Source organism: Streptococcus parasanguinis, from assembly GCF_001069785.1.
Lineage (GTDB): Bacteria > Bacillota > Bacilli > Lactobacillales > Streptococcaceae > Streptococcus > Streptococcus parasanguinis_T.
Genome location: NZ_JVSR01000051.1, coordinates 18256 through 75926, shown reverse-complemented (window position 1 = coordinate 75926; position 57671 = coordinate 18256). Strand labels below are relative to the sequence as shown.

Below are 57671 nucleotides of genomic sequence, written 5' to 3'. Positions count from 1 at the left end.
AAGATTTCTACTCTAACTCCTCTGCAACTTCAGGAACAAGTCAATGACTGGTCCAAAAAACTTGTTTACGGACGTAAAATGAAGGGCCTGATGAACAATATTTGTAAGTATGCTATTAGGCATGGCTACATCTCAACAAATCCGGTTGAAAGTGTAACAACGCTTGTCAGAAAACAAGTAGATACAGATAGCGATTTTTACGACAAGAACGAGCTAAAATCTTTTCTTGAATTAGTAGATAAAACCGATGACCTAAGAAAGAAAGTCCTCTTCCGTCTTCTAGCCTTCACAGGAGCCCGAAAAGGGGAGGCTTTAGCCCTCAAATGGGAAGACTGGACCAATAACACTCTGAGCATAAATAAAGCCATTACGAGAGGATTTGACGGGGAATCTGTCGGTCCTACAAAAAACAAAAGTAGCAACCGATTGATCAGCTTGGACGAAAGGACAAGTGAACTACTCACAGAGTGGAGAGAAATGAATCCTACTACTACTTTTATCTTTGAAAATGAATTTGGAAAACCAATACCAGGAACACTACCACGGAAATGGCTACAACAAATTGTCAAAGATTCGGATGTGCGTCCGATTAGGATCCACGGCTTCCGACATACACATGCCAGTCTATGCTTCGAAGCTGGAATGACACTCAAACAGGTCCAGTATAGACTTGGACACTCAGATTTAAAAACAACCATGAACATCTATACGCACATCACCAAAGAGGCCAAGGATGACATTGGTGAGAAATTTGCAAACTATATTGATTTTTAGACAAATAACATAAAGACAGACCCTTTGGATAAAAAAGGGTCTGTTTTTGGGTCTGCCAGTTTCAAAAAGGTTCAAAAAGGAATATAAAGTATAAAACAAAAAACGTTGTTTTTACAACGTTTTAGAAAGTTTTAGAAAGCTTTAGAAACTATAGATGGAGCCGGTGGGAGTCGAACCCACGTCCAAACACCTGCCAGCATATTTGTCTACAACCATAGGTTATGTCTTCTTTTAACAGCTACATGACACATAACTCAAGCCCTGTACCTGCGAGTCTATCAATCTCTTATCTAACTCCTAGACCAAGCTAGATCGTATCTCGCTATAATTAAGACCTGTCATCAAACACGAGCGATTCGAATCGGGTCACGCCTGCTGGTGTTTAGGCAGCTAAAGCGTAAGAATTATTATTTTTTGCAGTTATATTTAACTGGCGTTTTACATCCGCTAGATGAGTTGCAAAATATGCCTCATAATGCCTGTCGAATCCGTAACGACCCCAAAACGAATACAATTAGTATATCAAAATGTAGCCAAAAATGCAAAAGAAAAAAATTGAACAAGAAGGCTTCCATCGGGAAGCTCCTTGCTCAATTTACTGTTATTATTGAAGATTCAACTTGTACTTGCTGATATAGTGAATGGTGAAGTACATAGAAACAATCTTGATGACTTCATAGATAAGACCTGGAATGAAGTTAGGTCCAAATTCATCAATATTTCCATAAACCAATGCAGACCCAACAGCATATGAATCTTTTAATGGATTGACTGCTGTACCGATGATACTTAAAACAATGCACAAGAGAAAGAAAAACAGAATAGCCTTAAATCCACGACGATTTTGGAAGAGTTGGCCAAGTGCGATCGATACATAAAATAGGAAGATCCCTGAAGCTGTGGTAAAAATCCACCAAACGATAATCCAATAAGCAATAGAATGACTAAAAGCCTCAGCGATAATACTAAATACAGGAGAGATGTCTTGTCCAATGACAGCACCCATCACAAGTATTGTGATGAAACCACTAAAAAATAGAAGGAATAGGCAGTAAAGACTCGCTACTAAAGCTCCCACAAATTTAGACAAAATGATCGCATGAGGGCTAGCTGGAAGGGTCCAAGTCAAGTAACCTTCACGTCCGTATAAGTTGGAATAGAAACGACGGATAATAATATAGTAGTTACTAAGATAAAGACCAATGACTCCTCCAAAAATGAGAATCCCAAGAGTCCCCGTTATAATTTGCATACTATTGGTTTCCATATCCACAAAACCATTTGTAGCACTTCCACCAATAACACCTGTAATCACTGACAAACCTAGTGCGATCAGGGTGATCAATAAATACCACTTAGCTGTCGATTTAAATTCATATTTTAATAATTTACCAAACATGGGTTCCTCCTAATAAACACGGAATTGATCACGGAAGATCTCATCGATTGATTTTCCGTGTTGATTGCGCATAACAGTCGTATTTTCATGCAAGAGGATTCTTCCTTGGTTGATGAAAATGGCCTCATCCAAAACTTGCTCAATATCAGCAATCAAGTGAGTAGAAATCAAGACAGAAGAGTTTGGACGTCTGTTTTGAATAATGGTCCGCAAAATATAATCACGCGCCGCTGGGTCAACCCCACCGATTGGTTCATCAAGAACATACAAGTCAGCTTCACGGCTCATCACCAAAATCAATTGCACTTTTTCCTTGTTCCCTTTTGAAAGGCTGTTCAATTTTTGATTTGGATGCAAATGCAAATCGTTGAGCAATTGGTAAGCTCGTTGGACATTAAAATCTGCATAAAAATCTTGGAAATAGTTAATAGCATCAATAATTTTCATATTTTCATTCAGATAAGTTGTATCTGGCAAATAGGAAACCACTTTTTTAGAAGCTGGGGATGGTAATTGCCCATGAATATAGATATTTCCAAGGCTTGGTTGCAACAAACCATTAATCAATTTAATGATGGTTGTTTTCCCACTACCATTGGGACCCAAAAGGCCAATAATACGGCCAGGTTGGATGTTCAAACTAACATCCATGAGAGCAACTTCATGCCCATAATTCTTTGTCACATGGTCCAAGTAGACCAAAGGATACTGATTCATGTAAATCTCCTTTATTTTCTATTTATGCTATTATACCTTGTCCCCTTGATGATTGCAACTCTATCTGAAAATTTGCTAAGAATTTGTAAATGCTTGTTCAAAAAAAATGGGATAAACAAATCAGAGGTTAGGGGAGCCCCAACCTCTGATTTGTTTTGATACATAGAGTGTTTAACTAATTCCAAGTGCGATCCGTGCATAACGGCTCATCTTTTCAACCGTCCAAGCAGGGTACCAGACCAACTTCACATCCACAGATGTCACTTCTTCTACTTCTGCTAAAACATCATGAATCTGATCTGTCAGAAGGTCCGCTAATGGACACCCCATGGTCGTTAAGGTCATATCAATGATGGTTGCTCCAGTTTCACCGTCAAAATGGATCTCGTAGACAAGACCTAAATTGACAATGTCAATCCCAAGCTCAGGATCGATTACCTCTTCCAAAGCATTTAAGATTTTATTTTTAATTTCTTCAATTTGCTCAGTTGTATATGCCATATGACTTCCTTTTTCTGCTATTTACTCTCGATAGAATTTCTGGGCTCGGGTTAAAAAGGTCCCCCGGACCTGGGTCGCTTCTTCATTTCTAGGCGACCGTTAAAAAGGTCCGCCAGACCTTCCTCGCTTCCGAATTTTTCGGCTCGGGTTAAAAATGTCCACTGGACCTGGGTCGCTTTTTGATTTCTTGGCGACCGTTAAAAAGGTCCCCCGGACCTGGCCACTCTTTGGTTTTTGGGTGGCCGTTAAAAATGTCCACTGGACATTTTTAATCCTCTATAAAGTCACGCAATGGTTTGCTTCTGCTTGGGTGGCGGAGTTTGCGGAGGGCTTTGGCTTCGATCTGACGGATCCGTTCACGGGTCACGTTGAAGACTTTCCCCACATCTTCCAAAGTCCGCATTTTTCCATCATCGAGACCAAAACGAAGACGCAAAACATTTTCTTCCCGGTCTGTCAGGGTATCAAGGACTTCATCCAATTGTTCTCGTAGAACCACACGAGTGGTGTAGTCTACTGGATTTTCAATCACTTCGTCTTCGATGAAATCTCCCAAATGGCTATCGTCTTCTTCCCCGATTGGAGTTTCAAGAGAAACAGGCTCTTGCGCAATCTTCAAGATTTCACGCACCTTGTCTGGTGTCATATCCATACGTTCAGCGATTTGTTCAGGTGTTGGGTCTTGTCCCAATTCTTGCAAGAGATTGCGTTGTTCACGAACCAACTTGTTAATGGTTTCCACCATGTGAACAGGAATCCGAATGGTACGCGCTTGGTCTGCAATAGCACGAGTGATAGCCTGACGGATCCACCAAGTGGCATAAGTAGAAAACTTGAACCCTTTGGTGTAGTCAAACTTATCAACCGCCTTCATCAAGCCCATGTTTCCTTCTTGGATCAAATCCAAAAATTGCATTCCACGACCAACGTAACGTTTCGCAATGGATACAACCAAACGAAGGTTGGCTTCTGCTAGACGTTGTTTGGCTTCTAAATCACCTTGTTCCACCAAGATAGCCAATTCTTGTTCTTCTTCATTGGTCAAAAGAGGAACAACCCCAATTTCTTTCAAGTACATCCGTACCGGGTCATTGACCTTAGCAGAGTTGCTTCCAAGCAATTCCTCATCTGACAACTCTGGCTCTTCCTCATTGTTCAACACACGCGCACTTGGGTTGCCGTCTTTATCAGTGATCGAAATCCCTGCATCTTGAATGCGTTGCAAAAGATCTTCAATCCCATCTGCATCTAGCGTGAATGGAATAACCAATTGGTCATTAATTTCATCATCTGTTGCAGTTCCGCTTTTCTTGTGGCTGCGAATAAATTCTGCAATTTGAACGTCCAATGTTGTAATATCTTTTTGTTCTTTAGCCATTCTTACTCCATTCTTCTTTTTTGAGCGATTAAACGCTCGAGTTCCAATAAAGCTTTTTCCGCATCCCCTGTTGAGGAAGCTTCCTTCACTTTATTTCCAATTTGTTGACTTTCTTTGCGAAGAAGCTCACGATTCCGTGTCGCTTCTACTTCTTCTAACTCACCATCTGCTATCTCTTCTGGCAAATCTTCTTCTAACATGCGGTACCAGGCATGCTGGACCCCTTCAGGCTGCTCGGATAGATCCTGAGAGGTGACTTCTCCATTTTGACAGAGCAATTGATACAAGATCTGTAACTCCGGCGTGTCAAAGGCAAAATCAGGTCGCAACCGGTAATCATTGAGGACCATTGGAAAATCCTTCATCCTACTTAATAAATGATTTTCCGCCTTGATCAAGCGCGTCATCCCACGATTCGGCAAGAGCTCCACTGAAAAATACGATGTTTTAGATCGTCCACCACTTTGAACCTCCTGCCGTTGTTGCAAACGACTATTATTGACAATCTGCTCAATCTGCAAGTAATCAAAGTCCGGCAATAAATCGGCCAACTTATAAATATAGGTGTTTTGCGCTGTAATAGAACGCGTCTGGGCGATCATCGGTGCCAACTTTTCGACAAACTCAATTTGCGACTGCAAGTTCTCAATATACTGGGGTTTCCAGTAGTGCATCAAGAATTCAACCTTACTGATCCGAGAATTCTTCAAGAGGGTAGCTAGATCTTCTGGGGACGTCTTTTTGAGGTACTCATCAGGATCCATCTGATCTGGGATACGGACGATCTCCAACTCCAGATCCTGCAAGACATCCAAGGCCTTAGCTGTTGCTTCAAGCCCTGCCTTATCTCCATCATAGGTCAAGATAACCTTTTTAGTAAAATGAGACAGGTGCTGGACATGCTCTGGTGTCAAGGCTGTCCCCATAGAGGCGACCGCATTTTCTATCCCAGCTCGATAAGCTGCAATGACATCCATAAAACCTTCCATGATATACATTTCATATTGCTTTTTGGCGCTCGTCTTGGCTTGATCCAAATGATAGAGTTCATAGCTTTTATTAAACAATCGCGTACTGCGACTATTCTTGTACTTGGCTTGATGACTGCCATCCTCCGTCATTTTCCACAACCTACCAGAAAAGGCAATGACACGTCCACTATCATCCGTCAAGGGAAACATGATCCGATCCTGAAAGGCATCAAAAACCGTTCCAGCATCTGAGATTGTAAACAAACCTGAATCGGTAATCACTTTCTCAGAGAATTTCTCAGAGAGATTTCGATAGAGATAATTTCCTTCTGCTGGTGCTAAGCCCAATTGAAAATGTCGGATGACCTCATCCGTCAGACCACGTTCATGCAGATAGTTTCTCGCTTCTTCCCCCATCTTAGTCGTCATCAAAATCGCCTGATAAAACTTACTAGCTTCCTGATGAATCTCATAAAGTTCTTGGTTTGGATTGATAGACGTTGGTTGAGCCGGCCTTGCTTGGTACTGAAGCGCAATGCCAGCTTTTTCTGCTACGATCTGGACCGCATCCATAAAGGCGACTCCACGGTAGTCCTCAATAAACTTAAAGACATCTCCAGAGCGACCACATCCGAAGCAATGGTAAAACTGCTTGTCTTCAACAACATTAAAGGAAGGAGTCTTTTCGCCATGAAAAGGACAGAGGCCTAAAAAATTACGGCCAGCCTTGGTCAAAGAAACAACTTCTCCAATGACTTCAACAATGTTTACACTGTTTTTAATTTCTGCAATCAGCTCTTTATCAACCATAAACAGTGCCTCCATTTTACCATAGATTATCACTTTATATTTTATACTAAAAGTTAGTAAAAGTAAATTTTTTCCTACCGATTTCACACATAAAAGAAAAGATTTTCAACCTTTATCACTAATTTTAAAAAAAATTGGGCATATTTCTTGTCAGTCGCATATTTTTCCGTTATACTATCATAGTAAAAAATTATTATGAAAGGACATATTATATAGGATATGTTAAAAGAATTGAAAGCTTTCCTCCTTCGTGGAAACGTTGTTGACCTTGCTGTTGCAGTGATTATCGGGGCTGCATTTGGTGCCATCGTGACATCACTTGTTAACGATGTCATCACACCACTTATTTTGAACCCAGCTTTGAAAGCTGCTGGTGTTGATAAAATTGCTGAATTGTCATGGAACGGTGTTGCTTACGGTAGCTTCTTGAGCGCAGTAATCAACTTCATCGTCATTGGAACTGTTCTCTTCTTTATCGTTAAAGCTGCTGAAAAAGCACAAAACCTTGGTAAAAAAGAAGAAGCTGTCGAAGAAGCAGCTCCTGCTCCTACTCAAGAAGAGTTGCTTACTGAAATCCGCGACTTGCTTGCAAACAAATAATCAGATAAAAAGATCCGATCTTCTAGTTAGAAGGTCGGTTTTTTTGTCTTTGATGGATGAGAAAAAACAAAAAACAGACCGAAGTCTGTTTCTGTATTCAATTAGAATTTTTTACGTTTACGAGCTGCTTCTGATTTACGTTTACGTTTTACAGAAGGTTTTTCATAGAATTCACGTTTGCGTGTTTCTTGAAGAGTACCAGCTTTAGTAACCGCACGTTTGAAACGACGAAGAGCATCGTCAAGAGATTCATTCTTACGTACTACTGTTTTTGACATATTTTTCACTCCCTTCAAGCCTAAAATCTTAATTATTTTATCACACTTTAAAGATGCTGTCAAGATCTTTTGAAACTTTTCTAGCCTTCCTAGCCTTCATGCCATTTCTTTTTTCCGACTTTTTCATTCTTCCTATTTTATGATACAATGGAAACATAGAAAACCCTGAAGGAGATACCATGTCAGAAATTTATGATATTACGATTGTTGGGGGCGGACCAGTTGGTCTGTTTGCTGCTTTTTATGGCAATATGCGCCAAGTTAAAGTCAAACTGATTGATTCCTTACCTCAACTTGGAGGGCAACCAGCCATTCTCTATCCAGAAAAAAATATCCTCGATGTACCCGGTTTTACCAATTTAACAGGTGAAGAATTAAGCGACCGCTTGATCGAGCAAGTCAAACGATTCGATACACCGATCTTCCTCAATGAAACTGTAGAGGATATTCAAAAAGAAGGTGACCTCTTCACCATCACTACTTCTCGCCAAGTGCATCAGTCTAAAGCCGTCATCATTGCCATGGGTGGCGGTGCCTTTAAACCACGTGCTCTTGATATCGAGGGGGCTGAAGACTTCGATAATGTCCACTACCATGTTTCAAATATCCAGCAATATGAAGGACAGCAAGTGACCGTCCTTGGTGGTGGGGACTCTGCTGTGGACTGGGCTCTTGCTTTTGACAAGATTGCTCCAACTACAATCATTCACCGTCGGGACAACTTCCGTGCCTTGGAACATAGCGTTGAAGAACTCAAACAATCTTCTGTCAGCATCAAAACACCATTTGTTCCTAGCCGCTTGATTGGCGAAAATGGTCATGCCACTCATCTTGAAATCACAAAAGTTAAATCCGATGAAACCGAACTTATCCCGATTGATCACTTATTTGTCAACTATGGCTTTAAATCTTCTATCGGAAACTTGAAAGAATGGGGTGTAGAATTGCAACGCCATAAAATCAAGGTGAACCAAAAACAAGAAACCAGCCTTCCTGGAATTTATGCCTGTGGAGACTGCTGCTTCTACGAAGGAAAGATTGATCTCATCGCTACAGGTCTTGGGGAAGCTCCAACAGCCGTAAACAATGCCATCAACTACATCTATCCAGATAAGAAAGTCCAACCAACGCACTCAACTAGTTTATAATAAAAAAGGCCTTTGGCCTTTTTTATTTGTCTAAATCGTCTGCGATCTTATTGATCTTACGCAAGCGGTGATTGACACCGCTTTTTGAAATAGGTTGTTGCAAGCTATCTGCGATCTGCTGGATGGAATAATCTGGATGGTTCATCCGGATATAGGCAACTTCTTGCAGATCACTTGGTAAACTTCCTAGACCGATTGTATCCACAATTTTACTAATATTATTAATGGTTTTCATACTGGCTGTGACTGTGCGCTGGATATTGGCCATTTCGGCATTATTGGCCCGATTGAGGTCATTGCGCGTCTCTCTCATGACCTTGATGGACTCAAATTCCTGCATGGCTTGCATGGCCTCTACCACAATTAGAAAATCAATAATATCTTCCGCTCGTTGCAGATAGGTCACCACTCCTTTTTTCCGCTCGATGGTTTTCGCATCTAGTAAAAATCCTTGCATGAGAAGGGCAATTCCTTCCGCGTGGTCTGTATAAACAGAATGAATTTCCAACTGGTACTTCCCTTTTTCAGGATCCTTGATGGAACCACTCGACAGAAAAGCCCCCCGAAGATAAGCACGACTGGCTACTTCATCTTCTAAAACACTGGCATCAATGCCTGTCTCAATCCCAAAAAAGGCATCTGCCAAATGCAAGTCAGCAAGAATCTCTTCCACCTTCTCATCCAAGAATACTGTGTAAACACGATTTTTTTTCAAATTGGTTTTTTGGTGGTGGCGAATATCCGATTTGGCCTCATAAAAATGATGCAACAATTCATAGATATGGCGAGCGATCTTGGCATTTTCTGTTGTCACCGAGAGCGTCAAGCCCCCCATTGAAATCCCCAGACTTCCAGACATCTTGATAATGGCAGCCAATTCACTCTTTTCAAATCGCTTGAGAGACAATAATTCTTCTTTGACACGAACCGTAAAACTCATTTTCTCACCTGCACGATCTGCATCAGCTCTTCGACTACTTTTTCGCCATCATGAAAGGCTCCTCCATTGACCAGCTTCAAGAAATCAGAAGAAATCACTTGGGGAACTTGCGAGTGCAGCCCCTTGAAATCGTGCTCTACCTGCACCAAGTATTCATCAAATTTATTACTGTTCATGTAAGCTGCGGGAACCTGATTGATATTGACAAGGACAGTATCGATGAACTTCTCTCCCAAATGTTTATGAAGAACGGCAACGTGGTCACTGTCTGTGAAATGCTCGGTTTCACCTCTTTGGGTCATGATGTTACAAACATAGGCTACCTGAGCCTTGGTTTCAAGGATGGCTTTCCCAATCTCATCGATCATCAAATTAGGAAGGATCGAGGTAAAAAGCGAACCAGGACCCAAGACAACCATATCACTTTCAAGAATAGCTTCCACCACTTTCTTACTAGCTTTTGGGCGCTCTTGATCAAAGGTATTGGTCACATAAACATGATCAATCATGCCGGTGTATTTGGCAATGTGGCTTTCTCCTACCACTTCTTTTCCATCTTGAAAAACGGCATGAAGGGTCAAGGGACTGTCACTGGAAGGATAGATCTTGCCGGTCGTATGAAAGAATTTGGTTAACAACTGCATGGCATTATAGGTCGAGCCTTGCATCTCTGAAATCCCTGCAATGATCAAGTTTCCCAAAGGGTGTCCGGCCAAAGGGCCATCATCGTCTGCAAAGCGGTATTGAAAGACCTTCTCATAAAAACGAGGCATATCTGACATGGCAACCAGCACATTTCGAAGATCTCCAGGTGGTGTCAATTTTTGGATGTTCTTCCGCAATTCACCTGAACTCCCGCCATCATCTGCAACGGTTACGATGGCAGTAATATCGACCGGTTTCTTTCTCAGACTATCGAGGATAACAGAAATCCCTGTTCCTCCTCCAATAACGGTTACTTTAGGTTTTCTCATGAGCGATTCACCGTTTCTTTCCGTCTGTCCTTATCTCTATGACTGCAATTGACCTGCCAATTTTTTTCTAAATCATGCGCTAAGCGCTCTGCAAAGGCTACTGAACGGTGTTGCCCACCGGTACATCCCATAGCAATGGTGAGAACGGATTTACCCTCCCGTTTATAAGACGGTAAAATAGGAACGATCAAGTCATGGAGGTGACGATAAAAGTCCTCTGATTCAGGGTGATCCATGACGTAATCATAGACAGCTGGATCTTGACCGGTTAAATTCCGAAGTTCCAATTTGTAGTAGGGATTTGGAAGGAAACGCACGTCAAAGACAAGGTCAGCATCGATCGGAAGGCCATATTTAAACCCAAATGACATGACCTCAACCCGAAAATCTGGCTGATTATCTTGACTGGCAAATTGTTCTGCGATCGTTTTTCTCAAATTACGAGGTGTCAACTCAGTCGTATCCACTACATTTTGACTGATATTTTTTAAAGGGGACAAGAGTTCGCGCTCTAGGGTAATCCCATCTAAGACACGGCCATCTGCCGCTAATGGATGGCTACGACGGGTTTCCTTGTATCGTGCTACCAACTCACTGTCAGTGGCATCCAAGAACAAGACTTTGAAATCCAGGTCTTCTTGATTGTCCAATTCATCCAAAATGGTGCGAATTTCATTGAAAAAAGAACGGCTCCGCATGTCCACAACAACGGCTAATTTATTGTTATCTGGGCTGTGGCGCATGAGCTCAATAAATTTCAGCAAGAGCGCCGGTGGCATATTATCGATGGTAAAGTAACCCAAATCCTCAAACGATTGGATGGCAACGGTCTTACCCGCACCGCTCATCCCTGTTACCATGACCAGTTGAATCTTACTTTCTGTCATTTTCTCCTCCCATAAATAAAACAGAGTGGCCTACAGTTTCCTGCTCTCCACCCTGTCTTTTTGTCTTTGAATGGTTATTTGGCTTTGATTTCCGCAATAACTTCAATTTCAACCTTCACATCACGTGGCAGGCGTGCTACTTCAACAGCAGATCGAGCTGGAAACTCTGTAGTAAAGACTGTTTTATAGACCTCATTAAAAGGTACAAAGTCATTCATATCACTTAAGAAACAAGTGGTTTTCACCACGTGGTCAAAGTCTGTCCCTGCCTCTTCCAAAATAGCCCCAATGTTCTTTAAGACTTGCTCTGTTTGTTCTTGGATGGTTTCTCCAATGATTTCACCTGTTTCAGGTGACAAGGGAACTTGTCCACTTGCAAAGAGAAGATTCCCTACGATTTTCCCTTGAACATAAGGTCCAATTGCTGCAGGTGCTTTATCTGTATGAATTGTTTTTGCCATAGTATTCTCCAAGTCTATTTACTTCTGCTGATTTTCTTTTGCTAATTTTTCCCTTTGTAAGCGCAATTTGCGCTTAGGATTTAGCGTATTAAAGAGTTCTTCTAGTTTTTCAGCATTCCAAACATCGGCTGCTGAAACAAAATTTCCATTTTCATCTCGAAAAGATATTGGTTTATCTCCCACTGAAAAAGCCTCATTTCTTATTTGGAATCCTTGATCCGCTCGGGACCACCCTTAATCTACAAACTCAAATTCAAATTTACCGATCCGGACGATATCGCCATCTTTTGCCCCACGTGCACGAAGAGCTTCATCAACACCCATTCCACGCAATTGACGAGCAAATTTCATGACCGCTTCATCCCGATCGAAATTGGTCATATTAAAGAGTTTTTCAAGTTTTTCACCAGACAAGACCCAAGCGGCATCGTCATCCCGACTGATGTCAAAGGCTGGCTGGTCTTCATCAAAGCCATAGTAGACTTCTTCTTGGGCCATTTCGTCTTCTGAATACAAGAGGAATTCTGGCGTTTTGTCTAACAATTCTGCTGTTGCTTCTAACAAGTTGTCCAAACCTTGATGCGCCAAACTAGAGATCGGGAAGATCTGTGGCAGTTCATCAAACTCATCGTAATTGGCTGCCAATTTCTTCTTGAACTCTTTCAAGTTTTCTTGGCTCTCTGGCATATCCATCTTATTTGCCACGATAATCTGAGGACGTTCCATCAAACGAAGATTATAGGTTTCAAGCTCTTTATTGATTTGAACATAATCTTCATAAGGGTCGCGTCCTTCGCTCGCTGACATATCAATAACATGCAGGATAACCCGGGTGCGCTCGATGTGACGAAGGAACTGGGTTCCGAGTCCGACCCCTTGGCTAGCTCCTTCAATCAATCCAGGAAGGTCTGCGACAGCAAAAGATTCACCTGACGGTGTCCGAACCATGCCCAAGTTTGGCACGATGGTTGTAAAATGATAAGCCCCAATCTTTGGTTTGGCTGAAGTGATGACACTGAGAAGAGTTGATTTCCCTACTGATGGGAAGCCAACCAAACCAACGTCTGCCAAGACCTTGAGTTCTAATTCGAGTTCGCGTTCCTGACCAGGTTCCCCATTCTCAGAAATCTCTGGGGCTGGATTTTTAGGAGTGGCAAAACGAATGTTTCCACGTCCGCCACGGCCACCGTGGGCGACAATGTACTCTTGTCCATTTTCAACTAGGTCCGTAATGACCTTGCCCGTCTCAGCATCTCGGACGGTCGTTCCTTGAGGAACCCGAACATAGAGATCTTCTGCTCCCCGTCCGTGCATCCCTTTGGTCATTCCTTTTTCCCCATTTTGGGCTTTGAAATGTCGGTTATAACGGAAGTCCATCAAGGTACGCAAGCCTTCGTCTACTACAAAGATGACATTGCCACCACGACCTCCATCACCACCCCAAGGTCCGCCATTAGGGACATATTTTTCGCGACGAAAAGCCACCATGCCATCGCCGCCATTTCCAGCCTTGACCTTAATCTTGGCTGTATCTAAAAACATACTCATAAATAGATGATTTCCTTTATTTCTGCGTGCGTCTTAGTAAGAAAGAGCACCAATTGCGGTTGCAAAGATTGCACCAACCGTTACAATCAACATAATCACAATGACGACCATCGTGATCATTTCAAATGGTGTTTTTTTACGTTTTCCGTTATCTCCAAAAGCCACTTCTAATACCTCGATTACTATAAATTCATTAGCCCTATTTTACCACGAAATAGGGGATTTTTCAAATCGAGTCTACACAAAAAGACCAGACAAAGGTCTGATCTTTTATGAATAGATTTAGGAATCTTTTCTTACACGTAAAATACCAACCGATAGAACTGCTAGGAAGACACCCATGACAAGAACCACCGGTGTCATCTTTTCACCTGTACTTGGAAGAACTTTTTTCTTACCAGGTTTTGGGGCTTCTTCTTTAACAGAAGATGAAGATGATTTCGATGAAGAACTTGATGTGGATGTTGAGTTCGATGTAGAACTGGAACTCGTTGAAGATGATGAACTTGATGAAGAACCAGAACTCGTTGAAGATGATGAACTTGATGAAGAACTAGAACTCGTTGAAGATGATGAGCTTGATGAAGAACTAGAACTTGATGAGGAGGTTGAGCTAGGTGTCGGTGGCGTTTGTTCTTTCTCACCCAATCCTTCGCCAGATCCTGTTTCCAATCGCACTTCACGGGTTAAACTACGCGGTGCTGGGAAATTGGTTGCCTTCCATGTTAATGTATTATGGACAATATCGCCTACTTTCGTTCCAGGTGCCACTTTCGTAGAATATTCAATATACATTGGCCAATTGTAATTATCACCAAATTCAATCGTAAAACCAGTGGTCTTTCCATCTGCATTCTTATTGAAAACAGCTTTTTTAGTAAAGTTATCCAGAACTGGGAGACTTAATATCTGAGCTTCGTTCTTAATCCCACCTTGTACAGGAGCATAACGAACAGCGCGTAAGCTACCTTCAACCAATGTTAAACCATCTCCGAATTGGTCTTTAATGACCATTCCACGAAGCATATCTTGGCGAGCATTTAAGAGAATCCGCCATTTGATAATGGTTGGATCAGACTTATCTTGGTAACCGTATTTCATCTCATAGTCTCCAGCTTCTCCAGCTGTTTTTTCATAATTCAATGAAAAATCTGTATTTCCTAGTTTAAACTGGATTGGAGATGTTTTTGTAACTACTTCTGAATCGACTTTTACATCAAAATGAAGAGCAACTCGTTTGTTGAGTGGATGAGATGCGAAATAATCATTAAAGGTAACGGTCACTGTTTTCTTAGCTGTATCAACGACAGCTTTCCCCACCGTCTGACCATTTGATTGACCTTCCTCAAGAACATTGAATTCCAGTGCTGTGTAGAGGGCTAATTCTTTTGGCAAACTAAGAGTTAAGGTATCACCAGTTTGAATAGTTTGCGAATCTGGAAAGGCTAAATAAATACTTGCTGACAATTTTTCATTTGTCAACACCTTGCTCCCATTTGTTAGCGTGTTACCGTCTTTCGTTAGACGTGCTGTCTGTGTATATGATGAGACTTCTGCAGCATGTATTGTTTTAGTCAAACCAGCTGTGAATAGAATCGTTAGCACTAAGGCAAGTGCCCATACAATTTGACGAACCTGTTTCATATATACCTCCTCTGCTCGCCTATTTGCGAGCCATGTTTTTTACAAGGTTAAAGTCCGATTTCTGCTTGAACAACTGCAGCAATGGTATCTACATAGTAGTCCACTTCTTCATGGGTTGGTGCTTCTGCCATCACTCGAAGGAGGGGTTCAGTTCCACTTGGACGTACCAAAATACGTCCATTTCCTGCCATCTCCGCTTCCATTTTTTCAATGATTTCACGAATAGCAGGTACTTCCATCGCCTTATCTTTCATGCTATTTTCAACCCGGATATTGACGAGTTTTTGTGGATAAATGGTTACTTCAGCAGCCAATTCAGATAATTTCTTGCCGGTTTCTTGCATGATTTTAGTCAATTGAACTCCTGTTAATTGACCATCACCAGTCGTGTTGTAATCCATGATGACGACGTGACCGGATTGTTCACCACCAAGGTTGTAACCAGACTTGCGCATCTCTTCGACCACATAACGATCTCCAACAGCTGTGATTTCTTTTTGAATTCCCTTCGCATCTAATGCCTTGTGGAAGCCGAGATTGGACATGACGGTTGTGACGATCGTATTTTTTTCGAGCAAGCCTTTGCTTGAAAGATAAGAACCGATGATGTACATGATCTTATCCCCGTCAACAATCTCTCCATTTTCATCCACTGCAATCAAGCGATCGCTGTCTCCGTCAAAGGCTAGACCAATCGCTGCGCCTACTTCTTTGACTTTCTCTTGCAAATGCTCTGGGTGAGTAGAACCAACCCCATCATTGATGTTCAAACCATCTGGGTTTTCACCGATGACGGTCAATTGAGCTCCCAGATCTGCAAAGATTTGACGGGCACTAGTAGAGGCTGCACCATTTGCTGTATCTAAGACTACGTGCATGCCCTCGAGTTGGACACCTGTCGATACAAGGAATTCTTGATACTTACGCAAGCCTTCTGGATATTCCATGACCGTTCCTAAACCTTGGGCACTTGGACGTGGAAGGGTATCTTCAGCAGCATCAAGCAAGGCTTCAATTTCAAGTTCGCGATCATCATCCAATTTGAAGCCATCACCACCAAAGAATTTGATGCCATTGTCCAAGGCTGGATTGTGGCTAGCAGAAATCATCACTCCGGCACTGGCTTTTTCCGTACGAACTAGATAAGCAACACCTGGCGTTGCAATCACACCCAACTTGTAGACGCGAATTCCAACAGATAAGAGGCCAGCAATTAAGGCATGCTCTAACATTTCACCAGAAATACGCGTATCACGTCCAACAAATACCAAGGGTGTTTCTTCTTCATGTTGGCTCAACACATAGCCACCGAAACGGCCTAGTTTAAAAGCCAATTCTGGCGTTAATTCTACATTTGCTTCTCCACGGACACCGTCCGTCCCAAAATATTTACCCATTCTTCATTACCTTTTTTACTTTCTAATTACTTGAACTGGAGGAGGTCGACGACGAGCTGCTTGAGCTTGACGTAGACGAGCTACTCTTTGTGGTCACTTGAATCCGTGTTTCACTCGGCTTGACCAAACCTGGTAGAACATTTCCTTGGGCATCTACTGCATTTAAGGAAATAGTTCCGCTATAATTTCCACTAATGATCTCACTGGATGGGAAGACCGCTTGGACATGATCAATGCGACTCAAGGTTTCTTGATCGCTGGTCACTTCTACCTTGGTGGTTTCAAGAGAAATATCCGAAACCGTTATTCCATCCACAATTTGATTGTCCGGGATCGTAGCCCTGACCGCAAACGATTTTTTCGCTTTCTTCCCGATTTTTACAGAAACTTTCTGAGGCTCTACGGTTGCGGTCAAACCAGCCGGAAGATCTTCCACAATCAACGGCACTTCAACGGTACCTTCCTTGGCCTTACGAAGATCCGCTACCACGCGAAACTTCCGAGTTCCCGGCTGCATTTCGCTTGCTAGAGCGACCCGGTTTGAACCCTTTAGAAAGACTGTTACTTCCGATGTTAACCCACTGACAAAGTATGTCTTGTCATTGTACTTGGCATCAATCGGAATATTGGTCAAGGTATTGGTGTAGGTCTCTGAACTTACTTGTCTAGCGCTGCTATTATTTTGAAAATTAAAGGATGACGCATTAATAAACAAGATAAAGGACAATAAGACGGAGGCAAAAACATAAAGAAATTCTTTTTTCGATCTCATTTTGTCACCCTCCCAAATAGACGCTCTTTCCAACTACTCGTTTTATTCTCTTCAGGAACCAAGAAGGATCTCAATTCTGCCTCGAACTCTTCTAAAGTTAAATCGTGTCGGAAGGTTCCATTATAGGTCATAGAGATCCCGCCCGTTTCTTCTGATACCACAAAGGTAAAGGCATCCGAAACTTCAGACAAACCAATGGCTGCGCGGTGACGCGTTCCGAACTCTTTTGAAATTCCGGTATTTTCCGTCAAGGGCAGGTAGGCACAAGAAACGGCAATTTTATCATTGCGGACAATGACCGCTCCATCGTGCAAAGGAGTATTAGGAATGAAGATATTAATCAGCAATTCTCCTGAAATTTCCGCATCTAGTGGAATCCCTGTGGAAATGTATTCCTGAAGGGTTCTGGCCCCTTGAATAGCTACCAAGGCACCAATCTTACGTGGGCTCATATAAGCCACTGCCTTGACATAGGCCTGTACCATTTTCTCTTCCTGACTGACTTCACTCGTCGTAAAAAATTCTGTCGCCCGACCTAAACGCTCTAAGCCAATCCGAATTTCAGGGGAGAAAATCACAACCAGCGCGATAACCCCATAGGTAATCACTTGATTGATCAGCCAAGAAATAGTCGTTAAACCCAAAAAATTGGCTAAAAATTGAGCCAAGAAAAAGATAATAACTCCACGCACCAAAATCATGATCTTGGTCCCGACGATGGCCTTGATCAAAAAATACAGCAACCAAGCCACCAGGGCAATATCGATGATATTGATAATAACACTCCACCAATTTGGGAACAAACTGGTCCAAAATTGTGGATTTGAAAACTGTTGAATATTCATATTCTCATACCTACCACTTCTCTAAAAGACATCATCTTATTATAACACGTTTCAACAGATTTTTCTGTAACCTTCTGATGCTTTTTATGATAAAATATGATTTATGAAGATAAATACAACCTTGGGCCTTCTGGCAGGAAAGCTTTCCGGCTCTATTCTAGAAAAGATGGGGCGGGGATCAACCCTACCAGGTAAAGTAGCCCTCAAATTTGATAAAGATATTCTCAGTCAACTGGCAAAAAACTATGAGATTGTTGTGATTACAGGGACAAATGGAAAAACCCTGACCACTGCGCTAACAGTAGGTATTCTCCAAGAAGCTTTTGGACCTATTTTGACCAATCCAAGTGGGGCCAATATGATCTCTGGGATTACAACGACCTTCTTACGTGCTAAGCATTCGAAAGCAAATCGACCGATTGCGGTACTTGAAATTGACGAGGCCAGCCTCTCTCGGATTTGTGATTATATTAAGCCCAGCCTTTTTGTGGTCACTAATATTTTCCGGGACCAGATGGACCGCTATGGAGAGATCTATACGACCTACCAAATGATTTTGGATGCTATTCACAAGGTCCCAACTGCCACGGTTCTGTTAAATGGAGATAGTCCTCTCTTTAATAGTCAGACCTTATCCAATCCGATCCAATATTATGGATTTGATACTGACAAATCAGAGCCACAACTAGCTCATTACAATACGGAAGGAATCCTCTGTCCGCATTGCCACAACATCCTCCAGTACAAGCTCAATACCTATGCTAATCTTGGGGATTATATCTGTGAGCACTGTGGTTTCCACAGGCCTTCTCTGACTTATGCCGTATCGGATCTCCTCTCATTAACCCAGCGCTCTTCCCAATTCCGGATCCAAGGGCAAGATTACCACATCAATATCGGTGGTCTCTACAACATCTATAATGCCTTAGCAGCTGTTTCCGTTGCTGGATTCTTTGGGGTTCAACCTGAAGTGATTAAGCAAGGATTTGATCGCAGTCGCGCTGTCTTTGGTCGCCAGGAAACCTTTAAGATTGGGGATAAGGAATGTACCCTAGTCCTGATTAAAAATCCGGTTGGTGCGACCCAAGCCATTGAAATGATCAAACTAGCCCCTTATCCCTTTAGCTTGTCGGTTCTCCTCAATGCGAATTATGCAGATGGGATTGATACCAGCTGGATTTGGGATGCCGACTTCGAGCAAATCACTCAGATGGACATTCCAGAGATCAACGCTGGCGGGGTGCGCCACTCTGAGATTGCTCGGCGACTTCGGGTCACTGGCTATCCTGCAGAAAAGATCACAGAAATGGCTGAATTAAAAGAGGTTTTCCAACGCATCCAGCAACAGGAAACCCCTCACGCTTACATTTTAGCTACCTATACAGCCATGCTAGAATTCCGTGAACTTTTGGCCCAAGAACACCTGATTGAAAAGGAGATGCACTAATGACTTATACTTCCCTAGAATCTTCTGATCAGGCACAGTATCCCTACAGCCTGCGTATTGCCCATCTCTATGGCAACTTAATGAATACCTATGGGGACAATGGGAATATCCTCATGCTCAAGTACGTTGCGGAAAAGCTTGGAGCCCATGTCACTGTTGATATCGTCTCTCTCAAAGACCGGTTCGACCCTGATGCCTACGATATCGCCTTTTTCGGCGGCGGGCAAGACTACGAACAGACCATTGTATCCGAGGATCTACCAGATAAAAAAGAAGACCTCGAACGCTTCATTGATGACGATGGTGTAGTCCTTGCTATCTGTGGTGGCTTTCAGCTTCTAGGCCAATACTACATTGAAGCTTCTGGCAAACGCATTGAGGGACTTGGCATTATGGGCCACTATACGCTCAACCAAGTCAACAACCGCTATATCGGTGATATCAAAATCCATAACGAAGAATTTAACGAAACCTATTATGGTTTTGAAAACCACCAAGGTCGGACCTTCTTGGCTGAGGATGAAAAACCGCTGGGTAAGGTCATCTATGGAAATGGGAACAACAAAGAAGATGGGTGCGAAGGGGTTCATTACAAGAACGTCTTTGGCAGCTACTTCCACGGTCCTATCTTGTCCCGAAATGCCAATTTGGCCTATCGACTAGTGAGCACTGCTTTAAAAAATAAATATGGCAAGGACCTTTCCCTACCGGCTTATGAGGAGATTCTAAGCCTAGAGCAGCCGGAAGAGTACGCTGATGTGAAAAGCAAGGCCCCTGCTGAACAATAAGGAGATAATGATGAACAAAAATAATCTACACTACATTGCTTTATTACTTTTAATTTTATTGATTGCTGGTATTTCCCTTGCAAACATGCAATCAGTCACTGTGAATTTCCTCTTGGTCCAATTTAAATTGCCCTTGATCATTCTGATCTTGCTCTGTGTCCTCTTGGGTGCATTTGTCATGACCTTGGTTAATTTTTCAAAGGGCTTCTCCCTAAAAAAAGAACTCAAGAGCACTCAAAAGCAACTGGAGGAAGAAAAGAAAGAAGTTAAAATAGAAGAAAAAAATAACAACTAAAAAAGCACCGATCGGTGCTTTTTTTATGCTGATGTACCTTCTTTTGCTTGTAATTTCTTGGCGACTACTTGTGCTAAGAGTGAAAAGAGGATGACGCCAGCTCCTATCAAGAGAAAAGATTCTACACGGACACTTGGCAACCAGGTCATCAAGCCTTTAGCCACAGGCATAAAGAGAATGGCCAAGGTAAAAATGGTGCTTAAGACCCGGCCCAGATAGTCTCCTTCTACCTTGGTTTGAACCTGGGTAAAAAAGTGGATGTTAAAAATTGTCATAAAGAGCTCACAGACTAGATTTCCAGAAAAGGAAAGAAGAGGCGGAAGGGGCAAGCCCATCATGAAGACTCCTACTCCTGTTAAAATCAATAAGAAAAGTAGCATTTCCATGCTTGATTTAAATTTATTAGCAATCAAGGCTCCGATGATAGAGCCAATAGCGCCCAAGGTTAAGATGGTCGCATATGCTCCTTTGACCCCGTAAAGGCGATTCGAAAAAGGAATCAAAAACTCAAAAGCTGCAAAAAAGAAATTGACGCTGGAAGCCACCAACAAGAGAAAGAAAATCTCTTTCTGATGCCAGATATAGTGCAATCCATCCTTCATATCCGAAAAAATATCTTTTCCCGTAAGCCGTTTCTTTTCCTGAACCTTGGCTTCTTCTTTCGGAAGGAAAGCGACCAGAACAAAGGCGATGAAAAAAGTTAGCGCATCTAGTAAGAGAGTCGCATGGAGACTGGCAAATTGTAAAACAAGGAAAGAGAACACAGGAGAACTAACACCGACCACTTGTAAGGTCAACTCCAAGCGGGCATTATAGGTCACAATCTCATCCTTTTCTACAACTTCTGTGATAATGGCTTTATTAGCCGTACGAGAGAAAGCAAAAGCAATGGCCTGGACAATATTGGCAACAATCAGGCCTGCAATCATCAAGCTATCATTTGTGATAAAAGAAATTCCCAAACAAAGGAGACCACAAACCAAGTCGGTCGTCATCAAAATCTTGCGACGGGAAAAACGGTCTGAGATCACGCCTCCAAATGGATTGACTAGAATGGAGGTGACGAGTTCAGAAATCTGATAAATCCCCAACACTGTCTTTCCTACCGTCCCCATCGAAGCCAGCCAAACACTGTTCCCATAGTCATAGAGCATATTTCCCATTCTATTGATCGCCCCACGAGCAATCAACTGGATAGCATGTCGATTCATAAAAAACCTCCTTCATTTTCTGAAACTATTGTATCAGTTCATGAAAGAGGTTTTCATTTTGTCCCCTATTTGGGAAAATTAATGCTTTACAAATTTATCAAAGGATCCCTACTGTTCTTTTGATTGAAGTTGCTTAGCTACTAGCTGAGCCAAGAGTGAAAAGAGAATAACCCCAGCTCCAATCAAGAGAAATGATTTCATACGGACGCTTGGCAACCAAGTCATCAACCCTTTGGCGATGGGCATAAAGAGAACAGCCAAGGTATAAATTGTGCTCAATACTCTACCTAGATAATCATCTTCCACCTTGGTTTGTACTTGAGTAAAAACGTGGATGTCGAAAATGGTCACAAAAAATTCACAGACCAAATTTCCTGAAAAGGAAAGATAAGGCGGAAGGGGCAAGCCCATTATGAACACTCCTATCCCTGCCATGATCAGTAAAAACAGGAGAATTCTCATACTTGATTTCATTTTATTGGCAACAAGCGCTCCTAGAATAGATCCAATAGCTCCCAGCGTTAAAATAGTCGCATAAGCTCCTTTAACCCCGTATAGACGATTCGAGAAGGGAAGTAAAAACTCAAAAGCTGCAAAAAAGAAATTGACGCTAGAAGCCACCAACAAGAGAAAGAAAATCTCTTTCTGATGCCAGATATAGTCTAACCCATCCTTGATATCAGAAAAAATATCTTTCCCGGTAAACTGTTTCCTCTCTTGCACCTTAGCTTCTTCTTTCGGAAGGAAAGCCACTAGGACAAAAGCAATGAAAAAGGTCAGTGCATCTAATAAGAGGGTCATATGAAGACTGGCAAATTGTAGAACTAGGAAAGAAAAAACAGGTGAACAGACACTAACAACCTGTAAGACTAACTCCAAGTGAGCGTTATAGGTCACAATCTCTTCTTTCTCTACTACCTCGGTAATAATGGCTTTATTGGCAGGTCGAGAAAAACCAAAGGCAATGGCCTGAACAATATTGGCAAAAATAAGAGCCGCAATCATCAAGCTATCATTTGTGATAAAAGAAATCGCCAAACAAAGGAGTCCACAAACCAAGTCGGTCGTCATCAAAATCTTGCGACGAGAAAAACGGTCTGAAATCACTCCTCCAAAAGGATTCACGAGAATCCCTGTCACTAACTCAGAAATCTGATAGATCCCTAATACCGTCTTTCCTATAGTCCCCATCGAGGCCAGCCAGACACTATTCCCATAATCATAGAGCATATTTCCAATTTTGTTAATAGCTCCACGACTAATTAATTGGACCGCATGTCGGTTCATAAAATCTCCTTTATCACTGTCCTATTAGGAACATTCATTTTTTACAAATTTATCAAAGTGTTCTTGATAATAGGCCACCTGCTCTGGCAGTCCCAGCACGTCAAAAATATGCATGGCTTCCTGCATTTGCTGCCGCCCTTCTTCTGTTTGCCCCTTTTGGTACCGAGCAAATCCCTTAAGATAATGAAAAACATTGCGTTCGTAGAGTTTGATGCTCTTCCCGATAATCTTTTCTACATAGGCTTCAAAATAGCTGGCGTTTTCAAAAGAACAGTGTTCTAAACAATGTTGGTAGCAATTCAGAGCAAGAATCAAGACCAGTTTGCGATGGCGACCAATTTCTTTGTAGAAATCTTCACGCTCCATCACTTCTCTCCCAAGCCGTGTGACATAGTCCACATCATAAAAGCTGTAGAGATTGCCAAAGAGGATCAATTCATACATGGTCCACTCTTCCGTTTGAAAGAGGTAATCTGACACCTTGTCCAGATCACGCTGCTGCATCGTGTAGCTAGCATCTCTCTGGCAAATTAGCCCTTGTAGCAGGATCCAGTTCAATTCAAAATAGAGGGGATTGGTGGAATGTTTGGCTTTTTCAAGTTGTTCTCTTTGAAGCTTTTGAAAACCTGCAATATCATTTGAATAGTAAAGTGGAATAATCTGAGCCATTAAGGCGACATGCTCATGGTGTTGAAAATTTCTGGCCTTATCCATAAAATTCTCAATTGTCACATGGATATTGTCCAAAATGTCAAAGAAGCGAGAAGCAGCCAGATCCGACTCCCCCAATTCAAAACGGGATAATTGGGAGGTCGAGCAAGCTTCTCCTGCAGCTTCTTTTAACGAATAATTTTTACTGATTCGAAATTCACGAAAAACTTTTCCAAGATCTTCCATCTATTCCACCTGCTCTGACAGTTCTGCCCACTCTTCCATGACCGCTTCCTGCTGGACAGTTAGTTGATCCAGCTCGCTTTGGAGTTGAATCAAGTCAGCTGCATCGTTGGTGCTATGCATAGTTTCGGTGATGTCTTGGATTTTTTTATCCAGCTCTTCCATCTCTGCTTCCAATTGCTCAATGCGACGAGTGATTTTCCGGAGTTCCTTCTGGTTTTGCTTTTGCAGGTGATAGTCATTGCTGGTGACTTCTTCGGTCGAAGAAACAGGCACAGCTTCTGCTTGTGCTGCAGCAAGGGCCTCTAACTCCGCTTTTTTCTCCAGATAATAATCATAGTCTCCTAGATAAAGAGTTGAGCCTTCTTCCGACAGTTCCAAGACTTGTGTAGCCACCCGATTGATAAAGTAACGGTCGTGACTGACAAAGAGCAGGGTGCCATCAAAATCAATCAAGGCATTTTCCAGCACTTCCTTGCTATCGATATCCAAGTGGTTGGTCGGCTCATCGAGAATCAAGAAGTTGTTATTCTCCATGGACAGCTTGGCTAGAAGCAAGCGCGCCCGCTCTCCACCTGACAGCATGCCGACGATTTTCTTGACATCATCCCCAGAGAAAAGAAAGGCTCCTAGGCGATTGCGGATTTCTACTTCTGGCGTCAGTTTAAAATCATTCCATAGCTCATCCAAGACACTGTTGTGAGGCGTTAGTTTACTTTGGGTCTGATCATAGTAACCCACCTCGACATTGGCCCCAAAACGAGCTTCCCCCTTGATAAAAGGAATCTGCCCGACGATGGACTTGATAAGAGTAGATTTCCCGATCCCATTTGGTCCCACAATGGCGACTGCATTCATCTTGCGGATATCCAAATTAATAGGCTCTGAGAGGATTTGATCGTCATAGCCGACGGCTGCCTCTTCTACAGTCAAGACGACATTGCCCGATGTCTTATCAGAATGGAAGGTCATATGGGCAGACTTGATCCCAGCTTCTGGCTTGTCTAGGCGCTCCATTTTTTCCAACTGCTTGCGCCGAGACTGAGCCCGCTTGGTAGTCGAAGCCCGCACCAAATTGCGATTAACAAAGTCTTCCAGCGCCGCGATTTCTTTTTGTTGCTTCTCGTAGTTCTTGGCTTCGGTCAGCAATTTTTGCTCTTTTTGCTCAACAAAACTGGAGTAATTACCGACATAGCGATCTAAAGAATGCTTGGTCAAGTCCAGTGTAATGGTTGCGACCTTATCTAGGAAATACCGGTCGTGGCTGACAATGAGAAGGGCACCACTATAATTGACCAGATAGTTTTCCAACCAGGCGATGGTCTCAATATCCAAGTGGTTGGTCGGCTCGTCCAGTACCAGGAGATTTGGTTTTTCTAAGAGCATCTTGGCCAGAGCTAGACGGGTATTTTGCCCACCAGACAGCTCTTCAATCTTCATCTGCCACATGGACTCATCGAACTTAAAGCCGTTGAGAATGGCGCGGATATCTGCTTCATAGGTGAAGCCACCAGCCTGACGGAATTCTTCCGAGAGACGGTCATAGTCCTGCATGAGTTTTTCTAAGTCAGCCCCAGTTTTTTCCCCCATCTCAAGTTCCATCTGGCGCAAAGTTTTCTCCGTTTTACGGAGATCGTCAAAGACGTGGAGCATCTCATCGTAGATAGTATTGGACGACTCAAAGCGACTATCCTGGGCTAAATAAGAGAGAGAAAGATCCCGCTTTTTATTGATTTCTCCTGAAGTTGGTTCTTCTTCTCCCACCAAGATTTTTAAGAGGGTAGACTTGCCGGCTCCGTTCTTTCCGACCAGGGCAATCCGGTCCCTTTCATCCACCTGCAGGCTGATATTATCAAAAAGAACCTCCCCTGCAAAAGAGCGTTCAATTTTGTTGGCTTGTAAAATAATCATGTCCCTATTTTACTATCTTTTTACGGATTAAACAAGAAAAGACGAGCCATCAAAAAAATCCTGAGCCCCTTGAGGCTCAGAACTTTTAGAAAGTATTTTAAAACTTATTCTTCCTTATACAATTGTCGAACTGCTTCCACATCTGTATCCTGAATACTGTAGAAGGAACCAGCCGGTTGCATGACCGATTCTCCATCAGTGTGGTCCAGCCCTATCGCATGTCCTAGCTCATGCTCAGCTGTATTGACAATTCGATCATAACTATAGTTATAGACATAATTTAAAAGATAATGGCGATTGAGACGCACTGTGATGTGGGTGAACCGGTTGGTTAAAAGGTTAGTCTGAGAGGCAGTCTCTCCTGCAGCAGAAACCGATGCGTTATCCATTTCCGTCAAGACCACATTAGCCTCTTTTTCATTTGTAACCAATTTGAAGGTAAAGGCGCCTGTTTGGTTCCAAGCCTCAATAGCATCCCGATAAGCTTTTACAAAAGTTTGACTGATATTGGGATCCAGGTAGACCGTGGCCTCCGCTTTTTCCCAGCGAGCACCGCTATGCTCATGATTGTCCGTCTGCGTGGTCTGTGAGCTAGGTGTCATCCCGAAGCGCGATGCAAAACCCTGATCACCAAACAAATTCCCGACTTGATAGACAACCTTTTGGGCAGCTCGTCCAAACCCATCCATACCAGAACTAGGAGAATCTGTGAAATAGATGATCCCCACTAGAACGAGAAAACTGATGGCAATGGTCCAGAAAAATCCCCAAAAAAGACTCCAAGCCATACGAAGGATTCCTCTGAAAAATCGAAAAATGGTTCTCATACATTCTCCTTTCTCTTAAAGAAGGTATGCAATTGTAACACCCCATTCTTAAAAATAACTTAAATAACTACGCTTTCCAGCTTATTGATGAACGGTTACTTTTCCTGTCTGGTAATCCAGGCTAATCCCACTTTGAACATTGGGAACAAAGACATTGAACTCAAGGGTCCCATCACTCGATTTAGCTTCGATCTGAGAACCTAATGGAATCAGATCTTCTGGATGGTTGTAGATCAAGGTCACCCGATAGCGGATCCGCTTGTTCTTATCCAGTGCTTTTCGGACCAGGGTCTCATAATAGTTTTGACCAGTGGAATGAGGATCATTGGCTTGATTGGACCAAGCCGTTTGCACAGCGATGTTTTTGGGATTACTAGTCGAAGCATCAAAACCTTTGAGATTGCCGATCAAGGCGTAGCCCAATAGATGGCCCCGATCCACAGCATGGTCATACTCACCGGATAGATTGTGGACCTGATGCCAACCTGCTGGTTTCCAATCGGTTAGGCCACTACCTGTTGCATCTCGATCTCTGTACTGGCGAGTCGCTTTGGTCATGATGGCATTGGCAACCGTAGGCACAGTCTTTCCATTGACTTCTTTTGTCTTGTTATCCGCATAGGGTTGACTAGCCACACTGGCATCCAGATCTGTTCGATTTCCCTTAACTACAAAGGCTCCAGCACCATTCCATTCCAAGTCATTTCCTAATTGTGAACGAGCAGATTTCGTTAATACAGAGCTAGCTAACTCTTTACTAGGTGTTTCTTGTTGGCTACTAGTCACCACCGAAACAACCTGATCTGTCGCTTCTTTTACCGTCGGTTGATTGAAATAATAGCCCCCAATAGCTAGGGCCGTTGCCACCACAAAACCTGCTAGGGTTTGTTTGGTTCGTTTGCTTACTGTTTGTTTTGCCATACATCTCTCCAAAAAAGAGCAGCGCTAGATGGGTCACTGACTCGATTCGCTGCTCTCCTTTTTACTCAATTTTAGTTAAAAGCTTATTTGCCTGTTAGTTTTCCAATGATCTCTGACCAAGTGTCCGGAGAGAGAATGGACCATGGATTTTTTCCATCTCCAATCACTCCATAACCAATGACCAAACCAACTGCAAAAATGATGATTCCAATCACAGCCAACAGGAGGACAATTCCTAGCTGTTTTCCAACATAGCGAAGATTAGTTTTCATCGTCTTCTTCCTCTACACGTTTCACGTCTGCACCTAGTGCCACTAATTTCTCATGGAATTGATAATAACCACGATCTAAGTGACTTAATTTGCTGACTTTCGTCTCTCCTTCTGCTACCAAGCCCATCAAGACCAAGGTTGCACTTGCTCGTAAATCTGTCGACATGACCTCTGCACCTTGGAAGCTTTCCCCTCCAACGATACGAGCTGTATCCCGCATAATATCCGAGTGAACGCCCATCCGACGCATTTCTTCCAAATGCTGGAAGCGATTCTCAAAGACCGTTTCAATCATGGTAGACTCACCTTTAGCCATGGCCATCAAGGCTGTGAATTGAGCCTGCATATCGGTTGGGAATCCTGGGTAGGGAAGAGTTTTAACGGTCACTGGACGGAGCTTACTGATATCCGACTGAATCCGAATGCCATTTTCTTCTTCGGTTACCGTTACACCCATCTCCTGCATCTTAGATAGAAGCGGACGGTTGTGTTCCCAAATGGCATCTTCGATCAAGACATCTCCACCAGTCATGGCTGCCCCAATCATAAAGGTTCCGGCCTCGATGCGGTCTTGCACAACATTGTGGTTTGCCCCATGCAAGCTCTCCACACCAACAATGGTCAAGGTCTCAGTTCCTGCCCCCTTAACATTAGCCCCCATTTTATTCAGCAAGAGAGCTAGGTCAACAATTTCAGGTTCTCGAGCTGCATTTTCAATCACAGTGACTCCATCTGCCAAGGTTGCGGCCATCATAATATTTTGTGTCGCACCTACTGATGGGAAGTCCATATAGATGTGTGCACCCTTGAGACGATCTGCTTTTGCTTCAATATAGCCGGCCGTTTGGGTAATTTCAGCCCCCATAGCTTCCAGACCTTTCAGGTGGAGGTCAATCGGACGACTCCCAATCGTACAGCCTCCAGGCATGGAAACTTTGGCATGGCCATTGCGTGCCAAGACAGGACCCAAGACAACGATAGAAGCCCGCATCTTACTCACATATTTATAAGGCGCTTCCTCAGACAATTTCTCTCGTGCATCTACGACAACCGTATTGTCTTCTTCATTGAAGGTTACTTGTGCATTCAACCCACGAACAACATTGTTCATTGTAAAGACATCTGATAAAACAGGTACATTTTTCAAGGTTGTCACGCCCTCGCTTGCTAGAACTGTTGCAGCAAGAAGAGGAAGGACAGCATTTTTTGCTCCTTCGATTTTGACGGTTCCAACCAGTCGATTATGACCACCATTAACGATTATTTTTTCCATACGGGATTGTTCTCCAATTTCTTAAAGTCACGCTTTCTATCATACCATATTTTTTATAAAATGTGGCTAGAATTGGCCAATAAAAATCTGCCGACTCATCTCATAAACACTGATAAAAAATGAGCTGGCTAGATAGCCTATTCCGACGCTGATCATCAAGATCAAAAAACGGATTTTAACCGCATTTTCAGCACTTACTTTTAAAAACTTTTCCCATTGAACCAGGTTCAACAATAGGTAATAGGCAAAAAAGATAAACAATAGATGGCTTGAAAGATTAAAAATCATTTGAATCATACAGCTATTATACCATATTTGGTCCGTACTTTCTTCTTTTGATTCTCTCCCAACAAAAATAAGGTGAGGACAAAACCTCCACCTTATTTTGAATATCTTATAAACGATTTCCGACATTAATCCGGTTAATGGCGCGTTGAAGAGCAATTTTAGCACGACGTTCCATATCAACCGAATGCTGATCTTTGGCTTCTTCAATCGCTTTTTCAGCTCGCAGTTTGGCACGTTCTGCACGACTAATGTCGATATCTCGAGCACGTTCGGCAGAATCGGCAACAATGGTAATGACATTATCAGCTACTTCGATAATCCCACCATTGACTGCAATCCAATCAATATGTTTGTCATCGTCGACACGACGAACCTTTACTTGGTCTACAGCCAAAACCGCAATGGTATTGATATGATGAGGTAAAATCCCTAATTCACCATCAATTGTCTTGACAGATACAAATGCGGCATGATGATCATAAACCAGTCCATCCGGTGTAACGATTTGGACGTTCATTTGACTCATCTTTCACCTCTTCTTAGAATCCCATTTTTTCAGCTTTGGCGATCACATCTTCGATCGATCCAACACCACGGAAGGCATCTTCAGGAAGATGGTCATATTTCCCATCCAAAATTTCTTTAAAGCCACGAACAGTTTCTCCAACTGGTACATAAGAACCAGGTTGACCTGTAAATTGTTCCGCAACGTTGAAGTTTTGTGACAAGAAGAATTGGATCCGGCGAGCACGAGCAACCAAGGTCTTTTCTTCGTCAGACAATTCATCCATCCCCAAGATAGCAATGATATCTTGCAATTCATGGTAACGTTGAAGGACGCGTTTGACTTCAGAAGCTACTGCATAGTGTTCTTCTCCTACGATTTCTGGAGAAAGGGCACGTGAGCTTGATGCCAATGGATCCACCGCAGGGTAGATCCCCAATTGTACCAATTTACGTTCCAAATTGGTGGTTGAATCCAAGTGAGCAAAAGCGGTTGCTGGCGCTGGGTCTGTATAGTCATCGGCTGGCACATAGATGGCTTGGATCGATGTAACAGAACCTTTCTTCGTTGACGTAATCCGTTCTTGCAATTGACCCATTTCAGTTGCCAAAGTAGGTTGGTAACCAACGGCTGATGGCATCCGTCCCAAAAGGGCTGATACTTCAGATCCGGCTTGAGTGAAACGGAAGATATTGTCGATAAACAAGAGAACGTCCTGACCTTCGACATCACGGAAGTATTCCGCAATGGTCAAACCAGTCAAAGCAACACGCATCCGTGCTCCAGGTGGCTCATTCATTTGTCCAAAGACCATGGCTGTTTTTTCAATAACGCCAGATTCTTTCATTTCCCAGTAAAGGTCATTCCCTTCACGTGTCCGTTCCCCAACACCGGTAAATACAGAAATACCACCGTGTTCTTGGGCAATATTATGGATTAATTCTTGAATCAAGACGGTCTTCCCAACTCCGGCACCACCGAAGAGTCCGACCTTCCCACCTTTCAAATAAGGGGCTAAGAGGTCAATAACCTTGATCCCTGTTTCAAGAATTTCTTCTGAAGTAGAGAGCTCGTCAAAGGATGGAGCTTTTTTGTGGATGGAGTCACGAGAAGCATCCTCAGGAAAAGGTTGATCCAAGTCAATGGTATCTCCAAGAACATTGAAGACACGTCCCAAGGTTTCTTTTCCGACAGGAACAGAGATTGGACGACCTGTGTCCAAGACTTCCATTCCACGTGTTAAACCATCAGTTGATTCCATGGCGATGGTCCGTACAACCCCATCACCAAGTTCCAAAGCTACTTCAAGAACGACTTTTGATTTTTGTTGGTCATTTTTATAGACTACAAGCGCATTATTGATCTCAGGAAGTTTATCTCCAACGGAAAAGGCAACGTCTACGACGGGACCTACGACCTGAGAAATTTTGCCTAAACTCATGTCATTCTCCTATTCTAAGTAATTTCTACTGCTCAAAAGTTCTCTTTCGAGCATCTGTTTTTGTATTTAAAATTGTATCCGACAACTATTCAAGGGCGCTAGCACCAGCAACGATTTCGGTAATTTCTTGTGTAATCGCTGCTTGACGAGCACGGTTGTATTGAATCGTTAATTCATCAATGACTTTCTTGGCATTGTCTGTTGCAGTTTGCATGGCCATCATCCCCGCAGCATTTTCAGCTGTTTTAGCATCAATAATGGCACCATAGATCATGCTTTCAGCAAATTGAGGGAGCAATTGATCCAAAATGGCATCTCGACTAGATTCCAATTCTAGATTCAATACATAATCCTCATCTGCTTCATTGGGGTCCAAATCAATAATCGGAAGCATCTGTTCTACCCGCATTTGGCTAGTCAAACTGTTAACGTGATGGTTGTAACAGACGTACAACTCGTCAAACAAGCCTTCCTGATACATTTGGACTGTTTTCGAAATGATCGTACGAACTTCCTTAAAGCTAGGTTGATCAGGCAAACCACGCAATTCATAAACCGGCTGAATCCCACGGGCACGGAAGAAATCCGCCCCGACACTTCCAATACAGATCACTTCAAAGTCATCTCCAGTTGGATGGTATTCTGCCTTCATTTCCATCATGGTTTTAAGGATGGAGGCATTGTAGCCTCCGACCAAACCACGATCGGATGTAATCACGATATAAGCTGTCTTTTTTACCGGCCGACTCACCAACATGGGATGGGACTTAGCATTTTCTGTTTCATGTCCATGGAGCAAGTCTGTTAGTAACTTACGTACCTTAGCGGCATAAACCTGAAAATCCTTGGCTGCTTGCTCAGATTTTCCGAGTTTAGCAGCAGACACCATCTGCATGGCATTGGTAATTTGACTGGTATTTTTAGTGGATGCAATTTTATTTTTTATATCATTTAATGAAACTGCCATCTTCCACTCCTATTTCTATTTGAAATTTGACTGGTTGACAAATTCTGTAAGGGCTGCATCCAGTTCTTCTTCTGCTGGAAGATCATGTGTTGAACGAATCGTCTCAAAGATTTGATCATAATGTGCTTCAAAGTAATCAAACAACTCTTCTTGGAAACGAAGAATGTCGTCTACTGGAACACTATCTAAGAAACCATGAGTCAAGGCGTACAAGATCACGACTTGTTTTTCAACTGTCAATGGTTCATGAACGGGTTGTTTCAAGACTTCAACTGTTCGGCGACCACGGTTCAATTTCGCTTGAGTCGCAGCATCCAAGTCGCTACCAAATTTCGTGAAGGCTTCCAATTCACGGTATGAAGCGAGGTCGATACGAAGAGTACCCGCAACTTTCTTCATAGCCTTGATTTGGGCAGCTCCCCCTACACGGGATACAGAAGAACCTGCATCAATGGCCGGACGAATACCAGCATTGAACAAACTATCTTGCAAGAAGATTTGTCCATCTGTGATCGAAATCACGTTGGTTGCGATATAAGCAGAAATATCTCCTGCTTGGGTTTCAATGATTGGAAGAGCTGTAATAGAGCCACCACCCAATTCATCTGAAACTTTAGCTGAACGTTCCAACAAACGGCTGTGGAGATAGAAGACATCCCCTGGGAAGGCTTCACGTCCTGGTGGACGACGAAGAAGAAGGGACAATTCACGGTAGGCTACGGCTTGTTTTGACAAATCATCATAGACGATCAAAACGTGTTTACCGTTATACATGAACTCTTCTGCCATGGCAACCCCGGCATAAGGTGCCAAGTAGAGCAATGGAGACGGTTGGGAAGCCGAAGCGGTTACCACAATCGTATAATCCATGGCTCCGTATTTACGAAGAGTTTCTACTTGCGTACGAACTGTTGATTCTTTTTGACCAATCGCCACATAGATACAGATCATGTCTTGACCCTTTTGGTTCAAGATGGTATCGATGGCAATCGAAGTTTTCCCTGTTTGACGGTCCCCGATAATCAATTCCCGTTGGCCACGTCCGATTGGAACGAGGGCATCAATGGCTTTCAAACCAGTTTGTAGGGGTTCTGAGACAGATTTCCGTTGCATAACACCAGGAGCTGGTGTTTCGACTGGACGGAATTTATCTGTCACAATCTCACCCAAACCATCTACTGGTTGGCCAAGTGGGTTGACAACCCGACCAATCAAGGCATCCCCTGCAGGGACTTCCATGATTTTACCTGTACGACGGACAGAGTCTCCTTCACGAATATCCGTGAAATCACCCAAGATGATGATACCGACATCCGTTGTCTCTAAGTTTTGGGCCATCCCGTATGAGCCATTTTCAAAGATCAACAACTCACCACTCATGGCATTTTCAAGACCATGAGCACGGGCAATCCCGTCACCAATGTAGGTTACAACACCTGTCTCAGTGACGTCAAAGTTTGGCTTGAAATTTTCAATTTGTTGCTTAATTAAAGCGCTGATTTCTTGTGCGTTAATCGCCAAAATTCACACCACTTTCTATTTCAATTTAGATTTTATAACTTGCAATTGGTGTTTGAGACTGGTATCCAACGTTTTATGATTGGCTGTCACGACAAAGCCACCAATTAAATCTGGATCGATCTTTTGTTGGATCGAGCGAACTTGAATCCCAAATTTTCTTTCGATAATGGGGATTAGCTTTTGCTCTTGAACAGGATCCAAACCAGCAACCGTCGTAACAGTGACGACAAAAGCGTTGCTCAACAGTTGAATCTGATCCAAACAAATCGTTACAATGTCATAAAATAAGGCTTCACGATGATTGAGAATAACCACTTCAATCAAATGGTCGAGTAATTGTGAATCCGAGGGTTGAAAAAGTCTGAGACTTTTTGCTTTCTCTTCATCCTCTACACCGATATGAGCTAAGAAGTTAGCAAGTCCAGTCTCTTCAAAAATACCCTTGATTTGAGTCAATTTTTCAAAGACTAGGTCTTGTTCTCCTTTTTCAAAGACCAATTGAACAAAAGGCTGGGTATATTTCTCAATCACCATCAGTTGCTTTTTGTCCATTAGGCTTCTCCTAATTCATCAAGATAGCGATCGATCAGTTGGCGTTGACCTTCAGCATCCAGCTGTTGGCTCAACAATTTGCTGGCAAGATTGACAGTGAGATCTGCCACATCACCTTTGATACTGTTCAATGCTTCTTCTTTGTTATGCGCAATTTCTTGTTGCGCTTTTTCTTTCAAACGTACTGCTTCTTGAGTGGCTTCTGAAAGGATCTGAGATTTATTCTTTTCTGCAGTTTCCTTTGCATTTTCGACGATAGACGCAGCTTCTTTGCGGCTACCTGCCAACTCTTCTTCACGTTTACTTGCTAGTTCCTCAGCTTTTTGACGAGCTGATTCTGCTCCATCAATATCATCTGTAATCTTTTTGGCACGCGCTTCTAAAATTCCATTGATATTGTTCCATGCAAATTTCTTTATTAAAAAGATTAATAATAGGAAGGAACCAGCAATGAGAATAAAGTTACCAATAATTTCACTCATTGATACATGCATTCTTCTACTCCTCCTCTACTTACTCTTCGCCATTAATTTTCTTACCAATATAGATTGATGACAACATGGTAAACACATAGGCTTGGATACATGAAATAAAAATTGAAAATGCAGTCCATGCCATGCTACCAATAAAGGCAAATGGATACCAATAGAAAGCTTGGTGTGATAAGTTCACGAGCAAGCTTGCTAATACCTCACCCGCAAAGATATTTCCGAAGATCCGAAGTGCCAAGGAGGCAAAGTTCGTTAATTCTTCCAAAATATTCATGGGGGTCATAAATCCAGGTGTCACAAAAGCCTTTAAATATTCCTTCACACCACGTCGGCGAATTCCTTCTACATGGGCGATTAAGGTGATCAAAAATGAAAAGGCAAAGTCATAACCCAGGTTAGCGGTTGGTGATGTCCACAAATTGTAACCATTGGTCGTTTCGATTTTAGCCATCAATCCAATGTTATTGGCCACTAAAAGAAATAGGAAAAGAACAAACAAGAACAAGGAATAGTCCTTTATATAATGTTCCCCAATATTTCCTTTGGTGAAGCCTACGACAAAGTCATATGCGTATTCCAGCACATTTTGTTTGCCCTTTGGTCGGATCGTCATTTTACGGCTGGCCCAATAAATAAAGCCAAAAACCACCAAAACAGCAATCAAGGTCATAGCAAGTAGGGTCAAATTAAAAGTTACAGGTCCAAGAGTTATCGTTGGAGTGATACTTTCTTCCAAGTTTTGACACCTCCTTTTCTAAAATAGAAGTGCTTATTTGATAATGAAGGCCATAACCAAGGTTACGAAGAAAGTACCTTCGACAAAGGCAACACCAAGAATCAAGAGGCTACGCAATTGACCAATAATTTCTGGTTGACGAGACGCAGATTTCAATAGGCTGCTCATCATCAAACCTTCTGCCAGTGATACACCAAAGCAGGCTAAACAAAGACCTAAAAATGTTAAATTCATGATGAATTCTCCTTTTATAAATTTTACCTCCTTAGTTTACTCCTAAAAGATATAATAGTCAAATATTTCCTATAAAAGTAAGCGTTTTAATGAAATTACGTTATTTTTTTAATATGATAATTTTTCCTATCTACGACTGATTTCTTTTAATTTTTAGACGCTTTGTCCACCTCTATTCATTTTTCTTCTAAAAAACTCTCACCTGCTCAGCAGATGAGAGAATTCGATTATTTAAAGATAGACGTTTTGAAACTGTCTGTTTGTTGAAGTAGTTTCTTAAAGAGTTTTTCTTTCAGTGAAACCGTATTGTCAAATTTGACAACACCATTCTTCAAGCTGGCTTGATCTTTTTCAACAGCAGTTGCAAAGGCTTGTTTTAAGTCATCATAAGTGCTATAAGTAGTCCCATCAACTTCAATAGCCTGAAGTCCATTTTTAGCACTGGTCACCACTTCGTTGAAGTATGCTTTCTTCCAGTCTTCAAGGGTACTGAATGTTCCATCAGAAATCTTTTGAATGATGTAATCATCCCCTAAAGTCGCATGACCTGCTTGTTTGGATTCTTGTTTATACTTGTTTGAAGCATAGCCTAAGAAGCCTTTTTCATAACCATAGTAGCCCCAGAGTCTAAAGGTATTGTGTTTGAAGGACATGGCTCCAGGAGCCCCTTCACTGGTGTTTCCACCATAGATCCCTGTCATCATCGGCACCGTCACATAGGCTGAGCCAAAGTCTGATGGATTATAGACACCATTTCCAGGACCACGATTGGTCATGAAGTTGTTGGTGATGAGATCATCTACTGAATGTAAGGTGATGGCTTTTTCCTCATCACTCAAAGGACGCACCTTATCAAATTGATTTTTGGTATTAGCCCCTCGGTATTGCTTATCAACCTTCTTGAACCAAGCATTGTTTAATGCTTGACTGCCTTTATTGAGGACAGCCTCTCCTTCCAGGTAATCCAGAAGCATGAGGGTGTCGTTATAGCCTTTCATGTACTGATCAATCTCCTCGCGTGAAGTGAGATCATTTGGATTGGTATTGTACCATTGGTTTCCATCATTTGGACGTTCATAGGCCATGTTGAGACCCAAGGCCTTGTATTCCCCATTTGGATTGGATACTGATGGTGTTTGGAGCATGCCTTGGGCAAAGGCTTCGATATCGGTTCCTTCGCGATGTCTCCAACCACCTAAGTAAACCATGCGGTCATTGACGTGCGTTGTTTCGTGCGTGAAGGCAGAGACTCCAAAGTCACTGATCATATCGGTCACCATGAAGAAGACAGAGTCGTCTTTATATGGATTTCCGTAAATTCGCGCCACTGCTCCCATCCGCCAATCTGTCGCATGGTAACGATCGGTTGGGCCATACAATTCACGGATTGGAGCGACATCCTTGCCACTGTTGGTATGTCCATAGCGATCTGTACTAATACCCTTGTAGTTTTGGTTATCAAGGACAGGGGTCGGAACCATGTTATTGCTCTTCAAGAGTTGATTGCGAACCTTATCTGTTGCTAGACGTGACCAGAAATCTAGGTAATTTTGTTGCCCTTTAGCGACCTTATCAATTTCGGCTTTGAAGGCAGTTCGTTCTGCCTCAGTGTTTTTACCGTATTTCTCGAAGGAACTATAGGCCAAGGTATTGTATGTTGAAATCAAGAACATGTGCGCATCTTTAAGATTCAAGAGTGGCAAGATCATTTTACCGTGAATATCATTGTTTAAGCCCTCATAGGCTCTATGCTTAGCAGATGCGAAAGCTGGATTGGTCGTCTCAGGCTCCACAATATAGACATTGTCTTTGGTTGCTTTGATGAACCAATCATTTAAGTCTCTATCACTTGTAAAGAGCTCCATATTGTATTTCAGGAAGTCATTTAAGTTACCAGAAAGAGTCGATTTAGCCACAACTTCACGGAAGGCATCGTGGGTACGAGTCCCTTTGATGTAGTCTTCTTTTGAACCAATTTCAATCAAACGGTCTAAGACATCAACATTCTTCCCATAGAAGTCTGGCTTGAACAACATGAGCTGCTTAAGATTGACATCATCAAACTTCACTCCATAATAGCGGTTGAGGTAAGAGAGACCCAAAAGAACAGCGGCCTTGTTGTCATCAAGTTTCTTGATAAGGGCCCGTTTGGCAGACTCATCTATATTTAATTGATGGTCTTGGTTTTCAACCAGTTGTTTCACAAAGTGAGTCAGATTGTCCTTGACTGCTTGGAAACTTTCTTCAAGGTAAAGGTTCTTAATGGCATTGACTTTGTTAGGTCCTGTTCGACCTAAGTGAGTGTAGATTGGATCTGATTGTAATTCGACAGGGCTTAATTTTTCAACGATCGCACCAATGAGATCGCTCCGGTCTTTGTCCACCATATTTGGCGTATAGACCACTTCACCGAGCTCCGATACACTGTACTCTTTGATTTGTTTAACTTTAGAGTCTTTCGGCGTCATGCTAAAGATATCTTTTGTCTTATCGGCATAATGGATCAGGATGTGATCCGCATCCGCTAGTTCCGTGACAAAATCATTGCCCTTCATAGCGGTCACAGACAAGACTTCCTTGGTCAAGAGAGGACTCGTTGCAGCCAATTTATTCCCTTGGTCGACAATCCATTCTTTGTTGTAGAATGGTTGCAATTTAGCAATATTGCGGTAAGCTAACTCACGAGTCGCATCGTAAGCAGTGATGGCCTTGTATTGATCGTCTTTGCTAACAAGGTGATTGAGCGTATCTTCAATCGGTTTGCTGCTGGTAAATTTATCAGCAGTGATTCCCATTGCTTCGATCTTCTGTTCAGCTTCTGCCAGCGAGATGCTAGGGATTTTACGGGAGTTGTTAAAGGTTTTCTTCCCTTCACTCACGCCTTCCACACTGTAATTGCGCTTGGTTCTTGAATAGGTGAAATAATCATCCGCGTCAATATCCGAGTGTCCGAAGACCATTTCACCAGTTTTGACTTTCATCATGGTGATGTTATCTTCAATAGCCCCCAAGGCCCAGTTGGTCCCGAGTAATCCACCAGACTGAACAGCTTCTTTGAGTTCAATCGAACCTTTAGCAACTGAATTTCTGAGAACCCCTTCTTTACCTACTGTGTGGTTATTTCCACCATTTTGAGAGGAATAAACGAGACCTGCAGCTTTGGCTTTGTTCCCAGTGATTTCAGCATCAACGTAAGCTTTTTCAACGACACCTTTCCAGTTCTCACCAACAACACCCGCTAGATAGCCACCTTTGTTGCCAGCAGCATGCAGTTTCCCGATAAAGGCAACATTGCTGACCTTCCCGCTACCATCAATTTTATTGACAATTCCTGCTACGTCATTGTTCCCGACAACACTTCCTATTACTTTAACGTTCTCAACAGTTGCATTGTTTTTGATGACACCTGCGATTGGTGCTACTCGATCTGTCCCAGGTAGGTCAATATTGACATTTTCAAGCAAGAGATTCTTAACCGAGCCACCTTCGATGTTCCCAAATAATGGTCTTGTAATGTTATGGATGGCAAATGTATTTCCATCCGTACTTTCCAAAATTCCCTTGAAGGCATTGGTTACATAGGATTTTCCTGCTGGCTGGACATTAGTCGCATTCATATTGCTACCCAGTTTAAAGGTGCCAGTCGGATTGGCTTGCATAGCTTTTACAAGTTCGTTGAAATTGTAGTAGACATCACCTTCATGTGCTTTGGGTTTCGCAATATAGTGGACATAGTCCTCACTGAACTGGTTGTCCGCAGTCCGTTGGATCAGATCTGGAGCTTTGGCTGTTACTTTGTAGAGGGTCGCTCCATCTACCGTCACTTCTTCGATTTTATCAACGGCCAGTTTTGTGACCTTATTATCATGGGTGGTAACCTTTAAGTAATAAGGTTTCACATCTGAAGGCGTTTCTGACAAGAGGCTACGATCAGTCTCAAGGCCTTGGTCATCCACACTGATTAAGCTTGTTTCCTTAATATTTTTGACTTCGACTTTTTTAAGGTCGATTCTCAGTGGTTCTTCCTTAAGAACTTCTTCTTCGTCCCCATTTCCACGGTCATACACCATGGTCGTTGCGAGCGTATAATCCTTGTAGTAGTCCAAGTCCGCTAAAGCAGCTGCCAAGTCCGTCTCTGAAAGGGCAAAAGTTTTCACCACTTGATCACCCTTCTTCAATACAGCCTGGATGGACTTGATGGTCACACCGTCTGGTTTGTCCAAACGATAAGTAGCTTTAGCACTGCGCTTCAATTCTTCCTTATCGACCTGGGTCAAGGTCAAGGTTGGCTTGTCAAGTTCTTTGGCCCCTTGTTGAATGATCTGATCTTGCGCCTGTTCAACTACTTCTTCAGAAATCGTAGGAGCATCCGCCGTTTTACCCCCCTTGATGGTCTTGTAAACCTTGGTGATTTTCTTCTTCCCATTTTTACCGGCTTGAGAAACCCTTTCTGATCCTTTTAGCAAGGTGGCATCTTGTTCGGTTACCGTCTTAAATGGAATTTCCTCATACGAAACATCCTCTGTTTGGCCTTCAATCGCCTTAGTCCCACGACTAATTTTTTCTGTCACAGGAGCTTTTACCGTTTCAGTTGTCGTGCTCACGGGCTCGCCAATCTTCTCACCATTGACCGTCTTATAAACACGACGAATCTCCTGGCTACCTGCCTCTCCTTTTTGAAGGATCCTTTCTTCATCAGTATAGCGGTCCGTATCTGGTACATATTCAGTTTCATACGGAAGGAGCACCGTTTCTGTTTCTGTAACTGTTCCTTCCGTTATTTGGTAAACTGGGTTCTCAGGCTGAATTGGAGGTTCTCCCACATGGCCTTCTTCTTGCGTTCCCTTAGCTTCCACCACACCTGTATAGGCTGGAGTCTCCGGTTGAATAGGAGCTTCTCCGACATGGCCTTCTTCCTGAGTTCCCTTAGCTTCTACTAGGCCTGTATAGGCTGGGTTCTCCGGTTGAATAGGAGCTTCACCCACATGGCCTTCTTCCTGTGTTCCCTTAGCTTCTACTAGGCCTGTATAGGCTGGGTTCTCCGGTTGAATAGGAGCTTCGCCGACATGGCCTTCTTCCTGCGTCCCCTTAGCCGTTACAACTGGAGAAGGGCTGGGTTGAGGGGTTGGTTGGGCATCTTCTTTTGTCCCAACAGCAAGAATTTGTGAAACTGGTTCTTTGGTGACTTTGCTTTCAACTACTCTGCGAACTTCCTGTCCCTCTACCACACTGACTTCCGTCAATATGGTCCGCTCCCCATTTTGGCCAGCTGTCAGCACCTTGGTTTGCCCTTTGGCTAATGTAGGATCAGCTTGGTTGACGGTTTCAAATGGCACAGGCTCAGTAGAGACCTCAAGACTTGGTTTTTCAACTTGAGGAAAGGCTGGAGCGACTTCTGGGGTCACACGCGCTTGTGGTTCCACTTGTGGAATCCCTGTGCTTGTTTTGATCGTCCCTTCTACAGAAGATTTCGTTTCCTGCATAGCTTTTGGCTCTTGTAAGCTCGTCTTTTGGATTAACGGATAGCGCAGATAGCCAACATAGTCATAGCCGTCAATTTGAATCACTCCATTTGCAAGATCTTTGCTCGATACGATCGCAAGATCCTGGTTATAAGCGCGCAAGACTTGATTTTGTAGGGCTACGACTTCAACTGGAAGTAGAAGACTTTGCCCCATAGCTCCAATCAAAAGGACACCCATAACCTTCTTCCGGTGCTTTTTAGAGAGTAAGAGGACCGCAAAGGAAGCTGTGGCTAGACTTAGGCCAAATAGGGCGACTTCCTGACTTCCTGTTTGAGGAAGAACCGACTGAGTTGCTTCCTTCTTCTTATAGACGAGATAGAAAGTATCTTCATTTTGATATGCTTCAGGGATTGCATGAATCACCTGTGCCTTTTCTTCAGCAGTCAGCTCTTCTTCTGTCACATAACCTAAGTGCACATGAGCAGGTAGGGTCACCTGATCTGCTTGAACAGGACGAGCTCCTAACAGGCTTCCTCCTAATAAAAAGGCTCCAATGGCAACCGGACCAACACCGACAGATAATTTTCGAATCGAATATTTGGTCATTTTTTCAAACGTTTGTTTCGCTTTTTTCATCCTAAAATTCCTATATAGTAATATTTAACCCTCGAGCAGGGATCTGATTGTTTCTAGAGAGGCTGAGACCCTTTCCAGAAATAAGAACCTTCCCGAGATTTTTTACCTTCACCTATCTTATCTTTTTTCTTCTATTTTAGCAAGCACAAAAACTCAAAAAAATAAACCGTTTTCTTTATTGGAAGAAAGCAAACCAAAAAACGCCTCGAAAGGCGTTTGTATCATAGATCTATTTATAAGGATTGGTACAAATCATCGTATCGTTGACTAGCCGTATCCCATGAGAAGTCACGCGTCATAGCTTGCTCTTGGAGACCATACCAAGCCTGTTTGTTATTGTAGTAGACAGCCAAGGCTTCATCAACTGCCCAGTTAAACCAATAGCCAGACAAATTATTGAAGCTAAAGCCTGTTCCACTTCCATCAACAACATTAAACGGTTGAACCGTATCACGAAGTCCGCCGACTTCATGTACTAAAGGAAGGGTTCCATAGCGCATGGCCATCATTTGAGAAAGGCCACATGGTTCAAAGCGGCTTGGCATCAAGAAGACATCCGACGCGGCATAGATTTCTTGGGCCAATTGAACATCAAAGGTGATGTTGGCTGAAAGTTTGTCTGGGTAGGCTTGACCAAACCAAGCAAAGGCATTTTCAAATCCAGGATCTCCTGTACCGAGCAAGACAATCTGAATATCCTTTTGCAAGAGTTGATGCAACTCTTCTACCACCACATCAAAACCTTTTTGACGTGTCAAACGAGAGACGATTCCAAACAAAGGTACATCATCGCGAACAGGCAGACCGACACGTTCTTGAAGAGCACGTTTGCTAGCTGCTTTACCTGAAAGATCTGAGAGACTGAAGTGATACGTCAAGAGTGGATCCGTTTCAGGATTATACAGATCCGCATCAATCCCGTTTACAATTCCGGTCACCTTGCCAGACTCCATCCGAAGGATCTGATCCAAACCACAACCATATTCAGCAGTCATAATCTCATGCGCATAGCTTGGAGAAACAGTTGTCACACGGTCAGCATATAGAATGCCGGCTTTCATCCAGTTCAGGCAATCATTCCACCGAAGCGTTCCATCTGCATAGCGCTCAAATCCAACTCCGAAAAGATCCCACAACATTCCTGGGTCAAACTGACCTTGAAATTCCAAATTATGGATGGTCAATACTGTTTTAATTCCATGATAAGCTTGAATCCAACGGTATTTTTCCTTCAGCAAGAAAGGAATCATAGCCGTATGATAATCATGGGCATGAAGAACATCTGGAATGAAGTCAACCCGTTCCATCGTTTCTAAAGCCGCGAGCTGGAAGAAGGCAAAACGTTCCCCATCATCGAAGTCACCATAGACATGACCTCTAAAGAAATAGTGTTGGTTATCAATAAAGTAAAAGGTGACTCCATCACGTACAATCCGTTTCACACCAACATATTGACTTCTCCAGCCAACCTTGGTCTCAAAATGCAAAACATCTTCGATTTGATCTCCAAACTTGGCCTCTACCATATCATAGTAAGGGAGGATCACGCGCACGTCATGACCACTTTTCGCTAAGGATTTAGGAAGAGCGCCAATAACGTCTCCCAATCCACCTGTTTTAGAAAATGGTGCACCTTCAGCTGCAACAAATAATAGTTTCATTAGACAATATCCTCTGTAACAATCGTTCCTTTTTTAACCACGACAGGTGCTTCTTCTGTCCCACGAATCGTCACACCAGCAGCCACTTCGACACCCTTATCCAGGATAGCATGTTCAACGATTGCATTTTCACGAACCACCACACCAGGGAAGAGAAGACTACTGCGGACTTCTGAACCTTCATGGAGATATACCCGACGAGAAACAACAGAGCGTTCAACGGTTCCTTCTACAATACTACCCGAAGCAAATTGAGAGGTTTTAATATTTGAAGTCTTGGAATAATAAGTTGGTTCTTCATTCTTCACTTTCGTATACACCTTTTGATTTGGTGAAAAGAGCTTCATGAATTTTTGATTTTCCAACATATCCAAGTTTGCATGGTAGTAGGATTCCACTGAATGAATATTGGCAAGGTAGCCTGTATATTCAAAGGCAAAAGCATTGTATTCCACTGCCAAATCACGCAAGATATAGCGCAATTTTTGTGGGTATTCTTTCTTGGCTTCTTCTTCAATTTTTTCAATCAACCAAGGAGTGTCCACAATAAAGACATCTGTTGACATGTTGTAGACTTCGTCAGGATCCTTGCCATCAAAAAGTCTTTGCTCTGTAACATGGTCTGTTTCATCAATTTTCAAGACAGCATTGACTTCAGAGATATTTTGAAGATGCAACTTTTTGTAAACAACTGTAATCGGACGGTCAACGCTATTATGCAAGTGGAAAACTTGATTGAGGTCAATATTCATCAAAACATCACAGTTTAAAGCAACTGTTTGGTTGGAACCAGACCGTTTCAAATAGGTCAATAATTGTTGGTAGTATTCTGGCCCTACCGTTGTATTTTCAACTGGAGTATTATAGATTCCGAGGTAATAGTGGCTCAATAAAGTAGACAAGCCCCACTCACGACCTGAACGAATATGGTCAAAGACCGAACTAATATTTTCTTGTTGGAAAATCCCAAAAACACTACGAATACCAGCATTCGCAAGACTAGACAACGGGAAGTCAATCAAGCGGTATTTCCCATCAAACGGTAGGGAGGCTACCGGACGATGGCTGGTCAAAGTGGACATATCATGATACCCAACTGTATTTCCTAAAATGGCTGAATATTTATCAATCTTCATCTGTTGCTACCCCCACTTTTTCATTGTAACCGACAACTTGTACTTCCTCTGTTCCATCAATCACGACACCTTCTGCAATGATTGCACCTTCTCCGATAATCGCGCGTTTCACGACAGCTCCTTTACCGATAATGGCATTGCTCATCACGACAGCATCTTCAACAACTGCTCCTTCACGAACTTGAGCTTCTGTTGATAAGATGGAGTGTTTGACTGTACCGTCTACCGAACAACCGTCGACGACAAGAGAATCTTCGATGTGACCATGTTCTCCAAAGAAGTTTGGTGGTGAAATAAGGTTGCGTGAATAGATTTTCCAGTGACGATCGCGACTATCCAAGGCATTATTTGGATCGATATATTCCATATTGGCTTCCCAAAGAGACTCAATCGTACCAACGTCTTTCCAATAACCATTGAATTCATAAGCATAAACACTTTCGCCTGATTCTAGATACGTTGGAATGACATTTTTACCGAAGTCTGACATATCGATATCACTCTTTTCAGCAGCAACCAACATATTGCGCAGACGAGCCCAGTCAAAGATGTAAATCCCCATTGAAGCCTTAGTTGATTTTGGTTCAGCTGGTTTTTCTTCAAATTCGACAATCCGATTATTGGCATCTGTATTCATGATTCCAAAACGGCTTGCTTCCTTCAAAGGTACATCTAGGACGGCAACGGTCAAACTTGCGTTATTATCCTTGTGCGCTTGAAGCATGTCATCGTAATCCATCTTGTAAATGTGGTCCCCAGATAGAATCAAGACATATTCCGGATTGATGCTATCGATATAGTCGATGTTTTGAAGAATAGCATGGCTAGTTCCTTCAAACCAACGATTTCCTTCACTAGCTGAATAAGGTTGGAGAATAGACACACCCGTATTGATTCCATCTAAACCCCAGCTGGAACCATTCCCAATATGGCTGTTAAGGGCAAGTGGTTGATACTGTGTAATCACACCAACATTGTGAATTCCTGAGTTGGCACAGTTTGAGAGAGCAAAATCGATAATCCGATAGCGCCCACCAAATTGAACCGCAGGTTTCGCGATGTTTTTGGTTAATTTTCCAAGACGTGTTCCTTGCCCACCGGCAAGAATTAAAGCGAGCATTTCATTCTTCATTGACTACTTCCTCTTTTTAAAGCTTGGACTCCCTTAGAGTCAACCGATCATCATTTTTTATCTGATGTTTTAGATTTCGTTTTGCGAACCTTCCGTTTCACCTTCCAAATGCTAGCTCCTAAAGCCGGCAAAGTAAAGGTCAAAGTTTGTTCATAATCCTTCCACAGTCCATCTTGAGACTGAACTGTCGGATTGTGCTCTTTCCAGACACCTCCCCATTCTTCTAATTCTGTATTCCAAATTTCTTCATAGACCGCTGATATAGGCACACCAATCGTAAAGTCCTTGCGTTCTACTGGTGCCATATTAAAGACGCACACCAAAAGATCACCCTTACGATTTTTCCGGATCATAGACAAGACGCTCTGATCCCGGTTATCTGCATCAATAATCTCTAAGCCATCAAAGCTATCATCAATCTCCCACAATTCCTTGTGTTCTTTGTAGAAATGATTGAGCTGAGAAGTGAAACGACGCATCTTAGCATTCATTTCATCCTCTAGATTGCCCCATTCCAATTGCTCTTCTGACTTCCATTCCAAAAATTGACCAAATTCTGAACCCATAAAGAGTAATTTCTTACCTGGATGGCAAATCTGATAGGTCAAGAGGTTACGGAGTCCAGCAAATTGATTGTAACGATCTCCCCACATCTTATGCATCAAACTCTTCTTACCATGCACCACTTCATCATGTGAAAATGGTAGTAAGAAGTTTTCAGAAAATGCATACATGAAACTAAAGGTTACCAGGTTTAAGTCAAATTTCCGGTAGATGGGATCTTCTTCGTAGAATCGAAGGATATCATTCATCCACCCCATATTCCATTTATAGTCAAAGCCAAGTCCACCTTCTTCTTCAGGACCCGTGATCTTTTGACCAGCAGAACTTTCTTCTGCAATCATCATGACATCTGGGTGTTCGTTCTTGATAATCGCATTCAAACGTCTAAGGAAATGAACGCCTTCGTAGTTGAGGTTTCCACCATCAATATTTGGTGTCCATGGACCACTATCGTAGTCAAGATAGAGCATATTGCTCACAGCATCGACCCGAATCCCATCTAAATGATAGGTATCAATCCAAAACTTCAAACTAGAAATCAAGAATGACTGGACTTGATTCTTCCCTAAATCGAAGTTCAAGGCTCCCCATCCGTAGTTATGGGCACGATGTTCATCCTGGTATTCAAAGGTTGGTGTTCCATCATAATAAGCCAAGGCATCATCATTGATAATGAAATGTCCTGGTACCCAATCCACGATCACTCCGATATTGTTGAGGTGGCATTCTTCCACGAAGTCTTGAAACTCTTCTGGGCTACCATAAGTCTGCTCGAGTGCAAAATACCCCATGAGCTGATAGCCCCAACTCAAGCCCAATGGATGGGCCATCACTGGCATAAATTCCACGTGGGTGTAGTTCATCTCTACCAGATACGGAATGAGTTCATCTTTTAGTTGTTTGAAGGTGTAGGAACTGTGATCCTCATTTCGTTTCCAAGATCCTGCATGAACCTCGTAAATATTAACAGGTCGTTCCTTAAAACCAAGTTTTTTACGGCGTGCTCTCCAGAGACCATCTTTCCAGTTTTTCTCTGGAATGGTCTTAATAATAGATCCTGTATTGGGTCTCTTTTCCATCCATAACGCTAGAGGATCGATTTTTTGCACCTGATGACCATTTTGTCGAGTCACCAAATACTTGTATATATCTCCCTCTTTTGCATCGGAACAGAAGACTTCCCAGACGCCTCCTTCATTACGAACCATTGGAATTTTACGAGCTTCCCAATCAGTGAAATCACCAATCAGATCCACCGCCTGAGCATTGGGAGCCCAAACACGGAAGGTAAAGCCTTCTTGTTCTCCCCTTGTTTCCTTGTGAGCTCCTAAGTACTCTTGAAGATGGAAATTATCCCCTCTTCCAAATGTCCATAAGTCTGTGCTTCTATCCATATACTCACCTCTTTATTTTTTGAAAGCGTTTTCTAGTTGTTTTTATTTTACTATAAAATCACTTAATTTTCAAGTTGATTCCTGTAAAATCATGTAAATTTATCAGGAAAAGTTTTTCCATTTTCTTTCCCGAACCTTTTACTTCATTCCTTCGCTTTCCTCCTAATCTTACTTACGATTATACTATATATACGAGGAAAATTAAACAAAAACCGAACATTTAAATCACTATTTTTATTACTAACTAGTTTATTACGAATAAAATGAACATTTTTATGTACAATGTAAAAAAAGACTAAGACAAATTTGTCTTAGTCTTGATCGACTCTTAGTCTACGTTCACGTATTCTTTTGAAAGTTCAAGAACTTCTTCCATTGTTGAACATTCAGTCAGAGCACGGTTAGCGTATTCTTGCATTTTAGCTGTGTCGAGTTTCTTCATCAAGCTACGTGTACGAAGGACAGATGTCGCTGACATAGAGAACTCATCCAAGCCCATTCCGACAAGAAGTGGAACAGCAGTTTGGTCACCGGCCATTTCACCACACATACCTGCCCATTTGCCTTCAGCGTGAGCTGCTTTGATCACGTTATTGATCAAACGAAGGATTGATGGGTTATATGGTTGGTAAAGGTATGAAACTTGTTCGTTCATACGGTCAGCAGCCATTGTGTATTGGATCAAGTCATTTGTACCGATTGAGAAGAAATCAACTTCTTTAGCAAATTGGTCCGCAAGCATTGCTGCAGCTGGGATTTCAATCATGATACCTACTTGGATATCATCTGCCACAGCAACACCTTCAGCAAGCAATTTAGCTTTTTCTTCTTCAAGAATACCTTTAGCAGTACGGAACTCCGTCAACAAAGCAACCATTGGGAACATGATCCGCAATTTACCGTGAACAGATGCACGAAGCAAGGCACGCAATTGGGTACGGAACATTTGATTACCAGTTTCAGAGATAGAAATACGCAAAGCACGGAAACCTAAGAATGGGTTCATTTCTTTAGGAAGGTCGAAGTAAGGAAGTTCTTTATCCCCACCGATATCCATTGTACGAACAACCACAGGTTTACCATTCATACCTTCAAGAACTGCTTTGTAGGCTTCGTATTGGTCATCTTCCGTTGGGAAGTCTTGAGAATCCATGTACAAGAATTCTGTACGGTAAAGACCAACAGCTTCTGCACCATTATCGTTTACACCTTCAACGTCTTTAGGTGTACCGATGTTAGCAGCCAACTCGAAGTGTTTTCCATCAGCAGTCACTGTTTTCGCATCTTTAAGGAGAGCCCATTCAGCTTTTTGTTTGGCATAAGCTTCACCAGCTGCTTTGAACTCTGCGACTTGTTCTTCAGTAGGGTTGATCACCACTTCACCAGTGATCCCTGAAACAGCCAAAACATCACCATCTTTGACAAGTTCTGTGATGTTATTTGTACCAAGAACAGCTGCGATTTCAAGTGTACGAGCCATGATAGCTGAGTGACTGGTACGTCCACCGATATTCGTAACAAAAGCTTTTACATACTTTTTGTTCAACTGCGCTGTATCAGATGGAGTCAAGTCATGCGCAACCACGATTGCTTCTTCATTGATAGAAGCAGGGTTTGGCAATTTCTTACCAAGCAAGTTGGCAAGGACACGTTTGGTAACGTCACGAATATCTGCCGCACGTTCTTGCATGTAAGGATTGTCTTCCATTCCTTCAAAGATCGCAATGAACATGTCAGTGACTTCTTTCAAGCCTGCTTCTGCATTGATTTTTTTCGTACGAATTGTTTCTTTGATCTGACCAATCATTTCAGGGTCAGCAAGAACCATCATATGCGCATCAAAAACTTGCGCTGCTTCTTCACCAAGGCTTGCTACTGCATTCTCCCGGATAAGAGAAAGCTCGTTTTGTGAAGCTTCAAGAGCTGCATCCAAACGAGCTTCTTCTGCACTTGTATCTTCGACTGAAACAGTCTCAAATGATAAGTCTGGTTGAATGAGCAAATATGCCTTAGCAACGGCAACACCGTCAGATGCTGCAATTCCTTTTAGCATTTTTGTCATATTTTAAGCCAATCCTTCTTTAGTCATTGTTTCTGAGATAGCTGCGATAGCATCATCAGCGTCAGCACCTTCTGCAGAGATTACAACGTCTGCTCCTTGACCAACACCAAGGCTCATAACACCCATGATTGATTTCAAGTTAACTGATTTACCTTTGTATTCAAGAGTAATATCTGAAGCAAATTTGCTAGCAGTTTGAACCAACAAAGTTGCTGGACGTGCGTGGATACCTGTTTCTGCCACGATGTGGAAATCTTTAGAAGCCATAGTTTGACTCTCCTTTTTAAAAATAGTTTTTGAGTTACCTTTTGATAACCCTTACAATTTGGTATTATATCATCTTTTGAAATTTTTTTCAAGATTTTTATCACTGACTTACAGAAAAAGACTGCGAAAAATCCCAATTTAGATACATTTTAAGAAGCACCTGAAGAACAGAGAAAATATCTTTTCAATTTTCTACTATATTATAAGTAACATTTTCCTCCGCTTTCAATGAAAAAAAGCTCTTGAACCACAGGATATTGATTCACCAAAAAATTATAACTAATTAAAGATGCTTTAAAGCCTATTCCTATCCCATTTCTTCGATTTTCACACTTTTCACTCACCACAATATATTGTGCTTTGAAAACTCCATTTCATCTCTTTGCACAATATTTAGTTTTATTTTGTTGACAAGTTGCTGGATTTTGTTTATACTGTTTACAGATTTATATTTCGATAGGAGAACGGAAAAGAAATGGTAACCATTTATTCAAAAAATAATTGTGTTCAATGCAAAATGACCAAGCGATTCCTCGATAGCAATCATGTGGAATACCGCGAAATTAACTTAGATGAACAGCCAGAATTTGTAGAGCATGTTAAGAACCTTGGCTTCAATGCTGCTCCAGTTATTCAAACACCGGATGAAGTATTTTCTGGTTTTCAACCAGCTAAGTTGAAGAAACTTTCTTAATAAACACAGTATTTTGCTTAAATAGGGTCTAGCGTTAGCAACCTAACACTAGACTTTTTACTTGTAAAGAGAGGACTTCTCCTCTTCATTTTTTTGAACTAGAAAAGGATTATTATGGGATTAAAATCTCTTGAAGATGTGACGTATTTTCGTCTTAACAATGAAATCAACCGTCCAGTAAACGGCCAAATCATGCTTCATAAGGATAAAGAAGCTTTGGATGCATTCTTTAAAGAAAATGTTGTACCAAATACTAAAGCCTTTGACTCGATTACAGACAAGATTCAGTACCTTCTCGAGCACAATTACATTGAGAGAGCTTTTATCGAGAAATACCGTCCTGAATTTTTAGAGGAATTGGCCCAATTTATCAAAGACCAAAACTTCCAATTCAAGTCCTTCATGGCGGCCTACAAATTCTATAACCAATACGCTTTGAAAACAAATGATGGAGAATACTATCTTGAAAGCATGGAAGACCGTGTCTTCTTCAATGCTCTCTATTTTGCAGATGGAAATGAAGCTATCGCGCGAGACATCGCAAACGAAATTATCCACCAACGCTACCAACCAGCGACTCCTTCTTTCTTAAATGCTGGTCGTGCCCGCCGTGGAGAATTGGTTTCATGTTTCTTGATCCAAGTAACCGATGATATGAATGCAATCGGACGTTCCATCAACTCTGCCCTTCAACTTTCACGTATCGGTGGTGGGGTTGGGATTTCCCTCAGCAATCTTCGTGAAGCTGGAGCACCAATCAAAGGATATGAAGGAGCCGCTTCTGGGGTCGTACCTGTTATGAAACTCTTTGAAGATAGCTTCTCTTACTCTAACCAATTGGGACAACGACAAGGGGCTGGGGTTGTTTACCTCAACGTCTTCCACCCAGACATCATCGCCTTCCTTTCTACTAAGAAAGAAAATGCTGATGAAAAAGTTCGGGTGAAGACTCTCTCACTTGGGGTAGTCGTACCAGACAAATTCTATGAATTGGCTCGTAAGAATGAGGAAATGTACCTCTTCAGCCCATACTCTGTGGAACGTGAATACGGAGTACCATTTAACTACATCGACATCACTGAAAAATACGATGAGTTGGTTGCTAATCCAAATATCCGCAAGACTAAAATTAAGGCACGTGATTTGGAAACTGAAATTTCTAAATTGCAACAAGAATCTGGCTATCCATATGTAGTCAACATCGATACTGCTAACCGGGCCAACCCTGTTGATGGGAAAATCATCATGAGTAACTTGTGTTCAGAGATCCTCCAAGTTCAAGAACCAAGCTTGATCAACGATGCCCAAGAATTTGTCCAAATGGGAACAGACGTCTCATGTAACCTTGGTTCAACCAACGTGGTTAACATGATGACTTCACCTGATTTTGGACGTTCGATTCGTGCCATGGTTCGTGCTTTGACCTTCGTTACAGATAGCTCTCATATCGTGGCCGTTCCAACTATTGACCACGGAAATAAACTGGCGCATTCGTTCGGACTTGGAGCTATGGGACTTCACAGCTACCTTGCGCAACAATTGATTGAATACGGATCACCTGAGTCTGTTGAGTTCACAAGTATCTACTTCATGCTCATGAACTACTGGACCCTCGTAGAATCAAATAACATTGCGCGTGAACGTGGTGTTACCTTCCACAACTTCGAAAAATCAGACTATGCCAACGGTACTTACTTTGATAAGTACACGACTGGAGAATTTGTACCAAAATCTGATCGCGTCAAAGAACTCTTTAAAGACATCTTTATCCCAAGTGCTGAGGATTGGGCAGAACTGCGTGCTAAAGTTCAAGCAGATGGTCTTTACCACCAAAACCGCCTAGCTGTCGCACCAAATGGATCTATCAGCTACATCAATGACGTATCTGCTTCTATCCACCCAATTACACAACGGATTGAAGAACGCCAAGAGAAGAAAATCGGTAAGATCTACTACCCTGCAGCAGGATTGTCAACGGAAACGATTCCTTACTACACTTCTGCCTACGACATGGATATGCGAAAAGTCATCGATGTCTATGCTGCTGCAACTGAGCATGTAGACCAAGGTCTTTCACTGACTCTATTTATGCGCAGCGATATTCCAAAAGGACTATACGAATGGAAAACTGAAAACAAACAAACCACTCGTGACTTGTCTATCCTTCGGAACTACGCCTTTAACAAGGGAATCAAGTCTATCTACTACGTCCGTACCTTTACAGATGATGGTGGAGAAGTTGGCGCCAACCAATGTGAAAGCTGTGTCATCTAATCTGCTATCCTAGATAGCTATCAAAAGTCGGTTCGCCGACTTTTTGTGCGGTATTCTATCAATTTATGGTAGAATAGTAACGATTGAATGAATAGAAAAAGAAAGTGATGCAAATGGAAACATACTACAAAGCCATTAACTGGAATGCGATCGAAGATGTCATCGATAAATCGACCTGGGAAAAACTGACAGAGCAATTCTGGTTGGATACGCGTATCCCTTTGTCAAACGACTTGGATGACTGGAGAAAGTTGTCTAATAAAGAAAAAGACCTAGTTGGTAAAGTCTTTGGGGGATTGACCCTTCTAGATACCATGCAATCTGAAACAGGTGTTCAAGCTCTTCGTGCGGATATTCGTACTCCACACGAAGAAGCTGTCTTTAACAACATCCAATTTATGGAATCTGTCCATGCTAAGTCTTACTCTTCTATCTTCTCTACTTTGAATACCAAGTCAGAAATCGAAGAGATTTTCGAATGGACCAACACCAATCCTTTCCTTCAAAAGAAGGCAGAAATCATCAACGAAATCTACCTCAATGGAACCCCTCTTGAAAAGAAAGTCGCCAGCGTTTTCCTTGAAACCTTCCTCTTCTACTCTGGTTTCTTCACACCTCTCTACTATCTTGGAAACAACAAATTGGCCAACGTAGCTGAAATCATCAAGTTGATCATCCGGGACGAATCAGTTCACGGAACCTATATCGGTTACAAGTTCCAACTTGGATTTAACGAATTACCAGAAGAAGAACAAGAGAAACTCAAAGAATGGATGTATGATCTTCTCTACACCCTCTATGAGAATGAAGAAGGCTACACAGAGAGCCTCTATGACGGTGTGGGCTGGACAGAGGAAGTCAAGACCTTCCTTCGCTACAATGCCAATAAAGCCCTCATGAACTTGGGACAAGATCCGCTCTTCCCAGACTCAGCAGATGACGTTAACCCAATCGTCATGAACGGAATCTCAACCGGAACATCCAACCACGACTTCTTCTCTCAAGTCGGAAATGGTTACCTTCTCGGTGAAGTAGAAGCTATGCAGGATGACGATTATAATTACGGATTATAAGATAAAAACCTTTCCAGACGGAAAGGTTTTTTTGTTGCAATCTTTTTCTAATTGGATCTGCTTCTTTTTTGAAAAAAGAGGTTGGACAAATATCCAACCTCTCCATTATTACAATTTACCTGATACGGCATCCAACAATTCTTGGATTTTCGCTTGGTTGCTTCCTCCTGCCATGGCCATGTCTGGTTTACCACCACCACGTCCATCGACGATTGGAGCTAATTCTTTGATCACATTTCCTGCATGCACATCTTTTGTCTTGCTGGCTACAAGGACATTGACCTTGTCACCGATGGCTGCGACAAGAACAAGCACATCAGAGTAGTCTTTTTGTTTCCAGTTATCCGCAAAGGTACGAAGGGCACCTGCATCTGATACAGAAACTTGGCTGGCAATGTAACGGTGTCCGTTTGCTTCTTGAACATTCTTGAAGACATCGCCTGCTGCCGCTGCTGCTGCTTTTTCCTTCAATTCTGCATTTTCTTTTTGCAATTGACGGAGTTGTTCTTGAAGACCTTCCACCTTGTGAGGGACTTCCTTAAGTTGAGGTGCTTTCAAGGTTGCTGCGACGGCTTTCAATGCATCCTCTTGTTCACGATAAGCTTCAAAGGCTTCCTTACCAGTTACTGCTAAGATACGACGAGTTCCTGATCCGATCCCTTCTTCTTTGACAATCTTGAAGAGACCAATTTCAGAAGTATTGCCTACGTGGGTACCACCACAGAGCTCAACAGAGTAATCACCGATAGTGACAACACGGACTTCTTTACCGTATTTTTCACCAAAGAGGGCCATGGCTCCCATTTCTTTAGCAGTATCGATATCTGTTTCAATCGTTTCGACTGCGATCGCTTCCCAAATCTTTTCATTGACTTGTTGCTCAATAGCACGCAATTCTTCTGGAGTCACAGCTTGGAAGTGGGTAAAGTCAAAGCGAAGGAATTCTACTTCATTGAGAGATCCTGCTTGGGTTGCGTGGTTACCAAGGATATTGTGAAGAGCCGCATGGAGCAAGTGAGTTGCAGTGTGGTTCTTCATGACACGATGACGACGATTGGTATCGATCGCCAAGGTGTATTCTTGGTTCAAAGCAAGAGGAGCAAGAACTTCAACAGTATGGAGTGGTTGTCCATTTGGTGCTTTTTGAACGTCTGTCACAGTCGCTACAACATTTCCTGCAGCATCCAAGATTTGACCATGGTCCGCAACTTGTCCACCCATTTCAGCGTAGAATGGAGTTTCTGCAAAGATCAGTGATGCAGTTCCTTCTGAAACAGCTTCTACTTCTGCATTATCCGCTACGATAGCCACCAACTTAGAAGGCAATTGACTAGCATTATAGTTAAATCTACTTTCAACTGTAATGTTTTGAAGGGTTTCATTTTGCATACCCATGGATCCGCCTTTAACAGCTGATGCACGCGCACGTTCTTGTTGTTCCTTCATGGCTGCTTCAAAACCTTCACGATCGACTGTCATTCCAGCTTCTTCAGCGATTTCTTCTGTCAACTCTACTGGGAATCCGTATGTATCATAAAGTTTAAAGACATCTTGACCATCAATCACTGTTTGACCTTTAGCTTTCAAGTCTTCAACGATGGTTTGGGCAAAGTGTTGACCAGAGTTCAAGGTACGAGCAAATGATTCTTCTTCACTCTTGATGATTTTTTCGATGAAGTCTTGTTTTTCAAGTACTTCTGGGTAGTAGCTTTCCATGATCTTCCCAACGGTTGGAACCAATTTATACAAGAAGGTTCCTTCGATCCCCAATTTTTGACCATGCATGGAAGCACGACGGAGGAGACGACGAAGAACGTAACCGCGTCCTTCATTACCAGGAAGAGCTCCATCTCCAATCGCAAATGAAAGCGAACGGATGTGGTCAGCAATCACCTTGAAGCTCATGTTATCGCCATCTGGATCGTAGGTTTTACCAGACATCTTTTCTACTTCACGGATGATTGGCATGAAGAGGTCTGTTTCAAAGTTGGTCTTCGCCCCTTGGATAACGGCTACCAAACGTTCCAAACCTGCACCCGTATCAATGTTCTTGTGTGGCAATTCCTTGTACTCACTACGAGGAACAGCAGGGTCAGCGTTAAATTGTGACAAAACAATGTTCCAGATTTCGATGTAACGGTCGTTTTCGATATCTTCTGCAAGCAGACGAAGACCGATATTTTCAGGGTCAAAGGCTTCTCCACGGTCAAAGAAGATTTCTGTATCTGGTCCAGAAGGCCCCGCACCGATTTCCCAGAAGTTGTCTTCGATTGGGATCAAGTGACTTGGATCTACACCAACAGCGATCCAACGGTTGTATGAATCCTTGTCGTCAGGGTAATAGGTCATGTAAAGTTTGTCTTTAGGGAAATCAAACCATTCAGGGCTTGTCAAAAGTTCATAAGCCCACGTAATGGCTTCATCACGGAAATAATCTCCGATTGAGAAGTTCCCCAACATTTCAAACATGGTATGGTGACGAGCAGTCTTCCCTACATTTTCGATATCATTGGTACGGATGGCTTTTTGAGCATTTGTAATCCGTGGATTTTCAGGTTTGATGGTTCCATCGAAGTATTTCTTAAGAGTGGCAACCCCTGAGTTAATCCACAAAAGTGTAGGGTCGTTTACAGGAACCAAGCTAACAGATGGTTCTACAGAGTGGCCTTTGCTTGCCCAGAAATCAAGCCACATTTGACGAACTTGTGCACTAGATAATTGTTTCATATTTGTCTCCTAATTTTTTTAAGATTAATTTGCGCCAGCTTCTAACATTTCGACATAATCGATGGCGACACAAAGTGAGATGACTAAATCAGCGTATTCATCCTCATACACCGATACTTGGTAGGTAGAGGTTAGATGAAAGAGTTCCTTGCTAATCTCAGCGACGATTTGATCCCGATCATCGAATAATTTGAATTCTAGGTCCCAGATATTTCCCTGTACCCGCAGTCCCAAATCTTCGATATCGTATTTATCCCTGAAGAGCGTCAGTTTTTTATGGATAAAAAAGCGGTCCCCATCCTTCAACTCAACCACAAACTTGGGAAGAAAGCTGATTGTTTTTTTAGTAATGTGGCTCACTTCTTGACCATTCTTATCATAGATGGTAAAAGTCTTGGGAATCTTAAGAAAAGATCCCTCAACCTGGTACTCAACATTTCCCAACTCATCTTTGATATCGAACCGCTCGCCACCCAATCGAAATTTTTGTTTCACTTGATAGGTTCGCATCTTTTGATCTCCTTTAAAAAGCTCCAGACAACTGCCCATAAACAAAAGACAAGCCACTAAACGAAGGGCGAAAAACCGCGGTACCACCTTCATTCAATGAACTTGTCATTCTTCATTTTATATGCAATTGTCTCAGCCGAGTAGCAAAATCATTTCTCTTCCATGGCTCGC

The 57671-nt window shown here is 42.4% G+C and carries 52 protein-coding genes and 1 other RNA gene (1 of these 53 running past the window's edge); 9 read left to right on the top strand and 44 right to left on the bottom strand.

The genetic code is table 11. The features are described from left to right. Window positions 1-774: the 3' portion of a tyrosine-type recombinase/integrase gene (locus ADG03_RS03785; RefSeq protein WP_049472182.1), read on the top strand. Its footprint begins 312 nt before the window's first position; 774 of the gene's 1086 nt are visible here — the last part of the coding sequence; its start codon lies beyond the left edge, outside the window; the stop codon is at window positions 772-774. 152 nt (window positions 775-926) lie between these two features. Here ADG03_RS03785 and ssrA read toward each other — a convergent pair. The 6 genes from ssrA to dnaG form a co-directional block, all read right to left on the bottom strand. Next, window positions 927-1275: a transfer-messenger RNA gene (ssrA, locus tag ADG03_RS11075) on the bottom strand. Between the two features lie 103 nt (window positions 1276-1378). Next, window positions 1379-2173, bottom strand: coding sequence for a hypothetical protein (locus ADG03_RS03780; protein WP_049472180.1), 795 nt, complete (start codon window positions 2171-2173; stop codon window positions 1379-1381). A gap of 9 nt (window positions 2174-2182) precedes the next feature. Further along, window positions 2183-2890: an ABC transporter ATP-binding protein gene (locus ADG03_RS03775; protein WP_049472179.1), complete on the bottom strand. Its 708-nt coding sequence runs from the start codon at window positions 2888-2890 to the stop codon at window positions 2183-2185. 171 nt (window positions 2891-3061) lie between these two features. Further along, window positions 3062-3391, bottom strand: coding sequence for a metal-sulfur cluster assembly factor (locus ADG03_RS03770; protein WP_004220168.1), 330 nt, complete (start codon window positions 3389-3391; stop codon window positions 3062-3064). A gap of 268 nt (window positions 3392-3659) precedes the next feature. Further along, window positions 3660-4769 (bottom strand): RNA polymerase sigma factor RpoD, encoded by a 1110-nt coding sequence (gene rpoD / locus ADG03_RS03765; RefSeq protein ID WP_003003251.1) that lies wholly within the window; start codon window positions 4767-4769, stop codon window positions 3660-3662. A gap of 2 nt (window positions 4770-4771) precedes the next feature. Next, window positions 4772-6550 carry a DNA primase gene (dnaG, locus tag ADG03_RS03760; protein ID WP_049472177.1) on the bottom strand — a complete coding sequence of 593 codons (1779 nt, stop codon included), beginning with the start codon at window positions 6548-6550 and terminating at the stop codon, window positions 4772-4774. A 219-nt stretch (window positions 6551-6769) separates the two neighbouring features. Here dnaG and mscL point away from each other — a divergent pair, with 219 nt between their 5' ends. Beyond that, window positions 6770-7150, top strand: a complete 381-nt coding sequence (mscL, locus tag ADG03_RS03755) for a large conductance mechanosensitive channel protein MscL (RefSeq protein ID WP_049472175.1) — start codon at window positions 6770-6772, stop codon at window positions 7148-7150. A 101-nt stretch (window positions 7151-7251) separates the two neighbouring features. On the opposite strand, the gene rpsU is transcribed toward mscL, so the two are convergent. Beyond that, complete coding sequence (rpsU, locus tag ADG03_RS03750; protein ID WP_000048054.1) at window positions 7252-7428, bottom strand: 30S ribosomal protein S21; 177 nt, start codon at window positions 7426-7428, stop codon at window positions 7252-7254. Between the two features lie 179 nt (window positions 7429-7607). Between rpsU and ADG03_RS03745 the strand changes: the two genes are divergently transcribed. After that, window positions 7608-8576, top strand: coding sequence for an NAD(P)/FAD-dependent oxidoreductase (locus tag ADG03_RS03745; protein ID WP_049472173.1), 969 nt, complete (start codon window positions 7608-7610; stop codon window positions 8574-8576). 22 nt (window positions 8577-8598) lie between these two features. Here ADG03_RS03745 and whiA read toward each other — a convergent pair whose 3' ends face one another. The 11 genes from whiA to cdaA form a co-directional block, all read right to left on the bottom strand. Then, the gene (gene whiA, locus ADG03_RS03740; protein ID WP_049472171.1) at window positions 8599-9516 is read right to left on the bottom strand and encodes a DNA-binding protein WhiA; all 918 of its coding nucleotides are present in this window, start codon (window positions 9514-9516) and stop codon (window positions 8599-8601) included. Continuing rightward, window positions 9513-10490, bottom strand: coding sequence for a YvcK family protein (locus ADG03_RS03735; RefSeq protein ID WP_049472170.1), 978 nt, complete (start codon window positions 10488-10490; stop codon window positions 9513-9515). The genes whiA and ADG03_RS03735 overlap by 4 nt, the downstream gene beginning before the upstream one ends. Then, window positions 10487-11377, bottom strand: a complete 891-nt coding sequence (gene rapZ, locus ADG03_RS03730) for an RNase adapter RapZ (protein ID WP_009732574.1) — start codon at window positions 11375-11377, stop codon at window positions 10487-10489. The genes ADG03_RS03735 and rapZ overlap by 4 nt, the downstream gene beginning before the upstream one ends. Before the next feature lie 74 nt (window positions 11378-11451). After that, window positions 11452-11838 (bottom strand): RidA family protein, encoded by a 387-nt coding sequence (locus ADG03_RS03725; RefSeq protein ID WP_049472168.1) that lies wholly within the window; start codon window positions 11836-11838, stop codon window positions 11452-11454. Between the two features lie 18 nt (window positions 11839-11856). Then, entirely contained in the window at window positions 11857-12021 is a 165-nt protein-coding gene (locus ADG03_RS11740) for a hypothetical protein (protein ID WP_003006512.1), read from the bottom strand. 51 nt (window positions 12022-12072) lie between these two features. Next, window positions 12073-13386 carry a GTPase ObgE gene (obgE, locus tag ADG03_RS03715; protein WP_023917726.1) on the bottom strand — a complete coding sequence of 438 codons (1314 nt, stop codon included), beginning with the start codon at window positions 13384-13386 and terminating at the stop codon, window positions 12073-12075. Window positions 13387-13419: 33 nt separating this feature from the next. Further along, window positions 13420-13551, bottom strand: coding sequence for a DUF4044 domain-containing protein (locus ADG03_RS11070; RefSeq protein ID WP_003011566.1), 132 nt, complete (start codon window positions 13549-13551; stop codon window positions 13420-13422). A gap of 117 nt (window positions 13552-13668) precedes the next feature. Further along, the gene (locus tag ADG03_RS03710; RefSeq protein ID WP_049472166.1) at window positions 13669-15030 is read right to left on the bottom strand and encodes an LPXTG cell wall anchor domain-containing protein; all 1362 of its coding nucleotides are present in this window, start codon (window positions 15028-15030) and stop codon (window positions 13669-13671) included. A gap of 47 nt (window positions 15031-15077) precedes the next feature. Continuing rightward, entirely contained in the window at window positions 15078-16427 is a 1350-nt protein-coding gene (gene glmM, locus ADG03_RS03705) for a phosphoglucosamine mutase (protein ID WP_023917722.1), read from the bottom strand. A gap of 22 nt (window positions 16428-16449) precedes the next feature. Beyond that, window positions 16450-17199: a CdaR family protein gene (locus tag ADG03_RS03700; protein WP_023917720.1), complete on the bottom strand. Its 750-nt coding sequence runs from the start codon at window positions 17197-17199 to the stop codon at window positions 16450-16452. Then, complete coding sequence (gene cdaA / locus ADG03_RS03695; RefSeq protein ID WP_023917718.1) at window positions 17196-18044, bottom strand: diadenylate cyclase CdaA; 849 nt, start codon at window positions 18042-18044, stop codon at window positions 17196-17198. The genes ADG03_RS03700 and cdaA overlap by 4 nt, the downstream gene beginning before the upstream one ends. A gap of 103 nt (window positions 18045-18147) precedes the next feature. Between cdaA and murT the strand changes: the two genes are divergently transcribed. Genes murT through ADG03_RS03680 form a run of 3 tightly spaced genes read left to right on the top strand, consistent with a single transcriptional unit; the run spans window position 18148 to window position 20574 of the window. Beyond that, on the top strand, window positions 18148-19491 hold the full coding sequence (gene murT, locus ADG03_RS03690) for a lipid II isoglutaminyl synthase subunit MurT (RefSeq protein ID WP_023917716.1): 1344 nt from the start codon (window positions 18148-18150) through the stop codon (window positions 19489-19491). Continuing rightward, on the top strand, window positions 19491-20279 hold the full coding sequence (gene gatD / locus ADG03_RS03685; RefSeq protein ID WP_049472163.1) for a lipid II isoglutaminyl synthase subunit GatD: 789 nt from the start codon (window positions 19491-19493) through the stop codon (window positions 20277-20279). Before murT ends, gatD begins: the two co-directional genes overlap by 1 nt. Before the next feature lie 10 nt (window positions 20280-20289). Next, a complete protein-coding gene (locus tag ADG03_RS03680) occupies window positions 20290-20574 on the top strand; it encodes a lipopolysaccharide assembly protein LapA domain-containing protein (RefSeq protein WP_024056107.1) in 285 nt (94 codons plus the stop codon). Between the two features lie 23 nt (window positions 20575-20597). On the opposite strand, the gene ADG03_RS03675 is transcribed toward ADG03_RS03680, so the two are convergent. The 24 genes from ADG03_RS03675 to ADG03_RS03560 all read right to left on the bottom strand — a co-directional run bounded on the left by ADG03_RS03675 (window position 20598) and on the right by ADG03_RS03560 (window position 50222). Next, the gene (locus tag ADG03_RS03675) at window positions 20598-21785 is read right to left on the bottom strand and encodes an MFS transporter (protein ID WP_045759262.1); all 1188 of its coding nucleotides are present in this window, start codon (window positions 21783-21785) and stop codon (window positions 20598-20600) included. A gap of 108 nt (window positions 21786-21893) precedes the next feature. Beyond that, a complete protein-coding gene (locus ADG03_RS03670) occupies window positions 21894-23072 on the bottom strand; it encodes an MFS transporter (RefSeq protein WP_049472161.1) in 1179 nt (392 codons plus the stop codon). 24 nt (window positions 23073-23096) lie between these two features. Continuing rightward, the gene (locus ADG03_RS03665) at window positions 23097-23969 is read right to left on the bottom strand and encodes an XRE/MutR family transcriptional regulator (RefSeq protein WP_049472159.1); all 873 of its coding nucleotides are present in this window, start codon (window positions 23967-23969) and stop codon (window positions 23097-23099) included. Continuing rightward, window positions 23970-25877 (bottom strand): ABC-F family ATP-binding cassette domain-containing protein, encoded by a 1908-nt coding sequence (locus ADG03_RS03660; RefSeq protein WP_049472158.1) that lies wholly within the window; start codon window positions 25875-25877, stop codon window positions 23970-23972. It abuts the gene before it with no gap. A 104-nt stretch (window positions 25878-25981) separates the two neighbouring features. Continuing rightward, window positions 25982-26704, bottom strand: coding sequence for a M57 family metalloprotease (locus ADG03_RS03655; RefSeq protein ID WP_009732560.1), 723 nt, complete (start codon window positions 26702-26704; stop codon window positions 25982-25984). Window positions 26705-26785: 81 nt separating this feature from the next. After that, window positions 26786-27625, bottom strand: coding sequence for a DNA/RNA non-specific endonuclease (locus ADG03_RS03650; protein ID WP_049472157.1), 840 nt, complete (start codon window positions 27623-27625; stop codon window positions 26786-26788). Between the two features lie 83 nt (window positions 27626-27708). Continuing rightward, the gene (locus tag ADG03_RS03645) at window positions 27709-27897 is read right to left on the bottom strand and encodes a DNA-directed RNA polymerase subunit beta (RefSeq protein ID WP_003006464.1); all 189 of its coding nucleotides are present in this window, start codon (window positions 27895-27897) and stop codon (window positions 27709-27711) included. Beyond that, window positions 27887-29170 (bottom strand): UDP-N-acetylglucosamine 1-carboxyvinyltransferase, encoded by a 1284-nt coding sequence (gene murA / locus ADG03_RS03640; RefSeq protein WP_045759256.1) that lies wholly within the window; start codon window positions 29168-29170, stop codon window positions 27887-27889. Before murA ends, ADG03_RS03645 begins: the two co-directional genes overlap by 11 nt. 66 nt (window positions 29171-29236) lie before the next feature. Then, the gene (locus ADG03_RS03635) at window positions 29237-29467 is read right to left on the bottom strand and encodes a DUF1146 family protein (RefSeq protein ID WP_009732557.1); all 231 of its coding nucleotides are present in this window, start codon (window positions 29465-29467) and stop codon (window positions 29237-29239) included. 97 nt (window positions 29468-29564) lie between these two features. Continuing rightward, window positions 29565-29984, bottom strand: a complete 420-nt coding sequence (locus ADG03_RS03630) for a F0F1 ATP synthase subunit epsilon (RefSeq protein ID WP_003002471.1) — start codon at window positions 29982-29984, stop codon at window positions 29565-29567. A 13-nt stretch (window positions 29985-29997) separates the two neighbouring features. Beyond that, window positions 29998-31404, bottom strand: a complete 1407-nt coding sequence (gene atpD / locus ADG03_RS03625; RefSeq protein WP_049472156.1) for a F0F1 ATP synthase subunit beta — start codon at window positions 31402-31404, stop codon at window positions 29998-30000. An 85-nt stretch (window positions 31405-31489) separates the two neighbouring features. Continuing rightward, on the bottom strand, window positions 31490-32371 hold the full coding sequence (locus tag ADG03_RS03620; protein WP_003017744.1) for a F0F1 ATP synthase subunit gamma: 882 nt from the start codon (window positions 32369-32371) through the stop codon (window positions 31490-31492). A 15-nt stretch (window positions 32372-32386) separates the two neighbouring features. Then, a complete protein-coding gene (gene atpA / locus ADG03_RS03615) occupies window positions 32387-33892 on the bottom strand; it encodes a F0F1 ATP synthase subunit alpha (RefSeq protein ID WP_003011619.1) in 1506 nt (501 codons plus the stop codon). A 15-nt stretch (window positions 33893-33907) separates the two neighbouring features. Continuing rightward, the gene (locus ADG03_RS03610; RefSeq protein ID WP_024055549.1) at window positions 33908-34444 is read right to left on the bottom strand and encodes a F0F1 ATP synthase subunit delta; all 537 of its coding nucleotides are present in this window, start codon (window positions 34442-34444) and stop codon (window positions 33908-33910) included. Further along, complete coding sequence (gene atpF / locus ADG03_RS03605; RefSeq protein WP_004219970.1) at window positions 34444-34938, bottom strand: F0F1 ATP synthase subunit B; 495 nt, start codon at window positions 34936-34938, stop codon at window positions 34444-34446. The genes ADG03_RS03610 and atpF overlap by 1 nt, the downstream gene beginning before the upstream one ends. 19 nt (window positions 34939-34957) lie before the next feature. Continuing rightward, the gene (gene atpB / locus ADG03_RS03600; protein ID WP_004219958.1) at window positions 34958-35671 is read right to left on the bottom strand and encodes a F0F1 ATP synthase subunit A; all 714 of its coding nucleotides are present in this window, start codon (window positions 35669-35671) and stop codon (window positions 34958-34960) included. A 33-nt stretch (window positions 35672-35704) separates the two neighbouring features. Further along, window positions 35705-35905, bottom strand: coding sequence for a F0F1 ATP synthase subunit C (locus tag ADG03_RS03595; protein WP_003006433.1), 201 nt, complete (start codon window positions 35903-35905; stop codon window positions 35705-35707). A gap of 227 nt (window positions 35906-36132) precedes the next feature. Then, entirely contained in the window at window positions 36133-42006 is a 5874-nt protein-coding gene (locus ADG03_RS03590) for a ZmpA/ZmpB/ZmpC family metallo-endopeptidase (RefSeq protein ID WP_049472155.1), read from the bottom strand. A gap of 233 nt (window positions 42007-42239) precedes the next feature. Next, window positions 42240-43667, bottom strand: coding sequence for a glycogen synthase GlgA (gene glgA, locus ADG03_RS03585; RefSeq protein WP_049472154.1), 1428 nt, complete (start codon window positions 43665-43667; stop codon window positions 42240-42242). Beyond that, entirely contained in the window at window positions 43667-44803 is a 1137-nt protein-coding gene (gene glgD, locus ADG03_RS03580; RefSeq protein ID WP_049472153.1) for a glucose-1-phosphate adenylyltransferase subunit GlgD, read from the bottom strand. Before glgD ends, glgA begins: the two co-directional genes overlap by 1 nt. Then, on the bottom strand, window positions 44793-45935 hold the full coding sequence (locus ADG03_RS03575; RefSeq protein WP_003002477.1) for a glucose-1-phosphate adenylyltransferase: 1143 nt from the start codon (window positions 45933-45935) through the stop codon (window positions 44793-44795). The genes glgD and ADG03_RS03575 overlap by 11 nt, the downstream gene beginning before the upstream one ends. A gap of 50 nt (window positions 45936-45985) precedes the next feature. Continuing rightward, the gene (gene glgB, locus ADG03_RS03570; protein ID WP_049472152.1) at window positions 45986-47893 is read right to left on the bottom strand and encodes a 1,4-alpha-glucan branching protein GlgB; all 1908 of its coding nucleotides are present in this window, start codon (window positions 47891-47893) and stop codon (window positions 45986-45988) included. Between the two features lie 328 nt (window positions 47894-48221). Beyond that, on the bottom strand, window positions 48222-49955 hold the full coding sequence (gene ptsP / locus ADG03_RS03565) for a phosphoenolpyruvate--protein phosphotransferase (RefSeq protein WP_049472151.1): 1734 nt from the start codon (window positions 49953-49955) through the stop codon (window positions 48222-48224). Window positions 49956-49958: 3 nt separating this feature from the next. Beyond that, a complete protein-coding gene (locus ADG03_RS03560) occupies window positions 49959-50222 on the bottom strand; it encodes a phosphocarrier protein HPr (protein WP_003006411.1) in 264 nt (87 codons plus the stop codon). Between the two features lie 475 nt (window positions 50223-50697). Here ADG03_RS03560 and nrdH point away from each other — a divergent pair, with 475 nt between their 5' ends. The 3 genes from nrdH (at window position 50698) to nrdF (ending at window position 54263) form a co-directional block, all read left to right on the top strand. After that, the gene (nrdH, locus tag ADG03_RS03555) at window positions 50698-50916 is read left to right on the top strand and encodes a glutaredoxin-like protein NrdH (protein ID WP_003006408.1); all 219 of its coding nucleotides are present in this window, start codon (window positions 50698-50700) and stop codon (window positions 50914-50916) included. Between the two features lie 114 nt (window positions 50917-51030). Continuing rightward, complete coding sequence (gene nrdE, locus ADG03_RS03550; RefSeq protein ID WP_049472150.1) at window positions 51031-53190, top strand: class 1b ribonucleoside-diphosphate reductase subunit alpha; 2160 nt, start codon at window positions 51031-51033, stop codon at window positions 53188-53190. A 113-nt stretch (window positions 53191-53303) separates the two neighbouring features. Next, a complete protein-coding gene (gene nrdF / locus ADG03_RS03545) occupies window positions 53304-54263 on the top strand; it encodes a class 1b ribonucleoside-diphosphate reductase subunit beta (RefSeq protein ID WP_003011591.1) in 960 nt (319 codons plus the stop codon). A 108-nt stretch (window positions 54264-54371) separates the two neighbouring features. Here the strand turns inward: nrdF and alaS are convergent, their stop codons facing one another. Together alaS and ADG03_RS03535 are read right to left on the bottom strand one after the other, a co-directional pair. Next, complete coding sequence (gene alaS, locus ADG03_RS03540) at window positions 54372-56990, bottom strand: alanine--tRNA ligase (RefSeq protein ID WP_049472149.1); 2619 nt, start codon at window positions 56988-56990, stop codon at window positions 54372-54374. 24 nt (window positions 56991-57014) lie between these two features. Next, window positions 57015-57500 (bottom strand): LURP-one-related/scramblase family protein, encoded by a 486-nt coding sequence (locus ADG03_RS03535; RefSeq protein WP_003012021.1) that lies wholly within the window; start codon window positions 57498-57500, stop codon window positions 57015-57017. Window positions 57501-57671 lie beyond the last annotated feature (171 nt).

What these genes read in the sequence shown, in the direction of transcription:
- ADG03_RS03780 (WP_049472180.1), bottom strand. Translation starts at nt 2,173, where the DNA reads ATGTTTGGTAAATTATTAAAATATGAATTTAAATCGACAGCTAAGTGG.
- ADG03_RS03775 (WP_049472179.1), bottom strand. Translation starts at nt 2,890, where the DNA reads ATGAATCAGTATCCTTTGGTCTACTTGGACCATGTGACAAAGAATTAT.
- ADG03_RS03770 (WP_004220168.1), bottom strand. Translation starts at nt 3,391, where the DNA reads ATGGCATATACAACTGAGCAAATTGAAGAAATTAAAAATAAAATCTTA.
- rpoD (WP_003003251.1), bottom strand. Translation starts at nt 4,769, where the DNA reads ATGGCTAAAGAACAAAAAGATATTACAACATTGGACGTTCAAATTGCA.
- dnaG (WP_049472177.1), bottom strand. Translation starts at nt 6,550, where the DNA reads ATGGTTGATAAAGAGCTGATTGCAGAAATTAAAAACAGTGTAAACATT.
- mscL (WP_049472175.1), top strand. Translation starts at nt 6,770, where the DNA reads ATGTTAAAAGAATTGAAAGCTTTCCTCCTTCGTGGAAACGTTGTTGAC.
- rpsU (WP_000048054.1), bottom strand. Translation starts at nt 7,428, where the DNA reads ATGTCAAAAACAGTAGTACGTAAGAATGAATCTCTTGACGATGCTCTT.
- ADG03_RS03745 (WP_049472173.1), top strand. Translation starts at nt 7,608, where the DNA reads ATGTCAGAAATTTATGATATTACGATTGTTGGGGGCGGACCAGTTGGT.
- whiA (WP_049472171.1), bottom strand. Translation starts at nt 9,516, where the DNA reads ATGAGTTTTACGGTTCGTGTCAAAGAAGAATTATTGTCTCTCAAGCGA.
- ADG03_RS03735 (WP_049472170.1), bottom strand. Translation starts at nt 10,490, where the DNA reads ATGAGAAAACCTAAAGTAACCGTTATTGGAGGAGGAACAGGGATTTCT.
- rapZ (WP_009732574.1), bottom strand. Translation starts at nt 11,377, where the DNA reads ATGACAGAAAGTAAGATTCAACTGGTCATGGTAACAGGGATGAGCGGT.
- ADG03_RS03725 (WP_049472168.1), bottom strand. Translation starts at nt 11,838, where the DNA reads ATGGCAAAAACAATTCATACAGATAAAGCACCTGCAGCAATTGGACCT.
- obgE (WP_023917726.1), bottom strand. Translation starts at nt 13,386, where the DNA reads ATGAGTATGTTTTTAGATACAGCCAAGATTAAGGTCAAGGCTGGAAAT.
- ADG03_RS03710 (WP_049472166.1), bottom strand. Translation starts at nt 15,030, where the DNA reads ATGAAACAGGTTCGTCAAATTGTATGGGCACTTGCCTTAGTGCTAACG.
- glmM (WP_023917722.1), bottom strand. Translation starts at nt 16,427, where the DNA reads ATGGGTAAATATTTTGGGACGGACGGTGTCCGTGGAGAAGCAAATGTA.
- ADG03_RS03700 (WP_023917720.1), bottom strand. Translation starts at nt 17,199, where the DNA reads ATGAGATCGAAAAAAGAATTTCTTTATGTTTTTGCCTCCGTCTTATTG.
- cdaA (WP_023917718.1), bottom strand. Translation starts at nt 18,044, where the DNA reads ATGAATATTCAACAGTTTTCAAATCCACAATTTTGGACCAGTTTGTTC.
- murT (WP_023917716.1), top strand. Translation starts at nt 18,148, where the DNA reads ATGAAGATAAATACAACCTTGGGCCTTCTGGCAGGAAAGCTTTCCGGC.
- gatD (WP_049472163.1), top strand. Translation starts at nt 19,491, where the DNA reads ATGACTTATACTTCCCTAGAATCTTCTGATCAGGCACAGTATCCCTAC.
- ADG03_RS03680 (WP_024056107.1), top strand. Translation starts at nt 20,290, where the DNA reads ATGAACAAAAATAATCTACACTACATTGCTTTATTACTTTTAATTTTA.
- ADG03_RS03675 (WP_045759262.1), bottom strand. Translation starts at nt 21,785, where the DNA reads ATGAATCGACATGCTATCCAGTTGATTGCTCGTGGGGCGATCAATAGA.
- ADG03_RS03670 (WP_049472161.1), bottom strand. Translation starts at nt 23,072, where the DNA reads ATGAACCGACATGCGGTCCAATTAATTAGTCGTGGAGCTATTAACAAA.
- ADG03_RS03665 (WP_049472159.1), bottom strand. Translation starts at nt 23,969, where the DNA reads ATGGAAGATCTTGGAAAAGTTTTTCGTGAATTTCGAATCAGTAAAAAT.
- ADG03_RS03660 (WP_049472158.1), bottom strand. Translation starts at nt 25,877, where the DNA reads ATGATTATTTTACAAGCCAACAAAATTGAACGCTCTTTTGCAGGGGAG.
- ADG03_RS03655 (WP_009732560.1), bottom strand. Translation starts at nt 26,704, where the DNA reads ATGAGAACCATTTTTCGATTTTTCAGAGGAATCCTTCGTATGGCTTGG.
- ADG03_RS03650 (WP_049472157.1), bottom strand. Translation starts at nt 27,625, where the DNA reads ATGGCAAAACAAACAGTAAGCAAACGAACCAAACAAACCCTAGCAGGT.
- ADG03_RS03645 (WP_003006464.1), bottom strand. Translation starts at nt 27,897, where the DNA reads ATGAAAACTAATCTTCGCTATGTTGGAAAACAGCTAGGAATTGTCCTC.
- murA (WP_045759256.1), bottom strand. Translation starts at nt 29,170, where the DNA reads ATGGAAAAAATAATCGTTAATGGTGGTCATAATCGACTGGTTGGAACC.
- ADG03_RS03635 (WP_009732557.1), bottom strand. Translation starts at nt 29,467, where the DNA reads ATGATTCAAATGATTTTTAATCTTTCAAGCCATCTATTGTTTATCTTT.
- ADG03_RS03630 (WP_003002471.1), bottom strand. Translation starts at nt 29,984, where the DNA reads ATGAGTCAAATGAACGTCCAAATCGTTACACCGGATGGACTGGTTTAT.
- atpD (WP_049472156.1), bottom strand. Translation starts at nt 31,404, where the DNA reads ATGAGTTTAGGCAAAATTTCTCAGGTCGTAGGTCCCGTCGTAGACGTT.
- ADG03_RS03620 (WP_003017744.1), bottom strand. Translation starts at nt 32,371, where the DNA reads ATGGCAGTTTCATTAAATGATATAAAAAATAAAATTGCATCCACTAAA.
- ADG03_RS03610 (WP_024055549.1), bottom strand. Translation starts at nt 34,444, where the DNA reads ATGGACAAAAAGCAACTGATGGTGATTGAGAAATATACCCAGCCTTTT.
- atpF (WP_004219970.1), bottom strand. Translation starts at nt 34,938, where the DNA reads ATGCATGTATCAATGAGTGAAATTATTGGTAACTTTATTCTCATTGCT.
- ADG03_RS03595 (WP_003006433.1), bottom strand. Translation starts at nt 35,905, where the DNA reads ATGAATTTAACATTTTTAGGTCTTTGTTTAGCCTGCTTTGGTGTATCA.
- ADG03_RS03590 (WP_049472155.1), bottom strand. Translation starts at nt 42,006, where the DNA reads ATGAAAAAAGCGAAACAAACGTTTGAAAAAATGACCAAATATTCGATT.
- glgA (WP_049472154.1), bottom strand. Translation starts at nt 43,667, where the DNA reads ATGAAACTATTATTTGTTGCAGCTGAAGGTGCACCATTTTCTAAAACA.
- glgD (WP_049472153.1), bottom strand. Translation starts at nt 44,803, where the DNA reads ATGAAGATTGATAAATATTCAGCCATTTTAGGAAATACAGTTGGGTAT.
- ADG03_RS03575 (WP_003002477.1), bottom strand. Translation starts at nt 45,935, where the DNA reads ATGAAGAATGAAATGCTCGCTTTAATTCTTGCCGGTGGGCAAGGAACA.
- glgB (WP_049472152.1), bottom strand. Translation starts at nt 47,893, where the DNA reads ATGGATAGAAGCACAGACTTATGGACATTTGGAAGAGGGGATAATTTC.
- ptsP (WP_049472151.1), bottom strand. Translation starts at nt 49,955, where the DNA reads ATGACAAAAATGCTAAAAGGAATTGCAGCATCTGACGGTGTTGCCGTT.
- ADG03_RS03560 (WP_003006411.1), bottom strand. Translation starts at nt 50,222, where the DNA reads ATGGCTTCTAAAGATTTCCACATCGTGGCAGAAACAGGTATCCACGCA.
- nrdH (WP_003006408.1), top strand. Translation starts at nt 50,698, where the DNA reads ATGGTAACCATTTATTCAAAAAATAATTGTGTTCAATGCAAAATGACC.
- nrdE (WP_049472150.1), top strand. Translation starts at nt 51,031, where the DNA reads ATGGGATTAAAATCTCTTGAAGATGTGACGTATTTTCGTCTTAACAAT.
- nrdF (WP_003011591.1), top strand. Translation starts at nt 53,304, where the DNA reads ATGGAAACATACTACAAAGCCATTAACTGGAATGCGATCGAAGATGTC.
- alaS (WP_049472149.1), bottom strand. Translation starts at nt 56,990, where the DNA reads ATGAAACAATTATCTAGTGCACAAGTTCGTCAAATGTGGCTTGATTTC.
- ADG03_RS03535 (WP_003012021.1), bottom strand. Translation starts at nt 57,500, where the DNA reads ATGCGAACCTATCAAGTGAAACAAAAATTTCGATTGGGTGGCGAGCGG.